48 protein-coding genes and 6 pseudogenes are annotated in these 50807 nt (G+C 69.6%); 21 read left to right on the forward strand and 33 right to left on the reverse strand.

Going from position 1 to position 50807, the window contains the following annotated elements; translation table 11 throughout:
- The first annotated feature begins 443 nt into the window (after positions 1–443).
- Positions 444–944, forward strand: a complete 501-nt coding sequence (locus FPZ41_RS49465; protein ID WP_265584220.1) for an MFS transporter — start codon at positions 444–446, stop codon at positions 942–944.
- The gene (locus FPZ41_RS49470; protein ID WP_265584223.1) at positions 905–1669 is read left to right on the forward strand and encodes an MFS transporter; all 765 of its coding nucleotides are present in this window, start codon (positions 905–907) and stop codon (positions 1667–1669) included. The genes FPZ41_RS49465 and FPZ41_RS49470 overlap by 40 nt, the downstream gene beginning before the upstream one ends.
- 384 nt (positions 1670–2053) lie before the next feature.
- On the opposite strand, the gene FPZ41_RS13740 is transcribed toward FPZ41_RS49470, so the two are convergent.
- The 13 genes from FPZ41_RS13740 to FPZ41_RS13800 all read right to left on the reverse strand — a co-directional run bounded on the left by FPZ41_RS13740 (position 2054) and on the right by FPZ41_RS13800 (position 16429).
- Positions 2054–3415, reverse strand: a complete 1362-nt coding sequence (locus FPZ41_RS13740; RefSeq protein WP_228022712.1) for an aldehyde dehydrogenase family protein — start codon at positions 3413–3415, stop codon at positions 2054–2056.
- A 150-nt stretch (positions 3416–3565) separates the two neighbouring features.
- Positions 3566–5329: an asparagine synthetase B family protein gene (locus tag FPZ41_RS13745; protein ID WP_152862432.1), complete on the reverse strand. Its 1764-nt coding sequence runs from the start codon at positions 5327–5329 to the stop codon at positions 3566–3568.
- A gap of 75 nt (positions 5330–5404) precedes the next feature.
- Positions 5405–5926 (reverse strand): hypothetical protein, encoded by a 522-nt coding sequence (locus tag FPZ41_RS13750; protein WP_152862434.1) that lies wholly within the window; start codon positions 5924–5926, stop codon positions 5405–5407.
- Positions 5927–5950: 24 nt separating this feature from the next.
- The gene (locus FPZ41_RS13755; RefSeq protein WP_152862436.1) at positions 5951–6823 is read right to left on the reverse strand and encodes a hypothetical protein; all 873 of its coding nucleotides are present in this window, start codon (positions 6821–6823) and stop codon (positions 5951–5953) included.
- A complete protein-coding gene (locus FPZ41_RS13760; RefSeq protein WP_152862438.1) occupies positions 6820–7377 on the reverse strand; it encodes a hypothetical protein in 558 nt (185 codons plus the stop codon). The genes FPZ41_RS13755 and FPZ41_RS13760 overlap by 4 nt, the downstream gene beginning before the upstream one ends.
- Entirely contained in the window at positions 7377–8108 is a 732-nt protein-coding gene (locus FPZ41_RS13765; RefSeq protein WP_228022713.1) for a cupin domain-containing protein, read from the reverse strand. The genes FPZ41_RS13760 and FPZ41_RS13765 overlap by 1 nt, the downstream gene beginning before the upstream one ends.
- A 132-nt stretch (positions 8109–8240) precedes the next feature.
- Positions 8241–9269 carry a hypothetical protein gene (locus tag FPZ41_RS13770; protein ID WP_152862440.1) on the reverse strand — a complete coding sequence of 343 codons (1029 nt, stop codon included), beginning with the start codon at positions 9267–9269 and terminating at the stop codon, positions 8241–8243.
- 232 nt (positions 9270–9501) lie between these two features.
- Positions 9502–10704: an RNA-guided endonuclease InsQ/TnpB family protein gene (locus tag FPZ41_RS13775; RefSeq protein ID WP_322620200.1), complete on the reverse strand. Its 1203-nt coding sequence runs from the start codon at positions 10702–10704 to the stop codon at positions 9502–9504.
- A gap of 216 nt (positions 10705–10920) precedes the next feature.
- On the reverse strand, positions 10921–11658 hold the full coding sequence (locus FPZ41_RS13780) for a response regulator transcription factor (protein WP_152862442.1): 738 nt from the start codon (positions 11656–11658) through the stop codon (positions 10921–10923).
- 38 nt (positions 11659–11696) lie between these two features.
- The gene (locus FPZ41_RS13785; protein WP_152862444.1) at positions 11697–14339 is read right to left on the reverse strand and encodes an FtsX-like permease family protein; all 2643 of its coding nucleotides are present in this window, start codon (positions 14337–14339) and stop codon (positions 11697–11699) included.
- Entirely contained in the window at positions 14336–15031 is a 696-nt protein-coding gene (locus FPZ41_RS13790) for an ABC transporter ATP-binding protein (RefSeq protein ID WP_152862446.1), read from the reverse strand. Before FPZ41_RS13790 ends, FPZ41_RS13785 begins: the two co-directional genes overlap by 4 nt.
- The gene (locus tag FPZ41_RS13795) at positions 15018–15758 is read right to left on the reverse strand and encodes an ABC transporter ATP-binding protein (protein WP_152862448.1); all 741 of its coding nucleotides are present in this window, start codon (positions 15756–15758) and stop codon (positions 15018–15020) included. Before FPZ41_RS13795 ends, FPZ41_RS13790 begins: the two co-directional genes overlap by 14 nt.
- A gap of 5 nt (positions 15759–15763) precedes the next feature.
- Positions 15764–16429, reverse strand: a complete 666-nt coding sequence (locus tag FPZ41_RS13800; protein WP_152862450.1) for a hypothetical protein — start codon at positions 16427–16429, stop codon at positions 15764–15766.
- Between the two features lie 153 nt (positions 16430–16582).
- Here FPZ41_RS13800 and FPZ41_RS13805 point away from each other — a divergent pair, with 153 nt between their 5' ends.
- Both FPZ41_RS13805 and FPZ41_RS13810 read left to right on the forward strand, forming a co-directional pair.
- Entirely contained in the window at positions 16583–17908 is a 1326-nt protein-coding gene (locus FPZ41_RS13805) for a HAMP domain-containing sensor histidine kinase (RefSeq protein WP_152862452.1), read from the forward strand.
- Positions 17909–17991: 83 nt separating this feature from the next.
- Complete coding sequence (locus FPZ41_RS13810; protein ID WP_194236080.1) at positions 17992–18372, forward strand: hypothetical protein; 381 nt, start codon at positions 17992–17994, stop codon at positions 18370–18372.
- Between the two features lie 437 nt (positions 18373–18809).
- Here FPZ41_RS13810 and FPZ41_RS13815 read toward each other — a convergent pair whose 3' ends face one another.
- Genes FPZ41_RS13815 through FPZ41_RS48240 form a run of 3 tightly spaced genes read right to left on the reverse strand, consistent with a single transcriptional unit; the run spans position 18810 to position 20505 of the window.
- The gene (locus FPZ41_RS13815; RefSeq protein WP_152862454.1) at positions 18810–19349 is read right to left on the reverse strand and encodes a GNAT family N-acetyltransferase; all 540 of its coding nucleotides are present in this window, start codon (positions 19347–19349) and stop codon (positions 18810–18812) included.
- Entirely contained in the window at positions 19315–19764 is a 450-nt protein-coding gene (locus FPZ41_RS48235; protein ID WP_228022714.1) for a DUF6193 family natural product biosynthesis protein, read from the reverse strand. Before FPZ41_RS48235 ends, FPZ41_RS13815 begins: the two co-directional genes overlap by 35 nt.
- 60 nt (positions 19765–19824) lie before the next feature.
- Positions 19825–20505, reverse strand: coding sequence for a transposase family protein (locus FPZ41_RS48240; protein ID WP_228022715.1), 681 nt, complete (start codon positions 20503–20505; stop codon positions 19825–19827).
- Positions 20506–20857: 352 nt separating this feature from the next.
- Here FPZ41_RS48240 and FPZ41_RS13830 point away from each other — a divergent pair, with 352 nt between their 5' ends.
- Positions 20858–21250 carry a peptidase inhibitor family I36 protein gene (locus FPZ41_RS13830; RefSeq protein WP_152862456.1) on the forward strand — a complete coding sequence of 131 codons (393 nt, stop codon included), beginning with the start codon at positions 20858–20860 and terminating at the stop codon, positions 21248–21250.
- Between the two features lie 72 nt (positions 21251–21322).
- Here the strand turns inward: FPZ41_RS13830 and FPZ41_RS13835 are convergent, their stop codons facing one another.
- The 5 genes from FPZ41_RS13835 to FPZ41_RS13855 all read right to left on the reverse strand — a co-directional run bounded on the left by FPZ41_RS13835 (position 21323) and on the right by FPZ41_RS13855 (position 25580).
- Positions 21323–21787: a class I SAM-dependent methyltransferase gene (locus FPZ41_RS13835; protein ID WP_152862458.1), complete on the reverse strand. Its 465-nt coding sequence runs from the start codon at positions 21785–21787 to the stop codon at positions 21323–21325.
- A gap of 162 nt (positions 21788–21949) precedes the next feature.
- Positions 21950–22207 (reverse strand): hypothetical protein, encoded by a 258-nt coding sequence (locus FPZ41_RS13840; RefSeq protein ID WP_152862460.1) that lies wholly within the window; start codon positions 22205–22207, stop codon positions 21950–21952.
- A 255-nt stretch (positions 22208–22462) separates the two neighbouring features.
- Positions 22463–24241, reverse strand: coding sequence for an FtsX-like permease family protein (locus tag FPZ41_RS13845; RefSeq protein WP_152862462.1), 1779 nt, complete (start codon positions 24239–24241; stop codon positions 22463–22465).
- Positions 24242–24243: 2 nt separating this feature from the next.
- Positions 24244–25041 (reverse strand): ABC transporter ATP-binding protein, encoded by a 798-nt coding sequence (locus FPZ41_RS13850; protein WP_152862464.1) that lies wholly within the window; start codon positions 25039–25041, stop codon positions 24244–24246.
- The gene (locus tag FPZ41_RS13855; RefSeq protein WP_322620201.1) at positions 25038–25580 is read right to left on the reverse strand and encodes a PadR family transcriptional regulator; all 543 of its coding nucleotides are present in this window, start codon (positions 25578–25580) and stop codon (positions 25038–25040) included. The genes FPZ41_RS13850 and FPZ41_RS13855 overlap by 4 nt, the downstream gene beginning before the upstream one ends.
- Before the next feature lie 1166 nt (positions 25581–26746).
- Between FPZ41_RS13855 and FPZ41_RS48245 the strand changes: the two genes are divergently transcribed.
- Complete coding sequence (locus tag FPZ41_RS48245) at positions 26747–27190, forward strand: hypothetical protein (protein WP_228022716.1); 444 nt, start codon at positions 26747–26749, stop codon at positions 27188–27190.
- A gap of 91 nt (positions 27191–27281) precedes the next feature.
- Complete coding sequence (locus tag FPZ41_RS47060; protein ID WP_194236081.1) at positions 27282–27503, forward strand: DUF721 domain-containing protein; 222 nt, start codon at positions 27282–27284, stop codon at positions 27501–27503.
- Between the two features lie 405 nt (positions 27504–27908).
- On the opposite strand, the gene FPZ41_RS49865 is transcribed toward FPZ41_RS47060, so the two are convergent.
- Positions 27909–28292, reverse strand: coding sequence for an MmyB family transcriptional regulator (locus FPZ41_RS49865; protein WP_407698778.1), 384 nt, complete (start codon positions 28290–28292; stop codon positions 27909–27911).
- A gap of 112 nt (positions 28293–28404) precedes the next feature.
- Positions 28405–28836 (reverse strand): annotated as a pseudogene (locus tag FPZ41_RS49870) (helix-turn-helix domain-containing protein); the annotation flags it as partial.
- A gap of 111 nt (positions 28837–28947) precedes the next feature.
- On the opposite strand from FPZ41_RS49870, the gene FPZ41_RS13885 reads away from it, so the two are divergent.
- The 3 genes and pseudogenes from FPZ41_RS13885 to FPZ41_RS13895 form a co-directional block, all read left to right on the forward strand.
- Positions 28948–29655, forward strand: coding sequence for an SDR family oxidoreductase (locus tag FPZ41_RS13885; RefSeq protein WP_152862470.1), 708 nt, complete (start codon positions 28948–28950; stop codon positions 29653–29655).
- Between the two features lie 20 nt (positions 29656–29675).
- Positions 29676–30317 carry a DsbA family oxidoreductase gene (locus FPZ41_RS13890; protein ID WP_152862472.1) on the forward strand — a complete coding sequence of 214 codons (642 nt, stop codon included), beginning with the start codon at positions 29676–29678 and terminating at the stop codon, positions 30315–30317.
- Positions 30313–30577 (forward strand): annotated as a pseudogene (locus FPZ41_RS13895) (ATP-binding protein); the annotation flags it as partial. The gene FPZ41_RS13890 and the pseudogene FPZ41_RS13895, both read left to right, overlap by 5 nt.
- A 57-nt stretch (positions 30578–30634) precedes the next feature.
- On the opposite strand, the gene FPZ41_RS13900 reads toward FPZ41_RS13895, so the two are convergent.
- From FPZ41_RS13900 to FPZ41_RS49475, 3 genes are all read right to left on the reverse strand, one after another.
- Positions 30635–30880 carry a hypothetical protein gene (locus FPZ41_RS13900; RefSeq protein WP_152862474.1) on the reverse strand — a complete coding sequence of 82 codons (246 nt, stop codon included), beginning with the start codon at positions 30878–30880 and terminating at the stop codon, positions 30635–30637.
- A 204-nt stretch (positions 30881–31084) separates the two neighbouring features.
- Positions 31085–31468, reverse strand: coding sequence for a VOC family protein (locus tag FPZ41_RS13905; RefSeq protein ID WP_228022490.1), 384 nt, complete (start codon positions 31466–31468; stop codon positions 31085–31087).
- A 592-nt stretch (positions 31469–32060) separates the two neighbouring features.
- Positions 32061–32183 carry a hypothetical protein gene (locus FPZ41_RS49475; RefSeq protein ID WP_265584221.1) on the reverse strand — a complete coding sequence of 41 codons (123 nt, stop codon included), beginning with the start codon at positions 32181–32183 and terminating at the stop codon, positions 32061–32063.
- A 116-nt stretch (positions 32184–32299) separates the two neighbouring features.
- On the opposite strand from FPZ41_RS49475, the gene FPZ41_RS49875 reads away from it, so the two are divergent.
- Complete coding sequence (locus tag FPZ41_RS49875) at positions 32300–32593, forward strand: DciA family protein (RefSeq protein WP_194236082.1); 294 nt, start codon at positions 32300–32302, stop codon at positions 32591–32593.
- A gap of 186 nt (positions 32594–32779) precedes the next feature.
- Here the strand turns inward: FPZ41_RS49875 and FPZ41_RS13915 are convergent, their stop codons facing one another.
- The gene (locus tag FPZ41_RS13915; protein ID WP_228022717.1) at positions 32780–33127 is read right to left on the reverse strand and encodes an SUKH-4 family immunity protein; all 348 of its coding nucleotides are present in this window, start codon (positions 33125–33127) and stop codon (positions 32780–32782) included.
- 569 nt (positions 33128–33696) lie between these two features.
- The gene (locus FPZ41_RS13920) at positions 33697–34236 is read right to left on the reverse strand and encodes a hypothetical protein (protein WP_152862480.1); all 540 of its coding nucleotides are present in this window, start codon (positions 34234–34236) and stop codon (positions 33697–33699) included.
- Between the two features lie 810 nt (positions 34237–35046).
- On the opposite strand from FPZ41_RS13920, the gene FPZ41_RS13925 reads away from it, so the two are divergent.
- The gene (locus tag FPZ41_RS13925) at positions 35047–35880 is read left to right on the forward strand and encodes a PIG-L family deacetylase (RefSeq protein WP_152862502.1); all 834 of its coding nucleotides are present in this window, start codon (positions 35047–35049) and stop codon (positions 35878–35880) included.
- A 100-nt stretch (positions 35881–35980) separates the two neighbouring features.
- Here FPZ41_RS13925 and FPZ41_RS13930 read toward each other — a convergent pair.
- A pseudogene (locus FPZ41_RS13930) lies at positions 35981–36573 on the reverse strand (class I SAM-dependent methyltransferase); the annotation flags it as partial.
- Positions 36574–37434: 861 nt separating this feature from the next.
- Between FPZ41_RS13930 and FPZ41_RS13935 the strand changes: the two are divergent.
- Complete coding sequence (locus tag FPZ41_RS13935; RefSeq protein ID WP_152862482.1) at positions 37435–37983, forward strand: SMI1/KNR4 family protein; 549 nt, start codon at positions 37435–37437, stop codon at positions 37981–37983.
- Positions 37984–38223: 240 nt separating this feature from the next.
- Positions 38224–39051 (forward strand): class I SAM-dependent methyltransferase, encoded by an 828-nt coding sequence (locus FPZ41_RS13940; protein ID WP_322620202.1) that lies wholly within the window; start codon positions 38224–38226, stop codon positions 39049–39051.
- Between the two features lie 362 nt (positions 39052–39413).
- Here FPZ41_RS13940 and FPZ41_RS13950 read toward each other — a convergent pair whose 3' ends face one another.
- The 3 genes from FPZ41_RS13950 to FPZ41_RS13960 all read right to left on the reverse strand — a co-directional run bounded on the left by FPZ41_RS13950 (position 39414) and on the right by FPZ41_RS13960 (position 41529).
- Complete coding sequence (locus FPZ41_RS13950; RefSeq protein ID WP_152862486.1) at positions 39414–39842, reverse strand: cupin domain-containing protein; 429 nt, start codon at positions 39840–39842, stop codon at positions 39414–39416.
- Positions 39843–39937: 95 nt separating this feature from the next.
- On the reverse strand, positions 39938–41020 hold the full coding sequence (locus FPZ41_RS13955) for an IS630 family transposase (protein WP_152862488.1): 1083 nt from the start codon (positions 41018–41020) through the stop codon (positions 39938–39940).
- Between the two features lie 65 nt (positions 41021–41085).
- Positions 41086–41529 carry a PaaI family thioesterase gene (locus FPZ41_RS13960; RefSeq protein ID WP_322620203.1) on the reverse strand — a complete coding sequence of 148 codons (444 nt, stop codon included), beginning with the start codon at positions 41527–41529 and terminating at the stop codon, positions 41086–41088.
- 65 nt (positions 41530–41594) lie between these two features.
- Between FPZ41_RS13960 and FPZ41_RS13965 the strand changes: the two genes are divergently transcribed.
- The 7 genes and pseudogenes from FPZ41_RS13965 to FPZ41_RS13995 all read left to right on the forward strand — a co-directional run bounded on the left by FPZ41_RS13965 (position 41595) and on the right by FPZ41_RS13995 (position 48806).
- Positions 41595–42044 carry a MarR family winged helix-turn-helix transcriptional regulator gene (locus FPZ41_RS13965; RefSeq protein WP_152862490.1) on the forward strand — a complete coding sequence of 150 codons (450 nt, stop codon included), beginning with the start codon at positions 41595–41597 and terminating at the stop codon, positions 42042–42044.
- 606 nt (positions 42045–42650) lie between these two features.
- Positions 42651–42770, forward strand: a pseudogene (locus FPZ41_RS50235) (hypothetical protein); the annotation flags it as partial.
- Between the two features lie 12 nt (positions 42771–42782).
- A complete protein-coding gene (locus FPZ41_RS49485; protein WP_265584222.1) occupies positions 42783–42908 on the forward strand; it encodes a hypothetical protein in 126 nt (41 codons plus the stop codon).
- Between the two features lie 229 nt (positions 42909–43137).
- A pseudogene (locus tag FPZ41_RS48250) lies at positions 43138–43251 on the forward strand (M23 family metallopeptidase); the annotation flags it as partial.
- Positions 43252–43389: 138 nt separating this feature from the next.
- Positions 43390–43843 (forward strand): annotated as a pseudogene (locus FPZ41_RS13985) (N-acetylmuramoyl-L-alanine amidase); the annotation flags it as partial.
- 320 nt (positions 43844–44163) lie between these two features.
- A complete protein-coding gene (locus FPZ41_RS13990) occupies positions 44164–44547 on the forward strand; it encodes a CU044_2847 family protein (RefSeq protein WP_228022718.1) in 384 nt (127 codons plus the stop codon).
- Positions 44544–48806, forward strand: a complete 4263-nt coding sequence (locus FPZ41_RS13995; RefSeq protein WP_152862494.1) for an nSTAND1 domain-containing NTPase — start codon at positions 44544–44546, stop codon at positions 48804–48806. The genes FPZ41_RS13990 and FPZ41_RS13995 overlap by 4 nt, the downstream gene beginning before the upstream one ends.
- Positions 48807–49411: 605 nt before the next feature.
- Here FPZ41_RS13995 and FPZ41_RS14010 read toward each other — a convergent pair.
- Positions 49412–50608, reverse strand: coding sequence for an RNA-guided endonuclease InsQ/TnpB family protein (locus FPZ41_RS14010; protein WP_152862496.1), 1197 nt, complete (start codon positions 50606–50608; stop codon positions 49412–49414).
- Positions 50609–50807: the final 199 nt, after the last annotated feature.

Here is a 50807-nt window from a genome sequence, read left to right on the forward strand (position 1 = left end):
CCCGAACTCCAGGCCCCCGCCCGCCTCGCCGCGAGCCTGTGCCCCAACTCGGTCATCCGGATCGTCGACGACCCTGACTCATGACCACCGCGCGGACACACCGCGCAGTTCTCCGCTTTCCGCTCCCCGTTGTTTTCCGCGTCCGGCGTCCGGGAGTGTGTCCGGCGCCCGTGGCGCGTGCTCATGGGCGTGCTGCGTTCCGCTGTGCCGTCGCGGATGGCCGGGCAGCATGCACAGCCGGGCGGACCCGCTTGTGCGTGGCGCACACAGCGGCCGGGTCGATGCTGACCATGGTGCCGCCACCCTCGATGAGGAGGGACATGTACCGGTGGTGAGGCGCAGGAGGACAGCAGATGAGTGCCGTGGGAAGATCTGGGCCGGCAGCGGAGGGCCCAGCGCTGGGCAAGACATCGCCACAGCCGGTTGGGGCATGGTTCGACGACATGCCGTTCGGGAGGGCGCACCTGCTGGCCGCGGCGGCGCTCTTCGTCGCGTTCGTCATCGAGTCCTGGGAGCAGCTGGCACTGATCTACGTCTCCGGTGACCTCGGCACCGCGTTCGGCATCGACACAGGCCGCATCGGCTGGGCCCTGTCGGCGGTGGCGCTGGGCATGATTCCCGGCAGTCTGGTGTGGGGGCCGCTCTCCGACCGCATCGGACGTCGCGGTGTGTGCGTGTGGTCACTGACCGCGTACGGTGTCCTCGCTCTGGCGAGCGCGGCCTCGCCGACCTTCAGCATGCTGATGATGACCCGGTTCCTTTCGGGCATGGCCCTCGCGGGCATCTACACGGTGACGTTTCCGTACTTCCTGGAACTGCTGCCCTCCCGGACACGGGGGCGGGCGCGGTCTACCTCTCCATCGGCTGGCCGATCGGCGTCCTGCTGGCCGTCGGCGTCACCCGGCTGGTCGGAGGGCTCGGCTGGCACGTGGTCGCGATCGTGAGCGGCCTCGCCGGCGTCTGGGTGCTCGCCATCCGCGCCTGGGTGCCCGATTCCCCCTACTGGCTGGCGGAACGCGGCCGGCACTCCGAAGCCGCCGCGGTTCTCCGCCGGCTCGGTGCGGATGTGCCCGAGGGAACCGTGTTCACCAGCGGCGACCGGACGGAACGGGCGGGCCGCACCGGCGACCTCTTCCGCGGGCGGCTGCTGCGGCTGACGCTGCAGATGCTGGTCGTGAACTTCACCTTCAACTGGGGCTACTGGGGCCTGCAGACCTGGCTGCCCACGCTGCTGCAGGACAAGGGCCTGAGCATGTCCGCCAGCCTCGGCTTCGTGGCCCTGAGCGCCGTGTTCATGATCCGCGGCTACGTGTCCGCGTCGTTGCTGACCAGCCGCTACGGGCGAAAGAAGGTCTTCCTGCCGTATGCCGGCCTGGCCGCCGTGTCAGGGGTGGCCTTCGCCTATGCGGGCAGCCCGGCCGAGATGTACATCGCCAACTTCGCCCTGTCCTTCTTCTGTCTCGGTGCCTGGGGCGTGTGGAACACATGGAACGGCGAGTTCTATCCGACGCCGCTGCGGGCGACCGGCTATGCCTGGGCCACGGCCGCCCAGCTGGGTGCCACGGCGCTGGCTCCGTCCACTGTCGGCTTCCTCCTTGCGCGGGGATCGCCGAGGCCGTCCAGTACCTGGGCTCCGACAAGGCGAGCTACGTCACCGGCCGTGTCCTGACTGTTGATGGTGGCCTCATGGTGGGCGGGCCTCCGTTCCCGAGCTCGTGAACCGCAAGGCCGGCACCGGCTGTCGGCCTTGACGGAGCACGGGCCATCGGCGGCGCGGTGGCGGCGCCGAGGAGTCCCGCCCGGCCGGGGAACGGCTCGGCATCTCCCGCCCCGTCCCCCTCGACGGCGAGTTCGAGACCTGGGCTTCTCCGTGTCCGCCGATAGCCGGCCGGCCAGATGGCCGCGCGCTCGCGGAGCAGCGGTTCTACCGCCGCGCGTCACCGGCGTCGACCCAGCCCCGCCACCGCCCCCAAGGCGATGGGGGCGAATGCCGCCCGCCGCCCGCCGCGGGCCTCGCGCCTCGGGCGGACGGCACTCCTTTCGTCGTGCGTCCTCAGCCGGACCACGGCGTCGTCACTCGTGCCGTGATCGTCTTCGGGCGCTGATACTCGTGCAGGGCGAGCGTGCTGAGGTCCGTACCGTGGCCCGAGGCGCCACGGCCTCCGTGCGGCAGCTCCGCCGTCTGGACCAGGTGGCAGTTGAGCCAGGCTTCCCCCGCGTTCAGGCGACCGGCCAGATCCAGACCCGCCTCCAGATCGCGGGTCCAGACGCTGGCGGCGAGAGCCTGGGGGACGCCGTTGGCGAGGGCGATGGCATCCTCGACGCTCGGTGCGGACTGAACGGTCAGCAGCGGGCCGAAGACCTCCTCCACCACCGCCGGATCGTCGTCAGGGAGATCCGCGAGGATCCGTGCCGGACGCCAGTGGCCGCCCGACTCTCCATCCTCCAGGGCGAGTTCACCCGTCACCGTCACCTTCGCCGAGGACGCGGCCACGATCCGGTCGTAACGCGCCGCCTGGTCCGGGTTGTTGAGCGGCCCGAAGTCTCGCCCCGCCGCGCGCCGGCGCATCGCTTCGCCGAGTCGGTCAACCACGGTCTCGTAGTTCACACCGAGGGTGATCACCCGTGCGGGTACGGCACAGCTCTGGCCCGCGTTGTATGTGGTGGCCCTCGCCAGTTGCTCCCAGGTGTCGTCGGGCGCGTCCGGCAGGATGACGACCGGGCTGTTGCCGCCCAGTTCCAGGCTGACCCGCTTCGTCCCGGCGCGTGCCGCCACATCGGCTCCGGCCCTCGCGCTGCCGGTGAACGCCACCATGTCCACATCGCCCGCTACCAGCAGCCGCCCGCTCTCGCGGTCGCCGGGCAGCGTCTGCGCCACGGCCTCGCCCAGCGCCTCACCGGCGTGCGCGGCGAACAGAAGCAGCGAGTCGGGGGTGGTCTCCGCGGGTTTGGCGACGACCGTGTTCCCCGCGGCGAGGGCGGGCGCGCATCGCCAGGCGGCCATCAGCAGCGGGTAGTTCCAGGGGACGACGACCCCGACGACGCCGAGCGGTTCCCAGCGGACCCAGCTCTCATGGCCCGCGACAAGCCCTCCCGCCGCCGGGGCGGACCGGGTGCGCGCCGCCCACGCGTAGAAGCGGAAAAGGTCCGCCGTCTGCTCCACCTCACCGGCCGCCTCGTGCTCCGGCTTGCCCGTACCGGCGCACTCCAGGGCCACGTACTCGGCGGCGTGCTCCTCGATCAGCCCCGCGAGCCGGTCGAGCCGCCGGGACCGCTCCCGCGGGGTCAGCGCGCGCCACCCCGTGAGGGCCCGGCGGCCCGCGCGGGTCGCTGCGGCGACCTGCGCGTCACGGGCAACTGCCGAGCTGCCTCGTACCCTGCCGGTACGGGGGTCGATGAGCTGGACGGTTTCCAACAGGGTCTCCTTCGGCGGACGACAGCGGATGAACGGCACAACAGCGGATGACGACAACAGCAGCGGATGAGGGCCGACACTGACGGATCGCGGCGGACGACAGGCGGACGTCAGGCGGACGACGGCGGGTCCGCCAGGGGGCCGCGGGTGTCAGCGGATGTCGTACGCACGCAGCCACAGCTCCAGGGTGAGCACGAGCCACAGTTTGCCGCCCTGTCTCGGCAGCAGCGCACCCTCACCGCGCAGCCAGCCGCGCACCGTGTCCTGTCTGAACAGGCCACGGGCGCGGGCCTCCCGGCCCAGCAGCAGATCCCCCGCCAGCTCCTTCAGCGGACCGCCGAGCCACTGCTGCACCGGTACCCGCATACCGCTCTTCGGCCGGTCCACGACCGTGCCGGGCAGCAGATCGCGTACGGCCTCCTTCAGCACCCACTTCTCGACGGCGCCGTTCAGTTTCCACCGCGGTGGGGTGGCGAAGGCGTGGTCCACCACACGGCGGTCGAAGAGCGGGGCCCGGCCTTCGATGCCCTGGGAGGCGGTGAGACGTTCGACCTTGGTGAGGATGTGATGGGCGCCCTTGGTGCGCAGATTGCAGTGCAGCAGCTTGTTGAGCAGATGGTCCATCCGCCCGTCCCCGGCTCCCGGCCGCAGATACGGGGCGACGAAACGCTGAGGTGCGGGCGCCTCGGCGAGGGCGTCCAGCACCTCGGCGGTCAGGAGGTCGGGCAGATCCGTGTAGCACTTGCGGTACGAGCGCAGATAGGCGAGTTCGCGCGCGTCCTGCGCATCTCCACCGGCCACATCGCCGCGGTGCATCTCGTACACCAGCATCGGCAGGTTCTTCGGTCCGCCGAAGACCGGGTCGCCGCCCTCCCCGTTCAGGACGACCCGTGGCCCGTCACCCGCCACGGCCTCGGCGAGCATCAGATTCGGTACGGTCAGCGGATCACCCACGGGGCTGTCGAGCAGCGCCGCCGCCTCCGCGAGGCGCGCGGCCACGGCGGCACCGGAGACGGTGAGAATACGGTGCCGGGTGTGGCAGTGGGCCGCGACCAGGCCCGAGTAGCCCAGCTCATTGGGGAGTTCGTCACCGAAACTGATGGAGTACGTGTGCACGGGGTGGGAGTGCAACTTGGCTGCGAGGGCGGTCACCAGCGAGCTGTCGACGCCGCCGGAGAGGAGAACACCCACGGCCTCGGCCTCCGGCAGCCGCTGCTCGGTCGCCTCCTCCAGCAGTTCGCGCAGCCTCAGCGCATAGGTTTCGGGTGGTGCGCCGTCGTCCTCGATCAGCTCCCGCGGCTCCCAGTAGTGCTCCTCCGTCACCGTGCCGTCCGCCGAGAGCCGCAGACAGCGGCCGGGCAGCAGTTCGCGTACTCCGCGCAGCAGGGTCTCCTCGCCAGGGAGATAGGCGAAGGTCAGGAAGGAGCGTACGGCGGAGAGTTCGAGGCCCGTTCCGAGCGCGGGCCAGCGGCGCAGGGCCCGCAGCGAGGTGGACGCGGCCCAGCAGCCGCCGGCACGGGCGTAGAAGAGGGTGCGGGCGCCGACATGGTCGCGGATCAGTACGAGCTCGCCGTCACTGTCGTGCACGGCGAGCGCGAACATGCCCTCGGCGTCACGGATTCCGGCCGTGCCGAGCCGTACCCAGCAGCGCAGCAGCAGCTCGCCGTCCGGGCAGTCGGGCGGTACGGGGGCGCCGGACGCGGCCAGCGCGGCGAGGAGTACGGGCCGGTTGTGGAGGGTGACCTCGCCCAACGCGGTGTGCCCGTACGCGTGGAACGGCCCGGTGGCATGGCCGGGCTCGTCCTCGATCAGCCCGACGGCCGGGCCGTCGGGCCGTACGGTGGCACCCATCGCGGCCAGTTGCTCCCTGGCCCTCTCGGGCTCCGCCGCCAGGCAGGCGCAGAACCGCGCCATGGTCACCCACCCTTTCTCTCACCGAACCGGTGCGTCCAGCCGGCCCGCCATACCGTATGACGTAGGCCGTACGGCTCACCCGAAGTCGTCGTCGCTCCAGCCGCCGTCATCGCCGGAGCCCCACGCGTCATCCACGTCCGAGGAGCCGCCGCCGTCCCCGCCGCCCCCGTCACCGCCGGAGGAGTTCTGTGCGGCCTGCTGTTGCCGCAGTTCCTCCTCCTCTTCCGGGCTCAGGGCCTCCGGCGGCAGCTGGGCGGCGGTGACGGTCAGGGCGACCAGGCCCAGTCCGCCGAGCACCGTGCCCATGCGTCCGCCGAACGAGGTCCGGTTGACCATCACGCTCTCGCCCCGGCCCCAGACCGTGCGGCCGTAACCGAGGTCCCGTCCGTAGACCACCCGGCCGTCCGCGTACTGCCGCTTGATGATCCGCTGCCCGAGCAGTTCATCGGTGCCGGAGCCGTCCTGGTTGTCATGCCAGCGCACCGTGTGGGCGCCCTCGCGCCGCCGCCACTCCTCGCGCCCGTCCTCGTATCTGCGGTGGACGCTGCCATCGGCGAGCAGTTCATCTCTGTACGGGATTTCGCGTGGCCGGATCATCGCCTCAAGTCCTCGTGTCCCTCGTCAGTCCGACGGCCATGTCATGAACCCCGCCATGCGCAGCTCACGCAGCCCGGTCCATACGGAATAGCCGCTCGCCCTCGGTCCGCGCACCATGCGCAGCACCGTACGGAGCAGCCGTGCCGGGGGTACCGATTCCACCTCGGCCGTCCGCCCGTCCGCCAGCCACTCCAGCTCGCGCGGTTCCAGGCCGGACGCCGCACCGGCCGGGCCGGGTGCGGTCGCGGGCGTGGGCGCGGGGCCACGCTGGGAGATCAGATGCAGCGCCGTCGCATGGCGAGGTACGAGCCCCATCGAGGCGACCCGTATCCCGGGAACCTCCGCGCGCACCCGGGCGGTGAGGGCGATGCCGGCCGTGCTCGCGTCGTGCAGCACATGGACGGTGGCGCCCTCCACCCGGCCGAGCCCTGCCACCAGCCGGGGGTCGAGCGGAGCATCATCGGCGGCGAACACCGGGCAGGCGGCCTCCAGATGCAGATCGTTCGCGAGGAGCATCCGGGCCACGGACCGGCTCTGGCAGACCAGCAGCCTTGGCAGCCCGTAGTCGTAGAGATCGGGCTCCACGGGCTGGTGCGGCATGGACGGGGCGGCCGGGAGCGGAGCCAGCAGCCCGGGTGTCCCCCCGTCGCGCCGGCGCAGGGTCTCCTCGAACCGCTCGTACCGTAGGGGCGGCGCCGGTGTCAGCGGAACCCTGCGCGGGACGGTGTGCACCGGGCGCAGGACACGGCACATCTCGTAGTAGAGCTGGCGCTCGGTGAACCGGATCCTGCCGGGAGCCGCGGCGCGGGCGATCGCGGTGGTCAGCGCCCGGTCGAGCAGGCGGGCCCGGATGGAGTCGCCGGAGAGGCCCGGCCGCGGCGTGCGGTCCGCGGTCATGGGGCGGCGCCGTTCGTCTCGGGCCAGGTGAGGAATCCGACGGCCTCGTCCCTGCGTTTCCGCTCCCGCTCGACCTCCGTCGTGATGCGCTCGATGACCCGGGTGACGGCGGCGGGGAGTTTGGCGGGCGGCATGGCGGCGAGGGGGAAGCGACCGCCCCGGGCCGGCCAGTCCAGCTCGGGCTCGGCCAGCGTGCCGCCGTCACGCAGCAGACGCAGGACGTCCGCCGACAGGGGCTCGGCGCGCGGCACCGCCTTCACGCCCTTCAGGCCCGCCGCCTTCATGACGGTGCGCGGCGACAGGCCAAGGAGACCGGCGGTGTAGCGGTGCGGACAGAGCAGTGCATACTCCGGCCGCTGCTGTGCGGGGGCGCCGCGCGGTGCGGGCTGGACCGTGCCCGGAGCCGACGGGAGGACCCTGGGCCCCCTTCTCCTCCTCACCATGTGGCGCACCGGCTCCACCAAGGCCGAGATCGGCACGACAACCAGGAAGACAACCAAGAAGAAAAGGCCCAGGCCGCTGAGGACGACGGCCGTCCACTGCCATGGGTTCATCAGGGGCGCTCCAGCGCGGACGCGGCGCGGCGCAGGCCGGCGGCGAAGCGTTCCCGAACGGTGGTGGAGCCGATACCCCGCACCTGCTGAACGCGTTCGATGTCGCGCAGCGCGGCGGCGAGCAGTCCGAAGTCGGTGCCGACGCTGCGACTGCTGAGACCGTGGCGGCCGACCGGTACGGCTTCTTCCGCGCCGCGGCGCTCGGCTTCCTTGGCGGTGATGGCGTAGTCCTCGTGGTCGACACCGAAACCGGTGTTGGCGGCGAGGATGTGCAGGGGCTTGCGACCTCGGTTGGCGAAGGAGTGCGGCATCATCTCGGGGATACGGATCAACGCCCCTGGGAAGAGACGGATTTCGGTGACTCTGCCGCGCGGGGCGTCGTACACACCGCAGGAGGCGTGACCGAGGCTGAGGACGAAGTGCTCGCCGCCATGTGCATGCGGGGTGAACGCGCTCCGAGGGCCGACGACTCCCAGTTTGACGGTGGCGTTGGAGGGGCGGTCGGGCGACGTCTGAGCGTCTCCGATGAAGTAGTGCGCGAACTTCCCGTCGTCGATGAAGCGGAGGAACTCCTCGCGCGGGCCGAGTACGCGCGCGCCCTCGCGGTCCGCGAACAGCACACCGCCGTCGGGGCGCAGGTGGAACAGCTCCACTCCGTACGGCAGTTCACGCGACAGGCGCTCCATACCCCGCAGTCCGGGTCTGCCGGAACCGCCGTCCACGTCGGACATCAACGCCCCCCATCGCGCTGTCGACCACCATCAGATCGTAGATCGTATAGCCGTGACGGGAAATCGCAGAGCGGAAGGTTCAACCGGCGCCCGACGCCACGGTGAACGGTGGGTGTCCCTCGCCGGCGTGGCTCAGCCGGACCCGCTCTCGCCGGGCCAGGTGAGGAAGCCGACGGCCTCTGCCTCACGTCGGTCGGGATCGGTGACGAGCACCCGCTCCAGTACACCGCCGACGGTGGCGAGCAGCTTGGCGGGCGGCACCGCCACGAGCGGGCTGATCCCGCCCTTGGCCAGCCACTCCAGTTCGGGGCCGGTCAGAGTGGACTCCGCGCGCAGCCGCCCCATCTGGTCCTTGGACGGCCGCACGCCGTGCAGTGACAGCGCACCCGGCGCATTCATCACGGCACTCGGTGGCAGTCCGGCGTCGAGGACTCTCCGGCCGGGCAGCGCCTCACGGGTGCGCCGGGCGAGCAGACAGCCCTCGGGGCTCGCGTCGTGGAGAACGACGACAGGCACCCTGTCCGGCACCCCGTACGGCCTGGCGACGAGGCTGACGCTGAACCGCTCCGGAATTCCGTTCAGGGCCAGGAAGGCGATGACGGACGGGTCCGGGCAGAGCAGGACGGCGTTCGGATGCTCCGGCCGGTGGATGTCGCGGACACGTTTCTCGTCGACGACGCCTGCCGGGAGCGAACCGTACACGGCCATCCACTCGCGCAGCAGGTAGCCACGGGAGGCCCCGACCCCGATTCCGTGCTTGCGGTGACGGCTGCGTCTGACGGCCGAGACCACCGTCACGACAACGCCGAAGAGAAGAAACGCACCGAAGAAGGAGAGGACTGTTCCCGCGCCTCCCGCGTACACCCCGCCGATGAGCAGGCCGATACCGACAGGCCCGCCGACCACGGCACAGCCGATCGCCTCCGCCAGGCCGCTGCCGGAACGTGCTTTCCTGCGCGAGGCGGCGACCTCCAACTGGCCGACGGTGACGGTCAGTCGCCCGCTGTCGGTGAGCTTCCCGGCCAGCTTGCGGATCCGCAGATCATGCAGTTCCAGCTCATTGGTCCTGGGGTCGAAAGCGAACTTCTTTGTGCACTTGGAGCAGGTACGGCCTGACCGCTCCTTGTACAGCAGATTCGCGTTGCAGTGCGGGCAGATCATCAACGCTCCCCATCGCGCTGTCGGCCGCGGCCGCATCGAACCGCCACGACGGGGAACCTCCCCGCTGGACGATACCGCCTGTGCCCGACATCACGGTGAACGGCGGGTGTCAGTGCAGCCCCGGTACCGGCAGCCGTCGACACCCGTCACCGCGGGAAGGTACCCCGATCAGCGCCCCGCCCCTCTTTCGGATTTCAGTTGACGTCCTCCCCCTCGTAAACGAGGGGGATTCCTACAGCTCGCGCTGTAGGGTTTCCTGTTTCATCGCCGACTGCCCGCCCGGAGAACTCCGTTGAGGTCTTACACCAGCTCCGCAGGCTGTCACCGCCCGTCCGGCGGCCAGCAGGTTCTTGGCTGCGTTCACGTCCCGGTCGTGGGTCGTGCCGCAGCTGCCGCACGTCCAAGTGCGGATGTTGAGCGGCATCTTGTGTTGCAGGGTGCCGCAGGTGGAGCACAGCTTCGAGGAGGGGAACCAGCGGTCGACCGCGACCACTTCGCGGTCGTACCAGTCCGCTTTGTACTCCAGGAGGCTGCGGAACTCACTCCAGGCGGCATCGGAGATGGCGCGGGCGAGTCTGCCGTTCTTCAGCATGTTCCGAACGGTCAGGTCCTCGATCACGATCGTTTGGTTTTCACGAACGAGTCTCGTGGTGATCTTGTGCAAGGCGTCGCGTCGCCGGTCGGCGATGCGGGCGTGGATGCGGGCGACCTTGCGGCGGGCCTTGGCCCGGTTCGCCCCGTCGCCCTTGGCTTTCTTCGCCAGACGCCGCTGAGCCAGGGCGAGGCGGGCACGGTCCTTGCGCTCGTGCCTGGGGTTGGTGACCTTTTCGCCCGTCGAGAGCGTCAGCAGGTGGTCAAGACCCGCGTCCACGCCGACCGCCGCGTCAGTGGCCGGGAGCGCCCCCACGGACGGGTCCTCGCACAGCAGGGACACGAACCAGCGCCCCGCGGCATCCTGGGAGACGGTCACCGTCGAGGGCCCCGCCCCCTCGGGCAGCGGCCGGGACCAGACGATGTCCAGCGGTTCCGCCATCTTGGCGAGGGTCAGAGCGCCGTCACGGAAACGGAAACCGCTGGTGGTGTACTCGGCGGACTTCCGCGACTTCTTCTTCGACTTGAAGCGCGGGTACTGGGCCCGCTTGGCGAAGAAGTGCGTGAACGCCGACTGCAAGTGCCGCAGGCACTGCTGGAGCGGGACGGAGGAGACATCGCACAGGAACGCCAGATCCCCGGTCTTCTTCCACGCCGTCAGCATCGCCGAGGTGGCGTTGTAGTTCACCCGCTCCTGCCGCAGCGTCCACGCCTCGGTCCGGGCCGCCAGCGCCATGTTGTAGACCTTGCGCACGCACCCGAACGTGCGCGACAGCTCGGCCGCCTGCGCATCGGTCGGATAGAAGCGGTACTTGAACGCCCGCTTCACATGCTTCGTGGACACGCTCACAAACTAGCGAGATCACAGGTGAAGATCAAAGCCGCGGGTCAGAGCACGGTCTTTCGCCTTGACGGCGAAACCCCGCCCCCTGCCCTGCTCCGCAGGAATCCGTTTCCTCCCCCGCCTGAACGCGGGGGTATCCACGGAGGAACCCGATGAAAGCTGCGGTTCGGGCCGAATCAGCGGTGAGGGGAGGAAGGGCTGCGCTGCCAGTGAGGGCTACTCCGGCGGTTTCTCCAGCCGGTAGCCATGGCCGCGCAGGGTGGTGATCTGCGGCATGTGCGCGGGGCGGGGTGATGCCTGTGCCGCGGCGGTGAGGCGGCGGCGCAGGCCTGCCATGGTGACGTCGAGGGTCTTGGTGGAGCCGAACCAGTTCTCGTCCCAGACCTGCGCCATGAGTGTCTCGCGGGAGACGGCCTCGCCGGCGTGTCGGCCGAGCAGTGCAAGAAGCTCGAACTCCTTGGGGCGCAGGGGGATGTCGACGCCGTGGAGGGTGCACCGGCGGGCCGTCTCGTCGAGTACGAGGTCACCGAGGGTGACGGGTTCCGGTGGCGGGGAGGCGGTGGTCCGGCGGCGCAGGTGGGCGCGGAGCCGGGCGAGGAGGACGGTCAGGCTGAAGGGTTTGACGAGGTAGTCGTCGGCTCCGGCGTCCAGGCCGGCGATGACGTCGATGTCGTCGGTGCGGGCGGTGAGGATGATGATCAGCAGGTCGGGGAACCGGGCGCGCAGGGCGCGGGCGACGTCGAGGCCGTCCATGTCGGGCAGACCGAGGTCCAGGAGCAGCGCGTCGTAAGACCCCTGGGATGCCTCGACGAGTGCTCCCGTGCCGGCGCGGCTCCAGGTGGGCGCGTAGCCGTTGCTGCGCAGCCCGGTTTCGAGGTGGTGGCCGATGGTGTTGTCGTCCTCCACGATGAGGACGCCGAAGCGGCCCCGGTCCGGTGCTGCGGGTGTGCGCATGCTGGGCAGCGTACGGGCTGCGGGGCTGTTCGGTGTGCTCACAGATCGCGGAGTTCCTCGACGGCGGGGCGCCTGGCCCGGCGTACGCCAGTGAGGGCGGCGGCCAGTACGGCGGCCACGGCTGCGGCAGTGGTGAGCATCAGGTAGCCGCCGGGTACGGCGAGTGCGGCCGGTGGCGGGTCGAAGACGCCGGTGAGGACCTTGACCAGCATCTCGGACAGTGCCCAGCCGATGAGTGCGCCGCCTGCCAGGCCGCCGGCCGCGAGCACGATCGCTTCGGTGAGGACCATGCCGCGCAGATGGTGGCGGGTGGCACCCAGCACGCTCGTGATGGCGAAGGTGCGACGGCGCTCGGCGAGTCCGAGGGCGAGGACCAGGCCGCCGGCCCCGGCGGCGAGCAGGACCGCGAAGGCCAGCTCGATCCGGGTCAGGCCGGTCAGGTCGACCGAGGTCAGACTGGTTCCGACGGTGCCCCGTGTCTGGGTGAGGTCGGTGACGGTGGCGCTCGTACCCAGCCGCCCGCGCAGCTGCGCGGCCACGGCCTTCTGGTTGGTGCCGCCGGTGTCGACCAGGAACGCGCCCACCGCGTTGCTGCCGGTTGCCTTCGCCACGTAGGAGGCGTTGGCGACGAAGAAGCTGTCCTTGGGCGCGGTCGGGAACTCCTTGACGATTCCGGCGTAGTGGAAGGGCACCGTGCGCAGGATCTTGGTCTTGGCGTCCTGGATGCGGAGGTTGACGGTGTCGCCGGGGGAGAGCTGGAAGTCGTTGACGGTTTCGGCGCTGACCAGGAGGTTGTCGGGGCGGTGGGCAAGCCGCCGCATGAGCTGCTGCGCGCTGCCGCCGGAGAAGTACGCGTCCTGCAGGGAGGTCGCTGAGGCGATCGTGTGCGGGCGTACGCCGTAGAGGTCCTGGAGGTCGGAGCCGACGTAGGCGAACCGGTGCTGGAGCGGCTCGACGCGGCGGACGCCGGAGACCTTCAGCGCGGCTGCCGCACCCGGCGCGGTCTGCGCGCCGGGCGGCTCGGTGACCGTGACGTCGGCGCCGTTGGTGAGGCGTGCGTCCACCTCGGCCTGCTGCTTGTACGTGGAGTTGAAGACGGACGTGGACACGGCGAACGACACCGCGAGAGCCAGCAGGACCATGGAGCGGGCCAGGGTGCGGCGGCGCCGGGCGAGGACGGCCGCCGTCGTCCCGGCCAGCGTAGACGTCAGCGGACGTGCGAGCCGGGCCAGGAGGGGGCGTCCGCGGGTGAGCGCCAGGAGGGCGAGGCGCCACAGCAGCAGGGCGGCGCCGATCCACAGCAGTGCGGGTCCCAGGAAGGCCCAGTACGACACGGAGATGCTGGGTACCCCCTCGGGGGCGAGGACGAGCGCGTACTGGTTGCCGGACGAGGCGCGGAAGACGAGCCAGGAGCCGATCAACAGCATGAAGTCCAGGCCAACGCGCATCCACCAGGGAGATCTGGTGCGGCGCGCGGTCCTGCGGCTGTCGGCGACCGTCACCATCCGTAGATCGCGCAGGGCGGGTACGAGCACGGCGCCCGCGGCGACCGCCGCGCCGAGGACGAACGCGACGGCGTACCAGACGGTCCAGGTGGCGGCGCCGGCACCGAAGGATGCCGTTCCGAAGGCGAGTCGGCCGGTCAGCGCCGCGATGCCGAGACCGGCGAGCCCGCCGCCGACGCCGACGAGTGCCGCCTCCAGGCCCGCCAGGGACATGATCCGGCGGGGCGCGAGGCCGCGCAGCCGCAGCAGCGCCTGTTCCTGGCGGCGCCGTTCACCGCCGGCGCCCGCGACCGCGGCGGTCAGCGAGGCGGCGAGGACCGCGCCGGGCACGCCGAGGAAGAGGAAGAGGATCTGCGCGTACAGGGCGTCCTGGCGGGCCGAGTCGAGCGCGGAGCCCAGGTTGTCGCCGACGAGCACCGAACCGGTGCCCTTGGCCTCCAGGTTGTGGGCGGCGCGGGTCACCGAGGTGAACGCGGCGGCCGGGTCATGGGGCAGTGCCGCGTCGCGGGCGACGTGGATCTGCGTGGTGACGCCCGTGGCGCGGTGGGTCAGGGAGGCGAACTGTGCGGCGGGCACCAGGATCACGTTGTCGGGCGGGGCGGTGGGCTGGGACTGGGTGGGCGCGCCGACCTTCTGGAACAGTGAGTCGGCCTGAGGGAGGTCGACGACCCCGTCCACGCGGACCTGGCGCACGCCTGCCCCGGGCAGCCGGATGCCGACCGTGGAGCCGGGCGCCGCGTGCAGGTTCGAGGCCGTCTGCTGGGCCAGGAGCACGCCGGTGGGGCGGCCGGTCAGCGAGCGGATCTCGCCGGGGAAGAGGGCCCGGTATCCGTCGGGGAGGCCGAGGAGCATGCCGGGGCCAGTGGTCTGGGTGCTGCCCTGGACGGTGGCGGTGAAGGCGCTGGTGTGCGCGAAGCCGACCGGGACGGCGGACCGTACGCCGGGCGCCGTGCGCACCAGTGACAGTGCCGCGTTCGGGTCGGCGCCGGGCTGCACCTCGGCCTGCCAGTCCACGGCGACCGAGCGCACCGCCCGCTGTGTCATGGTCGCCTTGGACGCGGTCAGGAACGAGCCGAGCGCGGCGACGAGGGCGACGGCGAGCGCGACCCCGGCCATGGCTGCGAGGAGCCGGCCGGTGCGGTGGCGGGCGAGTCCGCTCGCCCATGAGCTGATCATGACGGCTCTCCAAGGCTGTGGGCGGCGTCCGCCTCCGTGCTGTCGGCGGACGTCAGCCGCCCGTCGTGCATGGTGCACCGCGCGGTGAGGCGGGCGGCGACCGCCGGGTCGTGGGTGGTGACGACGAGAGCTGCGCCCGTCTCGTCGGCCGCGGTCAGCAGCGCATCCAGGACCCGGCCACCGGTGGCGTGGTCGAGGCGGCCCGTGGGCTCGTCGGCGAGGATGACCCGCGGTGCCTGCGCCAGCACCCGGGCCGCGGCGACGCGCTGGGCCTGGCCGCCGGAGATCTCCTCCGGCAGCCGGTCGGCCAGGTCGGCGGTGCCGACCAGGGCGAGCGCGCTCAGGGCGGCCTCGCGTGCCCGGTCGTCCGACATCCCGTTGAGCACCAGCGGCAGTGCGGTGTTCTCGACGATGTCGAGCGCCGGGATGAGGCTGTCGCCCTGGAAGACCAGCCCGATGTCCCGCAGCCCGGACAGGCCGGGCCAGGTCACACTGCCGCTGGTCGGCTGTTCGAGGCCGGCCAGCAGATGCAACAGCGACGACTTGCCCGACCCCGAGGGCCCGACGATCGCGAGCCGGTCCCCGGCGTGGACGCGCAGCGCGGCCCCGTGCACGGCCACCACCGCGTTCGGGCCGCGGCCGAAAGTGAGGGCGGCGTCCCGACAGTCGATCAACACATCAGCCGGAGACATGGCGCACCTCCCGAACCTCCGGGCCGGCGATCCGGGCACCCGTCCCGGCGGGCTCCGTGGCCCGGCCGTCGTCGAGCCGGATCACGCGGTCGGCGATCCGCACCGCTTCCGGACTGTGCGTGACGACCAGGACCGCGCAACCGTCCTCCGCGCGGTCCCGCAGCAACCGCAGGACCAGCTGCTCGGTGCCGCCGTCGAGTTCACCGGTCGGCTCGTCCGCGAGCAGCACGGCGGGCGAGTTGGCCAGCGCGACGGCCAGCCCGGCGCGGGCCGTCTCCCCGCCGGACAGTTGCCGGGGCAGCGCGTGCCGGCGTTCCCCCAGCCCCACCTGGTCCAGCAGTGCCTCCGCGGCTGCGACGGGCCGGCCGCGTACCGCCCCCTGCGCGAGCCGCACGTTGTCCCGCACGCTCAGATGCGGCAGCAGGTTGCGGGTCTGCAGCAGGACGCCGATGTGCCGGGCCCGCAGCCGGGCGCGCTCGGTCTCGGGCCGGTGGCTGATGCGGACTCCGTCCACGTGCACCTCACCGCCCGACGGTTCGTCGAGCCCGGCCAGACAGGACAGCAGCGTGGACTTGCCGGCCCCGGACGGGCCGACCACAGCGACCGTCTCCCCACGCGCCACCCGCAGCGACACCCCGCGCAGTGCGAGCGTCTCCTCCTCGCCGGCCCGGAAGAAGCGGTACAGCTCCCGGGCAGTCAGGGCATTCTCGTACGGCCGTGCAGGCATGCCGCTCACCGCCAGCCGAAGGAGTCGCTGACGATGCGCCACGGGTCCACGTTGTCGGCGTTCACCGGACCGGACAGGGTGAGGTGCACCTCGTGGCCCTGGCGGTAGAAGGCATACCGCTCGAACGAGTCCCGCACGACCTTGCCGGTGACCGGGTCCGGGGCGGAGTCGCCCCGGTAGGTCAGCAGCACGGCAGTACCCGCCTTCCGCTTGACGACGGTCACCTGGGGGTTCGCGAACTTCGGTACCTGGGTGCGCAGTTGAGGCACGACCGTGTTGGTCACCGAACCGACGGTGGGCGCTGCCGGGGCGGCGACGGCGGAGATCTGGACGCGGTTGAGCTTGTCCGTGAAGACCGTCGTGGAACCCTTCGTCGTACGGGCCCAGCCCTCGGGCACCTTCACCGTGAAGCCGGCGAAGCCACTGGAGGGCTGGAAGGCGACGTACGCCTGGTTGTCGGGAATGTCGCCGGGCGGATTGGTCTCCGTAGACGCCGTGTTCGGCGTGGACCCGGTCGACGACGTCTTCGGCGTGGAGGACGCCGCGCTCGATCCGGATCCCGAGCCGGACCCCGAGCCGGAACCCGATGCGGCGCCGGAGCACCCGGTGGTCACCGCCGAGGCGAGCACCAGCCCGGCCACGACGGCGGCGGACTTCCGTAGATATGTCATGGCCATTGCCTCCAGTGAGTGCCCAGGACCGGACGGTCACGTTGCAGACGCTAGGAGGGAGCCGATTAACGGCCCGCGTGCCGATGGTTAGACGACGGCAAAAGTCGGAGCCGAGGGCCGTACGGCCTGGTGGGCGGCCCGCATGATGAGGTCATGAGACAGCGTGTGGTGCGGGTGGCCCTGACCGCCGTCCTGGTCGCCCTGGTCCTCCTGGCCGTGCCCCTGGCCCTCGCCATCAGGTACTCCCTGTACGCCGGCCAGCGGGACTCGCTGGAGCGGGCGGCCCTGGCCGCCGCCGTCCGGGTGAACCCGGACTATACGACCGGCGACCCGGCGGAACTGCCCGCGGCCGCGTCCGGGCAGCACCTGGGCCTGTACGACCCGCGGCTGCGGCTGCGCGTGGGAAACGGGCCCCGGAACGGCGACGACGCCGTCCGCCGTGCCCTGGCCGGCCGGGTGACCCGGTCCTCGTCGGGCGGTGACCTGGTCGCCGCCGTGCCCGTCCCGCACGCCGAGCGAGTGATCGGCGTGGTGCGCGCCTCTTCCCCCGTCGCGGACGTGCAAGGCCGTGTGTTCGCCGGCTGGGCGGCCCTGGCGGGCACGGCCGTGGTCGCGCTCACCGTCGCCGTCCTCGTCGCCCGGCGGCAGGCTCGGGCGCTCGCCGCACCGCTGGAGGATCTCTCGCGCCACTGCCGGGCGGTGACCGAGGGCGATCTGACCGCGCGGGCCGCACCCAGCGCCGTCGCCGAGATCGACCAGGTCGCACGCACCCACAACGACATGCTGCACAGCCTGTCCGAACTCCTGCGTCATGAGCGGGACTTCACAGCCAACGCATCCCACCAGCTGCGCACCCCGCTGACCGGCCTACAGCTCACCCTGGAGACCGGACTCGCCCAGGACGACGCCCGGCCGGCGCTTCAGGAGGCCCTGGCCGACACCCGCCGACTGCACGAGACCGTGGAGGAGGTGCTGCGGCTGTCGCGCTCCGCCGGGCAACCCGGGCCCACGGCGCCGGACCGGCCGGTGGGGGAGCTGCTGGCACGGACCGAGGAACGGTGGCACGGACTCCTCGCCCGCGACGGCAGACGTCTGGAGCTCGCCGTCCAGGACGCACCGGACGACGTACGCGTCCCGGGCGGGCCCATCGCCGAGATCCTGGGTGTGCTCCTGGACAACGCGCGCGTCCACGGACGCGGCACCGTGCGCGTCACCGTCCGGGACCTGGATGACGCCCTCGCCTTCGACATCGCCGACGAGGGCACCGTGGAAGGCGACGGCGTGCGGCTGTTCGAGCGGGGCCACTCCGGTGGCGGACCCGGCACGGGCATCGGCCTCGCCCTCGCCCGCGACCTCGCCGTCACCCTCGGCGGGCGCCTGTCGCTGGCGCGTGCCGCGCCCACCACGTTCACGCTGCTGCTGCCCGTGCGCCGGGAGAGGAGTACCGCTCGGGACGACATCGGGCAGGGTGGACACTGAGGGCGCGCCCGGGCCTTTCACTCGCGGTCGAGATGATTCGCGTTGAAGGTGTCCCAGGTCAGCGGGCCGCCGGAGCATCGTGCATGGCCTCGCCCGGCTACCACCAGGCGCTCGCCGCGCATCAGGCAGCCTGGGCCGACCGGCACGTCGATCCGTCCATCGCTGCCGCGATCGAGTCGCATACCCGCGCCCTGCGCGAGGCCAGCCGGCATGCCTTCCCCGAACCGGACCCCAGCGACCAGCCCAGCCGGATCGAGACCGCCCGCGCCCAGCGCCGCCGTGCATCCAACGCCACCCACGCCCTCGCCCAGCGCGGCGCCCGGGCCGAGCGCGCACAACGGGACAACACGACGGCCGATGCTCCGCAGTCCCCGGCGTGCGGCGAACGGCGTGAACCCGCAGAGACCATCCCCGCAGGTGTGGGGAGCACTCCTCGCATTCGGCCTGGTCCACGGCCTCGTTAGGGAGGAGCCCCGCAAGCGCGGGGATGGTCCCGAGTAGTCGTCGCGACAGTCCGGCCCAGCCGGCTGCTCCCGCACCCGCGGCGATGGTCCCGCAGCGTGCACAAGCGTCGCACCAAGATCGCCGCAATCCATATCGAGAACCTGGCCTCCGACACGTGTGCCATGTCGACGAAGCGGGAGTAGTGGCCCTGGAGGATGGCGCTGGGCAGGTTGTGTTTGATGCTGGCTGAGATCTCGGCTTGCGCTTGGTCGGCGATGCGGTCGGCGGCGTCGCCCTGACCACACGGCGCCCTCTGCTGCCGCCCGACAGTCCGCTCAATGCCGGGCTTCGCGGCCGCCGGTGGCCTCGATCCAGTCGAGGGTGTCCTCCATGATCGTCATCGCCTCACGCCCCGCCATGGGAAACGACTTCATGCGCCGGCGGTTCCGTCGCAATCTCAACTGGACGGCGTGACTGGGGACCACATTCCGAGCCACTGCTCGGCGCCCCATGCCTCGAACCGCTCTACCTCAGTGAACCCCAACTTCGCCGCGAGACGCATCGAGCCGACGTTGGCGGTCTGGGTGGTGAGCACCACCGGCTCGCCGGGAAGCGCGCCGGCGAGCCAGCCGAGTGCCGCCGCGCACGCCTCGGCGGCGTACCCGAATCCCCACGCCCGCGGCAGGAACAGGTAGCCGAGATCGGCCTTCCCCGCGGCAGCCGGGCGACGGTGCCCCGTTGCTCTCCTGAGCAGGATCTGGCCGATCATCGATCCGTCGAGATCAACGACGAAGCTCCCGGGCCACCGCTCGGGCGCCCCGGACATCTCGCGCTCAAGCTCGTCACGCGGTCGGGGGCCGCCGAGGTAGGTGTGCACCTCCGGCGAGGCGTGCAGCTCGATGAACGCCGCACGGTCCCGGGTCTCGGGCTCACGGAGCACGAGCCTCTCGGTCCTGATCGGCTCAGGCGGCCAAGTCACGGGGCCCAGATCTTCCATCCGCGCACGCTAACAGGTGGTCAAACCAACCGAACGGGAAACTCCTCCTGGATCCGAACCCTGCTGGTCCGCAGTTCGCCGGAAGCCCGCCCACCACCAAAGCGATCGCGTGCTCAGCGGTGTCTGCCTCACCGATCACTGTTCTCCGTGAGGGGCCGCAGACCCGGTATCGTCCGTCGCTCAGCGGATCGATGAACGGCACGTCCCATGAGTACGGGAACCCAGTGCAGCTTGTGAAATGAAGCGACCAGTGGCTGGTGAACGGAAGCAGCTGGCGCAGCTGTGGTCTGGCATGCGCAAGCTCGGCAACCTTCAGCGTGCGATGGGCGAGCTCCAGGCGGTCCGACTCTTGGCGGAGGTCTTCAAGGAGCAAGCGCCACTTCACTGCGACTGCCTCGGCCGGACCTTTCTTCATGGGCTTCGGCCAGCTCGGTGACCTCGACGAATGGGCTCACCTCGCGGATCTCTTTGAGCCTCAGGCCATTCCGTCATGCGTCCAGAGCCCGTGCCATCTCGCCCAAGTCCTGAGTCGCGCCCGAGACCAACTGCACCCCCATGGACCAGCCGCTGAAGATGAACCACCGCTCCACAGTCCCCAGGCTGATCCAGCACACCTCACGGTCAGCCACCGTGCTCTCGACGCCTGCCAACCGGAGCGGGTCCGAACCATCCACGAGAACCCTGCCCAGGGAGAGACCGAGCTCAGCAGCCACGGCCTCCAGCGCTCCGGCGAAGCTGCTGGCGGACGCCAGGTCTTGATACAAGGAAGCGTCGGCCTCCCGGCCGAGGTGGCGCGGGCGGTGAGGAAGGCGCCGATCGCCCGGTCCAGTGCGTCGCCGTCGAGCTGGACGAGCAGAGGGCGCAGGGTGTGGGGGTGCGGGACGGGCACGGTGCCGGAGAGCGGGTCGGCGGGGAAGCCGAGGACCCGGCAGGCCCACGCAGGGACGTCGCCGATCCATTCCGTGATCGCGGTGAGCGAGCGGGCACCGGCCAGGACACTGGCCGCGGCCGCGGCGACCAGGGCGGACAGCCGGTAGCGGCGGCCACGGATGCCTCGCGGGTCGGGCACCAGGTCCAGGAAGCCGGACAGTGCGACCGCGTCCGCCAGCGGGACCGGCGCGGCAGTCCGGCCCAGTTGGGCCAGCACGGTGGGCATGGGAGAAGACGCAGGAGCGGACACGGACTCGCCAGGTGTTCATGGGACTTCGACACTCACATGATCACTGAGACCGTGCCTGCACAGCGTCCGCCCCCTGCCCGAGCCGGAATGTCCCTTCCAAGAACGAGCCAGCACGACACTCCGGACGACACGTGACCATGCAACGGCCCCTTAGGGCTGGCCGGAGACGGAACGTCAAGAAACCGTGCACTCCGCGTCAAGGACAGCGGTGCGGCCGCTATGGCAAATTCTCTTCAGCAAAGTTGGCTCAACTTGCCCTCGGCCTCGTCACGAGGAATCACCGAGAAGACCGCTGAGAACCTGCTCTCTCTGAGAAAAGGGGTACCCCGTGAGGAAACCACTCGCTGTCCTGGCCGCGCTCGGGCTCACCATAGGTGCCGCGCTGACCATGGCGGGTCCGGCCATGGCTGCTCCGGCAGCCTGGGACTGCCCTGGCGGATACATATGCGCCTACACGGGCACCAACGGGACGGGCTCCCGATGCGCGTGGGACACTTCCGACCCTGACTGGACGAGTGGCAGCATCCGCTGCTCCTGGGCCAAGCCCTCACGCACCGTCGGATCCGTCTACGCCACCACAGGCTCGGGTGGTGCCAGGCTTTACCAGAACGCAAACTATTCCATGGAAGTGGACTGCGTCGGCAACGGGAAGAAGGCTTCGTATCTCAAGAATCTGCAGGTGCTTTCGCACAAGCGCATCCCCGCGAGTTGTGAAATCTGACGATCGGGAGTCCCCAATGCAGTCCCCGTCGGAGGACGAATCCGGGTGGACGGCCCAGCGCGCCGATCGTCGTCACCTACCTATGGCTGCCGAGCGACCGGTGATGATCAACGGCCGCGAAGCGGCACGGTTTCGGGTCCCGGACGAAGGGGATGTGATCGCGGGCGGCACCATTCGGCGCGGCGACCCCGTCACGCTCGCGTGATGATCGCCGCGCCAACGGTAGTGGGTGCTCTGGTTGCTGATCCTGATGCCGAAGCCGGCAGTGAACAGGCCCTGCTCCCTGAGGCCTTGCTGATAAGCCATGGGGAAGGCTTCCTTGCGGGCCCCGGCGGGCCGCTCAGGTACCGCCGCCTGCCAGTGGTCTGCGCCGAAGTAGGGGGTCATGGTCTTGTCGAAGTTCTCACGCCGGCAGAAGCGGTGCAGCTCATTCGCGAAGAGGGTGACCAGCACTTCGTCACGCGGCCCGGCGAGACACTGCCTGATCAGCGCGTACGGCGCGCTCTTCAGATCGAACGGATCGAACAGCCGGAGCACGGGCGATCCGGCGCGGCCGCGGTGGGCGAGCGCGGACAGCCGGGGCTGCTGTTCGGCGAAGGTGCCCGGTGGTTGGATGCTGATGCGCAGCTGCGGCGAGGGGGAGTTTGGCGAACTGCCGCTGCAGCTCCTCCACTCGGTCGGGACGCTCTTCGAGACTGATCAGGTTGAGCTGGCCGAAGCGCGGGCACGCGGTGTGCTCGAGGAAGGGGTCTTGGCGACCACGATGGGGGAGCCGGTCGGGCCGTCGGTGTAAACGCCGGGCCCTGCGAAGGCGTCCACGATGGTGGCCTCGGGAAACTTCTGAAGGATCTTCCCCATCCAGCATTGCAGATAGTGCCGGTACACGAGGTGCTTGACCTGGGTGTGCGGGTCGCTCTTCCAGATGGTGCGCTCCCGTAGTTCCTCTCCTCGCCGCATGGTCCCTCCCCTGTCTTACATCGGTTGGATACCCACCGTCACCGCTGTGGGACTCGTTGTCTATAACGCCGAGTCAGCCATCTCCAGCAACCAGCCGACTCGCCTGGCACACGGCTTTCGGCTGCGCGGGAGGAGAGAGGCAGAAGGAGGCCTCGGTTCCGGGTCTACTCCGGGAAATCCCCGCAAACGCGGGGAGCGCCGGTGCAGCAGGATCCGGTCGGTGACCTGGTTGGGCCGGACCACGCTGAAGGTCCCTCAGGTGGGTTCGGCGTTGAGGACGCGCCCGGCGGGGCTGCGGGTGTGGAGCCAGGCGGGCAGGGCGGTCAGTGCCGCTACGGCAAGGAGTACGGCCGGGGCTGCGGCCGCGAGCCAGCTGCCCGGCGGTGTCACCACGACCGTGCTGAACAGCGCGAACAGGCCGATCCCGATCGGGATCCCCACCGCGATCGCGCCCACGGCGGGCAGCAGTTGCGCGGTGCAGAGCGCCGCGATGACCTGGCCGGGGGTGGCGCCGAGGGTGCGGGTGACGGCCAGGGCGCGCCGGGCCTGCACCGCGGTGCTCCAGCTGACGAAGACGGTGTTGAGCAAGGACAGCGCCAAGAGGGCGACCGTGACACCCAGCAACACCTGGCCTGTCACGGCGTTGCGGATCTCCTGAACGGTGGATGTTCCCTGGGCGGTGTCCGCTTCGAGGGACACCTGGAAGGTGAGGACCGCGGTCACCATGACGGTAGTGGCGGCCGTGCCGACGGCGCTCAGGGCCGCGCGGCCGGGACGACGGGCGATCAGCCGGACGCCGATCAGGAGCGGCGTGGGCAGATAGGCCGTCATGGCCATTAGCCGAGGACGGTACGCGATCAGGTGTGCCGGATCGGCCAGGGTGTCGACTGTGCTGGAGCGCACGGTGCGCAGGACGGGGCCGAGTGTGCCGATCAGGGCAACCAGTACGGCGAGCGCGGTCGCGGCCACGACGATGCCGGTGGTCGGCGGGCCGGCCGTGTTGAGTAGCCCGGCACTGGGGTCGGCCAGCGCGGGCGCCGTCAGACATCCCACGGTGACCCCGACAACGGCGGCCACCACAGTGAGGAGCAGATATTGCGCGAGCAGCATCGCGGCCACGGTACGGGGCGTGGCACCGACCGCCTTGAAAAGACCCGCGCGCCGGTGGTCCCGCGGGGCGCGCACGGCCGCGAGCGACGCGAGGGTGACGAGCGCGGCCGCGGCGAGCAGACCCCCGCCGATGACCAGGGCGGGCCGGGCGAAACTCAGCAGTCGTGTGTCCCCTTCGACGAAGGTCTGCCAGGGATGGGTGTTGACCCAGTCCTGGCCCCTGGGGTCGTCGGTGAAGACGGTGTCCGCCCAACTCTGTGCCGCGTCGGGGTCGGACAGCTTGATGTTGAGCAGGTACAGGAGGGACTCGTCGCCGGCTGCCGCGCGGGCGTCGTCGGTGGTGAGCCAGATTCGGCCGCCACCGTCGGAAGGCCCCGGGCCCTCGGCCCAATTACCCCACGGATACACCGCGGTGGCCGCGCTGATGGCCGTACCGAGGACCTGGTAGTCGCGCCCACCGATGGTGACACGGTCACCGACACGTACACCGAGTGCTTGGGCGAAGCCGCGTTCGACCACCGCGCCGCCACTGCGCACCCACGTGCCGGAGGTCACGAGCGGCCGGTCCACGGCAGACGCGGTGCGCTCGCGCCCCTCGACCGCGGTGTTCTCTGTCCGCCCGTTGGCGCGGACCGTGGTGGAGAACCCGGGGACCGGGGCGGCGAGCGTGTCCACACCGGGGGCGTCCGCGATGCGCCCGGCCAGGTCGGAGGGGTCCGTGGCGGTGGTGATGGCCGTGATGTCGGGTCCTGCGGTGGCCTCGCGGGTCTTCATGTACCCGCTGGCCACGGCGTTGTCAGTAGCCATTCCCAGGGTCAGCGACGCGGTGGCGGCGGTGACGGCGACCAGGAACATGACGGCCTCGCCGGGGCGGTGCCGCATGTCCCGTGCGATGAGCCGCCAGATCAGCAGCAGACGGCCCATGGTCACCCCTCCCACCCGAGGAGCGCGCCGAGCTGCGAGCCACCCGCAGCCAGGGGTGTGTCCTCGGTCGGCGCCCCGTCGCGGAGGGAGACGACCCGGTCCGCGGTGGCGGCGACGCGTTCGTCATGGGTGACGAGTACGAGGGTCTGTCCGGTGGCCCGCAGGTCGGCGAAGAGGCGGAGGACGTCGTGGGTCGCGGCGGTGTCGAGGTTCCCGGTGGGCTCGTCGGCGAGGACTACGAGCGGCTCGTTGACCAGGGCGCGGGCGATGGCGACCCGCTGCCGCTGCCCGCCGGACAGCTCGGACGGCAGGTGCCGGTCCCGGTCCGCGAGCCCGACACGATCGAGAAGGGCGGCGGCGTGATGCCGGGCGGTGCGCGGCGAGTCACCGGCGAGCAGCGCGGGCAGCTCGACGTTCTCGGCCGCGGTCAGCTCGTCCATCAGGTGGAAGTCCTGGTGCACGAAGCCGACGGCGCGGCGCCGCAGCCGGGCGAGCGCGCGTTCGCCGAGCAGGTCGATGCGCTGCCCGCCGAGCCACACCTCACCCTCGTCGGGCCGGTCGAGGCCGCCCAGAAGATGCAACAGCGTCGACTTGCCGCAGCCGCTGGGGCCGGTCACGGCCAGCGTCTGCCCGGAGGGTATGTCGAGGTCGACCCCGTCGACGGCCAGAACCGTGCTCTCGCCCTCCCCGTAGACCCGCGACAGGCCCACGGCGCGCAGCACCGGACCTGCGGCGGTTTGGTCCCTGGTGTCTCCGCGCCGGGACAGCCCTCTGCCCCACCGGCTGCCTCGTGTCGTCATCCGTTTTCTCCGCCTTCCCCGTACGGGGCGCGGGCGGACCAGGTCCGCTCGCACGCCTCCAACCAGCGCAGGTCGGCCTGCAATCGGAGCGCTACGCCCTCCAGGAGCAGTCCGGCCTCCGAGTCCGTGTCGTGAATGAGGACGGCGTGCTGAGCCTCGGCGAGGCTGCGCCTCAGCTCGCGGCGCCGGGCCTCGACGAGCGCGAGCGGCTCTGCCATGCCCGACTCGGCGGCGGCCACCAGCTTCAGATGGAACTCCGCCACCTCCGCCAGAGGCCCGGCGGGCTCGGCCAGCCACCCGGCTACCCGCTCCCGTCCGGCCTCCGTCAGCGCATACACCTTGCGCCGCGGACCGCGCGCCGACGCGTCCTCGCGTTCCCGCACGACCAGACCCGTCTTCTCGAGCCGGGTGAGCGCTACGTACACCTGCCCGGCGTTGAGCGTCTCGCCGAGTGGCCCGAGCGCGGCAAGCAGCCGCCCGCGCAAGTCGTACCCGTGCGAGGGCCTCTTGACCAGCAGCGCCAGCACCACGTCCTGCACGGACCACCCTCCTCTGCAATACCTCAATGGATAGCGGTTAACTAAAAGTGGAGTCAAACTGCCCCCATGGGCCGCACTCACGCCTTCAGGGCCCCTTCGCTTTCTGAAGATCCCTCCCGAAGCGTCGCCCGCCCTCTCGGAGCCTTCAAAGAACCCTTCAAAAACCTGGGTCGTTCAAGAACCCCGGATCGTCGTTTCGGGCTGGAGAGCCAGCGCTCCTTGGAGGTTGTTTCCCAGCAGTTACGCCGGTCACCGGGGCGTGGCAGAGCGTCGGCCCCGGCATGGGGATCGCTGCACGAGTCCGGGCGGAGACGCCACGGACCTGCCGGACCGGGCACTTCGGACGATCGAAGACGGCTTCTTCAAGAGGAGGCAAGCGTCCCGCCGCCGGCGCCACGTTGCGGGGGTGGTGGGCGGCCATCGCCCCCGAGCTTGCCGGGCACGTTACGGCGGTCGGCTACGACGCCGACTCCGGCCGGCTCGCCGTGTGCCCGGAGCCGTCGGCCGAGGCGGCGAAGACCCGGCTGGAGCAGGCCGGCGTCATCGAGGCCGCCAACCGGTCGGTGGGCTGTACGGCCGTGCGCGCCCCGGGTTCCGGCCTGGGCTATAGTGGATCTTGAGCTGGTTGCCGCAACTCCGGTTGGCTGGCGCTGCGTTGGTGGTCCAAGGAAAGACGTCCCGCTTCCTGCGGGGAAATGCAGGTGCAAGGCCTGCCCGGCGCTCGGTCACGGGGCCCGTCCACGCTCTTTGTGGACGGGCCTCAAGCCTGCCCGGGGACCGCACGCACCACCTGGTCCAAGACGCCGTCGACCTCCCTGCGGTGCTCACGGGCGTCGACACCCTGGGCGGTAGACGCACGATAGCGTCCCCCCGCGCTAAACGCAGAGGTCACGTAGTCTGCTCCCCGCACCCGCGGGATGGTCCCAACGACTTCGTCGTCCGGCAAATCGTTCGTGAGGTGGGCCGCCAGTTGCGCGAGGGCACCGACGCCGAACGCCTTCACCACCGGCTCACCGCCCGGTTCGCCAAGGTGATGATCTCGGAGATCCGCGATCCGGGCCGGTGGCTGCTGGGTGTGGCTTTGCCTCGCTGGGGCTGCGGCTTCCACGACTGCGAGGCCGGTGTTCTGTGGTCGACCGACCGGGACTGCGAGGTCTGTGCCGAGGTTGTCCAGGACAAGGCCCGCCGCCCGACAGCGTGCCCGGCGTATCGAGCAGGGCCTGTGCCCCCAGCACGGCACCCGCCCCGGCCCGGCCGGGCGCTGCGCCGACTGCGATCTCGATGACGCAATCCGCACCCCCACCCCGGTCCCGGCGCAGCGCCGGCCGGAAGGCCCGCCGCGCAGTTCCTGCGGCGACTGCGGCGCACGGATCGTCCTGAACGGCCGCGCCATCGAGGACGGCCTGTGCAAGCTCTGCCGCGAGGAAGCCGTCGCGCTGACCGCCCCGTTCGCACCCGCGGCCGCGCCCCACAACGCAGGCCCCGTTACGGCTGAGCAGCAGACGTGCTCCGGCCGGGACGGAGCCGTGCCGTGCGGCCGTAAGCCCCTGCCGACCCGCAGTGTCTGCGGCATCCACCGCGTCCAGGAGCTGGCCGGGGAGGTGGCCTAATGGATGGCACAGACACCCCAGCCCAGCGGCGTTGACCTGGCCCGCGTCGCACTCCGGGCCGCCAAGGAAGCGGCACGGAAGAACGGCGACGGTGGAGTACGACGACAAAGGCGAAGCCCAGCACGACCCGGGTGGTCCAACGCGAAGGACGCGAGCCGATGGGGCTTGTGCCGCGATCGGCGCGCTGGTCACAGAGCGGGCCTGGGAGGCCCCGACCGCGGCGGGCGGCATCATCGACCAGTGGGCCGACATCGCCCCCGAGTTGGTCGGCAAAGTACGGCCGGTGCACTACGAGTCGGCCCCGGAGTCCTAGGCCCTGTCGTCAAACTCCCTCCCCCACTGCCTTAAAGGCGTGGGAGGCGCCCCCAGCCTCGCGGCGCCATGCACGCTCCCCCACTGCCTCAAGGGCGTGGGAGGTACCCCTACTCGCCGCACCGGGCGAAAGCCCAAGTACATCCAGTGCGAGGGCTTCCGCCCGGCACGCCGAGAGCATGCACCTGACGCCGAGAGACCCGCCCTTCGGGCGGACGACGGGAGTTTGACGACAGGGCCTGGCTCAGACACCAGCCGCAAAGTAGCGAGGTAGTCACGCACTCACCGCCATGGCGGTCTGCTCGTCGTGTTCGCGCAGCATTCGCATGACGGTGGCGGGCGAGGGGTGCTGGCCCCTTTTCGCGCCGGAGGCGGTGAGGAGTCGTTTGGCGATTCCACCGCCGGATCACCCAATTCCGGTGGAGGGACCACTACCGGGCTCCGTCATCGCCTGGGTGCCGACAACCGCGAGCAGGCTCAGCTTGTCCGCGGCGTCGGTGCCCGGGGCGGCGGTGTGGATGACTACGTGGAGGTCGCTGCCGGGCGCGTTGAGGACGTCGCAGTCGAGGACGAGCGGGCCGACGTCGGGGTGGTGGACGGTCTTGGTGTCCATGGTGTGGGTGCCCACCGCTTGGGAGTCCCAGAGCCGGGCAAAGTGGTCGCTGGCGCGGCGGAGGTCGGCGATGAGGGTGCGCAGGGGCCGGTCGGCGGGGTAATGGGCGGTCGAGGAGCGTAGGTCGGCGACGGTGGCGGTTTCGAAGCGGGCTTGTTGTTCGCGGGTGTGGGTCACGCGGTCGCGGCGTCCGGTGAAGTGGCGCCACGGGACGTTGCGCTCGCGCTCCGTGTGCCGTGTGCCCGGAAGGGTCGCCGTGCAGCGCGACGTGCATCTGGTTCCAGGCGGTCAGGGTCCACGCCGCGTCGTACACCCCGACCGGGGTGGCCCGCATCTGGTCGAGCATGCGCTGGACGCCGGGGGTGAGGTGGGACGAGATGCGGTCGGTGGTGGACGCGGGTCGGCCTGCGAGAAGGAACAGGTGGCGGCGTTCCGGTTCCGACAGCCGCAGGGCCCGGGCGAGGGCGGTGAGGATCTGGGGGGACGGGGAGCTCGCGCGGCCTTGCTCGAGACGAATGACGTAGTCGATGGACATCCCGGCGAGCTGGGCCAGTTCCTGGCGCCGCAGCCCCGGCGCGCGGCGCACGCGTCCGGCCGGCAGGCCGACCGTCGCCGGGTCCAGCCGGTCGCGCCAGCGGCGCAGCGCGCCGGCGAGGTCGACGGCCGCGTCGTCGCCGCCGGGGCGTCCGTTGTTCCCGTCTTCGTTCCCCGTATCACGCATGGGTTCAGTATCCGGCCAGGGCGGCGGGCATCACGCGCCCAGCCTGGTACCGCTTTTACCAGGAAGAGCTTTGCACTCCCTGTGCCTGCGCGCGGCTCCGACACTGACGGCATGCGAACCACACTCATCACCGGTGCCACCAGAGGGCTCGGCCTGGAGACCGCCCGGCGGCTGGCCGAGGCTGGGCACACCGTCTATCTCGGGGCGCGGGACGCCCGGCGTGGCGAGGAGGCCGCGCGGCGGATCGGGGCCCGCCCGCTGCGGCTTGACGTGACCAGTGAGGATTCAGTACGGGCCGCCGCGAAGCTCGTCCAGGAGGAGGCGGGCCGCCTCGACGTGCTGGTCAACAACGCCGGAATCAGCGGCCCCGCCACCTCCGCCGCGGAGGCCACCGCCGATGGCCTGCTGACGGTCTACGACACCAATGTCTTCGGCGCCGTACGGGTCACCCACGCCTTCTTGCCGCTGCTCGAGGCGGGCGAGGCGCCCGTCGTCGTGAACGTCAGCAGCGGGCTGGGGTCACTGGCCGTCGCGGCCGACCCGCCCGCCCACGCCTCGTCCGTACCCGTGTGGCTCCCGGCGCTGTCGTACGGCTCCTCCAAGGCCGCGCTGAACATGGTCACCGTGCAGTACGCCTACGCCCTCCCGCACATCAGGATCAACGCCGTCGACCCCGGCCTGACCGCGACCGACTTCAACGGCCACGCCGGAAACCGGACGGTCGCCGAGGGCGCCGAAATCATCGTGTTCATGGCCACCGCCGGACCCGACGGCCCCACCGGCGGCTACTTCTCGGCCGCCGGCCCGCTCCCCTGGTGACCACCCCGAAAGGACCACCAATGCCCAGCCAAGTACGCCGTGCTGAGATCGCCCTGGACCTTGCGTGCGTCCGTTGCTACCTCGGCTTCACCCGCCTCACCCGGGCCGCCCGCCACCACCGCGCCGACGGCGGCGGCGAGGTCGACATAGTCATTCGTCCCTTCCAGGCCGAGCCCGAGGCGCCGTCCGCCGGTGAGCCGCTGTTCGAGGTGTGGAGGCGGACCCGGGGCGAGGCGTTCGTGCGGCAGGTCGCGTCGGACACCTCGTTCGGGGTGGCGGACGGCCTGGAGTTCCGCTTCCAACTTGCCTTGTTCACCAACACCTTCGAGGCTCACCGGCTGGTCGCCCGCGCGGCTCGGCAGGGGCTCGGCGAGCGGATGGCGGAGCGGCTGTTCCGGGCGTACTTCACCGACGGGCTGCTGATCTCCGACCGCACCACCTTGGCCCGGCTGTCCGCCGAGGCCGGTGTGGTGGAAGCCGCCGACACCTACGGCACCGCCGACGCAGCCGAGTTGCGCGCAGAACTCGGCCGTGTCCGCGCGGTTGGCGTCCATGTCGACTCTGTGCCGGATGTCCGCTTCGATGACGGGACGGTCCTCAAAGGCGCGCAGCCGGAGGATGCCTACCGCGCAGCGCTGACCGCGCTCACGCCAGCCGGATGAGCTGGGCTATATGGAGCTGGACCGCAGGGGCGCTGAGCTGCTGTTTCCAGGTTCTGACCGAGCGCGAGGAGAAGAACAGCGTCGCCATCGCCTCGAACGAGAGTTTCAGCGGCTGGACCAAGACCTTCACCGACCCCCGGCTCTGCGCGGCCATCGTCGACCGGCTCACCTTCGGCGGCAACCTCATCCAGACCGGCACTGAATCCTGCCGCCTGGCCCTTACCCAGGCCCGGGCCGCCGCACACGACGCATCCGGCTGACATCGCACCACCAAGCCCTTCCTCGGCGGGAGTCGCATTTGTCTGCTCAGGAGGCTGTCAAGGTGAGGGCGCCTGTTCTTGCCCGTCGTGACCAGTGCGGCGAATGTGCACCGTGCGGGCGTCCAGGTCCACCCGGAAAGGCGGATCTTCTTCGGGCCTGACGTTCTTGCGCACGCGTTCTTGTTCCATGGCGCGCTTGACGGCCTGGGCCCCAGGGTCACACTCCTGGATCAGGTCGACACCGATGGACGACAGACCCTTGGTCTTGCGCCAGAAGATCCAGCCCCCTCCTCGGGGCCGCATTCGCCGCAGCCGACGAACAGGACTCCCAGGACGAGGCCCAGGTCATCGCGCCGCGGCGGTCGGCCCCCGCCCGGATCACCGGACCCGGCAGCGGCACCGCCCCCGAACTGATGGCACGCCTCACTGGGCTGGCACGCAACGGGAGGACGGACACGTGAGCCACATGGCCCCTTGTGGGCTTATCCCGGCGATTCCTCAGGCTGGTTAACGGCCGGGGGCGTACGTGCCGAAGGTCCACACATTGCCCTCGGCGTCACGGGCCATGTAGTCCCGCGAGCCGTAGTCCTGGTCGGTCGGCTCCCGGAGGATTTCCACCCCGGCCTGTCGGGCCCGCTCGACATGCGCGTCGGGGTCTTCAACGGTCACGTACACGCCGGCCGGTCCGTCCCCCATCGCTGCATCGAAGACGCCGCCACGGCCCTTCGAGCCGAGCATCACCACACCGTCCCCGTAGGTGAGTTCGGCGTGCAGCACCATTCCGTCCTCACCCTCGTACACCGCACCTTTGGCGAAGCCGAAGGCTTCTGTGAGCTGCGTGATGGCCGTTTGCGCGTCCCGGTACAGCAGCGTCGGGCAGACCCGTGCCATGACGATCACCATTCCTCTCCGTAGAGGCTGTGGAGGCTCCGTTCCAAGCTCCATGCCCGGAGAACGCCGACCGGGGCAGCAATGACGCGGTGCTGGCCAACGGTTCCCGCGTTCAGCCTATCCAGCCAAGCCGGTTCTCGGCCCGACGAACACACACCCACGGACTGCCTGCTTGGGCTTCAGCCACAGTGCGCTGTGCATCGAAGTGCACACATGCCTGGCATGCTTCTTCCCGCATCAAGTTTCCTCGGGTCTCACCTGCACCGACGCCCGGTCGGCACGGGACCAAGATCATCGCTTAGCGCTAATGGCTGTTCCGTTGTTCCCCGAGGCCGTTGTTCGCCACCAGGTCCCAGTTGCCGTCCACCAGCGTCCAGTTCGCCAACAGCCCCTCTGGCGACCACTTTTGCCGCATGCCCGCCCCTTTGGCCTCGATCACTGGCCAACTACGGCGCCACGGGGAGGGAAACGGGGATCGTCTGGCTACCCGCGACCTACATTGCGGCTGGTGTCTGGGCTAGGACTCCGGGGCCTACACGGGCCGATCGGCGAGCAGGGCGTCGTGCACCTGGCGGGAGGTGCCTGTCTTGCGTCACGGCACGCGCACCATCAGCTCGGACAGGGCGTAGGCGCGGCTGCCGGTCTCGCGGATCAGGTCCCCGTCGACCAGGGGCAGTCGACGGGGCACTCGCACGGCCTGAAACCGCGAACCCACGCGCGTCAGTTTGCGGTGAAGGTGAATACCTGGTCGGAGGTGCCGGTGCAGGCGGTCTGCGCGGCCTCGGCGCCGTCTTCAACCGGGGGGAGGAGGAATCCGATGCACAGGCCGCTGTGGAGCGGCCGGAGCCGGAAGCCGCCGCCGGAGGCCTCCAGTCGGAGTTTCTGGCTGTTGCTGTCCGCGCAGTCCCGCGGGGCGAGCAGGGCGCCGGAGGAGGTGGAGGCGTCGCCGACGGCGAGGCACCCGGTGCCCGGCTCACCGTGTGCCCGGTGTCGGCGGCCTGGGCGACGAAGCTGCGCCTGGAGCAGGCCTACGTCATCAAGGCCGCGAACGCCTCGGCAGGCCGGACGGTCGTGCTGCGGACTTCGTATCCTCGCGCCCAGGTCGGTGTCCGTGCCTGGTCTTGACGCCGTCGCCGTCCCCGCGGCCGCGCCCAAGGGACCAGTGAAGACGCGAGAGACGGCCTCGCCGGGCGACAAGAAGGCGCTCGCCGCGCACCCGGCCGGTCGCACCCGCGCGGCACGTCGACCCGACCATCACACAGGCAGTCAAGCGGCAGACACGCGCCCGGCGTGAGCTCAGCCGGTGCGCCTTCACGCACTCATGCCATAGCCCATTTCCTCAGCTCCGATGTGCCAGAAGGAGTTCTCGTCGGCAACGGCCTCGGCATCAAGCGCCCCAAATCTTTCCAGCAACGCTTCAGTGAGCGCGTCGGCGGCCTGCTCGGCCAGGTCCACGGCCTCGGCGCCGCCCAGACCGTCGCCGGGCCCCTCGTAAGCAGCGGCCTCAGCAGCGGCCTCCTCATAAGCGCGGTTGAAGGCAACGAACGCCTCAACGCTGGAGTTCACCAGGTGGGGAACGCCGTCCTCCGGCAGGCACCACAGCGAGCCGTCCTCACGCCGTACGCCGAGTGCGCTCAGCCCGGGGTCGTCCGCGACCAAGGCATACCGAGCACCATCGACCGTGCGTTCCGTAGAAGGTGAGTCCTGCCATACCCCGGGATATGGGCAGCGAGCACATCCGGCCAAGAGTGAGGCGAGTTCAGCGTCGTTCATGCCGAGAATCCAGCCCGCGCCGCCGGCGCTTCACCAAGCCGGTGAACCCAAGCGGTCACAGCCGTCCTCGCGTACCTTCCGGCGTGAGCGGCCGCGCTGAGGACGACGGTCCATGCGCGCGGATTCAGTGGCTTGAACCAGCCATAGGGCTCCGGCGCGAAGGGCGAGTTCGGGTAGCAGAGCATCAACAGTGGCTGGACCTGGCTGATGCGGTCACGCTGCTGTGCGACCAGATGGGCGAGGCGCGAGCCCGGATCTCCGGCCCGAGGTGCTGCTTTGCCGGCCGTCTTCGGTGAGATCCCTGGTGGGGCGTCATCCTGAGGCGTTGAGCTGGTCGTGAATCTGCTCGTGTAGGGAGCGTCCCGGTGTGGTCTCGGCGAACGGCCGTGCCTCTTCGTAGAGTTCGCCGAGCAGGTCGGCGACGCGCCGGGACCGGGCGGTGCCAGCATCTGCAGTCAGTGAGTGGTTTCCTCGGCCGCGCCGTCGACTTCGCCTGCGGCCAGGTGGGCGCGGGCCGACCCGAGATGGTCGAAGGCGCGGCTGCACTGGCGATGCTCGGGGCGGTCGTTAAGGGCCGCTACTACGAGGTCGGTCGAGCGTCGTACGTGCCGGGTGCGGGCGGCGACCTCGAGGTGTTTGGCGGCGATCTGGTGTGCCATGCCGAGGGTGGCGTGAAGCTCGGGAAGGTCGAAGAAGGCCGTGTGTGGCTCTTCGTTGGGCCCGCCGACGCGCTCGAAGGCGTCGAGGGCTCGTCCGGCGGCGGCTTCGCTGTCGGCGACGTGCCCGAGGATCGCCTGGAAGCGGGCATCGAGGGCGCAGAGCATGGAAGTGGCTGTGGGGGACAGTTGGCGGCGTGCTCCGTACTGGGCGAGCGCCAGCAGGTCGAGGGCGTCTTCGACGTGGTCGAGGTGGGACATCTGGCGGGCCATGCACTGCAGGATGTGGGCGCCGATCCGTTTGTCGCCGCCTTCGGCGGCCGCGTGGAGGGCGGCCACGAAGGTCTGCTGTGCTGCAGCGTGACGGCCTGCGTCGAAGCACATCCAGCCTCGAGGCTTGAGGGGATGGCGAGCAGGCGGTTGGAACCCGGGCCATGACCGCACCGCCAGGTGTGGCGGGGACTCCGCAGGGCATCGGTCATGACCGATTCTTCGGGCAGGCGACTCGTGACCGATCCGGCTGTCTTCGGGACCGCCTTCCTCCCACCTCCTGCGGCTTGCTCGCCCCGGATCGGTCACGGCTGCCTGCCCGCCCGTTGGCCACCGCCACCGCGCCAAGGACGCTGTCGGCGTACGGCTTCCGACGACGTGCGCTCGGGCGGCTCGCCCAGGGTGGGGAAGAGGCTTGCCCGGAGTCACTCGGCCCGGTCATGAGGCTTGAGCTTGATCCGCTTTGGCGGACATCCGAGATCAGGGGTTCAGCCCCGGGAGGATGTCCATCATGGAGAGCATGGGGAAGAAGAAGACTCGTCCTCGCCGCTCGTTCACGCCCGGGTTCAAGGCCGAGATCGTCGAGCTGTGCCGACGCGGTGACCGCTCGGTCGGTCAGATCGCCAAGGACTCCCCCCATGAAGGTAGGACACGCCTCTACCTCGTTCGCGTTGAACGCCGACGCCTGGACCGCCAAGTGGCCGCGCCGGGAACAGCCGGTCCGGCCGGCACGGTTGCATCGACCGAGGGACCGGCGCCGCACGGGCGGGGAACACGGAGACCACAAGGTCGTCCGCCCCACCAGGATCCGGGCCCCAAGATCGCGGTATGCCCGCCGCGCGCTCGGACCAAAATGTATTTCTGCAGGAGGACTGTTTCATGACTGGTCGGCCCTTGACGCTGATGGCAGTGCACGCTCACCCCGACGACGAGGCCACCGGAACCGGAGGGGTCCTCGCGCGGTACGCGGCGGAAGGCATCCGGACGGTTCTCGTGACGTGTACCGACGGCGGTTGCGGTGACGGACCGGGGGGTGTAAAGCCGGGCGATCCCGGGCACGATCCGGCGGCGGTCGCCTTGATGCGCCGTCAAGAACTTGAGGCGAGCTGTCACGTCCTGAAGGTCAGCGATCTGGAGATGCTGGACTATGCCGACTCCGGGATGGCGGGCTGGCCGGGCAACGACGCCCCCGGATCCTTCTGGCAGACCCCCGTGCACGAAGGCGCGGCCCGACTTGCGGAAATCATGCGGCACTACCGACCTGATGTGGTCGTCACCTACGACGAGAACGGCTTCTACGGTCACCCCGACCACATCCAGGCCCATCGCATCACGATGGCGGCGCTGGAGATGACCGCGCTGGCACCGAAGGTGTACTGGACCACGATGCCCCGCTCGATGATGCAGCGGTTCGGCGAGGTCATGCGCGAGTTTCATGAGGACATGCCGGAGCCGGATTCTGCTGAGGCGGCCGCGATGGCCGAGATCGGCCTGCCCGACGATGAGATCACGACGTGGGTGGACACCACCGCGTTCAGCGGTCAGAAGTTCGACGCGTTGGCCGCGCACGCCAGTCAGGGGGAGAACATCTTCTTCCTCAAGATGGGCAAGGAGAGGTTCGGCGAGTTGATGGGCATGGAGACCTTCGTACGTGTCCAGGACGCCACCGGCGCGGCCATACCCGAGAACGATCTCTTCGCCGGACTGCGCTGATCCGCCAGTCCGACCGGCCGGGAAAGCACATCGATGCCGGAGCGGAACTCGCGTGGACAAGCCTCCGGGTCGCGGATGGTCCGCAATGCGGTGGAATCACCTACGTGCCGGTGTGCGCCATGAGTAGCGGCTGGAAGAAGCCGGTCTTCTGCGGCACCGCCATTCGGGGTCCACAAACCTGGCGTTGGCCACGAGTCCGGCCAGCCGGTCTTGGCCGAGCGCCCAGTAGGCGGTCCGGCGGACCTTGACGCGCCATTCTCCGTCTGTCGGCAGGAGTTGGCAGTGCTCCAAGTCGTAGTGCTCGCCATCCTCGTGCCAGTGCCAGTGCCAGTGCCAGTGCCAGTGCCAGTGCCAGTGCCAGTGCCAGTGCCAGAGCTGGAAGGTGACGGTCCGTTCTCCTCCGTCCGTGGGCCGGTGGACCTGCGGAGGCGTCGACGCGGGGCGGTTGCGCAGCAGGTCGTCGTAGGGGCGCGAGCTGACCAGTAGTTGGCCGCCGGGACGCAGTACGCGGCGCATCTCCGTCAGGGCGACGTGGACATCCTGCTCCGTCAGAAGATGGGGCAGGGAGTTGTCGGCGCAGACGACGGCGTCGAACCGGGCGTCGGGAAACGGGAGGCGTCGCATATCGGCGGCGGCGGTCCGCAAGGTCACCTTCCGGCGGGCGGCCTCACGGGCGGCAGGGGAGGCGGCGCGGCTCCTCCACCACCGCATCCTCCTCCAATGATCATCACGCAGTGCAACCACCGTTTACGCGACAGAGCCAATTACGTGAGAGAGTTAATCGCTTGACAGACTCGGTTGCGGAGGTCAGCTGGCACGGCCCGTGGCTGAGACGGATGAGCATCGGGCTGGCAAACGGGGATGCGATGCTATTCGGCTGTGGTTCCGGCGCCGGGCTGTGTAGAGGGAATCAGCCGAACCGCCCGTCCGTGTACGTCGAGGATCCGGCCCATGTGCTTTGCCGTGTGCAGCACCACGCTGCGATCGCGGACTTCCAAGGGCAGCGATTGGGTGTCCAGAAGAGATTCGAACGCGTGGACGTCGGTGACCGCTCGCAGCCATACGTCGATGATGAGGTTGCAGGGCCCGGCTACCACGAGGCACGACCGGGCACCCGGCAGCTTCGCGATCTTGGTAGCCGTTTTCCTGGAGGCTCCCGGCGGGGACCCGGACGAAGAACGTAGCCGAAACGGGCCGATCGGACAGCGGCTCCCCCGGCGGCAGACCCCTGGGCCCGCCTGGCCACCTGCTGGATCCTGGCCGCCCTGATGCTCCGCTGGACGGTGGGACGGGCACGGAAGCGGGTGCGCCCGTAACCCGGACAGGCGCACCCCCGATCCGCTACAGAGAGCTACTTGTCGGGTAGCGGCAGCTATACGAGAACAGGGCCTACTGAGACCAGGCCGAAATTATTCGTACCAGGGTCTGGCGGTGCTGATCACAGTGCCAAGGCGGGCGAGCCTCTGACGGTGTCGTCGAAACTTCCCCGCCCAAGCGTTCGAGCCCGCGCCACCCGTCAGCGGCAGTGTCACACCGCACTGACAGCATGCTGCTATGACAACTGCATCGCCCGATCACCGGCCTGACGAGGCCACCCTGGAGCTCCTGCGTTCGGCGTTCGAGCCTGAGTGGCGCGAGCCGCCACTGGGATACGAAGCAGTCGAGGCATGGGAAGCCGAGCACGGGGTCGCTCTCCCAGAGCCGTACCGCACTGTGGTCGCTGAGATCTGCAGCGGATACGGCCTCGGCCCTCCGGAAGATGGCGGTCTGCAGCGACTCGGCTGCCTCCCTGAGGGCTGGCCGGATCTCGGACCTCGCCAGCCGGGTGCCCTGTTTCCGCTGGTTGAGGGTTGGCCGTGGGAAGACGACGACAGCGTCGATCCCGATGAAGATGAGCGCATCGACGCCGTCCACACCCAGGGGTCGATCGTGCTCGGCTCCGAGGACGGCCAGTCCTTCTGGCTGCTGGTGACAACCGGCCCCAGGCGCGGTGAGGTCTGGATGGTCGCTGACGTGGGCGCCGGCCCAGTCCCGGGAGACGAAGCGTGGGGATTCCTGGAATGGGTGCAGCGCTGGCACGTCGGCAACGGTTGGTGGGACTGACGGCACCCGCAGGTCGCCGCTGGCGGATGGCGCGGGCGCGAACGCGTGGGCGGGGAAGTTGATGCTGCTGCTGGGGAATTACGTGACCGTCGACACACTTTGAACCCGACCTGAGAGGATCCGCCTCACCCTCGGAGGCACTATGCCGTCAGGGTGTGCTGTTCAGCTAGATCCAGCGAGTCAGCGGCTGCTGGTAAACCAGTAGCGTCTTTGTGGACGAGCCTCATAGCTTCTGCGCTCGTGACCGATGATCCGAAGGTGCCCCCGAATCGACACGACCTCGGCCGAGTGTTCAACGAGGTCCCGGAGCTCTACGACCGGGTCCGGCCGGGATACCCCGACGAACTGTTCGCGGACCTCGGCGCGATCACCGGCATGGACGAAAGGTCGTCGGTGCTGGAGGTGGGCTGCGGTACCGGACAGGCGACGCGCTCGCTGGCAGCGCTCGGATGCTCAGTGACCGCCGTCGAGCCGGGCGCAGACATGGCTGCGCTCGCTCGCCAGCGGATCGCCTCCTTCGGCAATTTCGAAGTTGAGACGTCGACGTTTGAGGAGTGGGACGACCGCGGTCGACGCTTCGATGTTCTTGTGGCCGCTTCTTCGTGGCACTGGGTCGACCCGTCGATCGGCTGGAGGCGAGCGCACGACGTGCTCCGTCCCGGAGGGTGGGCGGCGTTGCTCGGCAACGTCGTTGTCCGCCGGCCGGGAGAGCCGGAGGTGTATGCCGAGACTGCCGATCTCCACGAGCAGTTCTGTCCCGGGAACCCCGACTGGGGCCACCCGCCGCTGGAGGACGACGTGCGCACCACCGACGAGGGCTGGGGCCTGGTCGACGATCCCGGAGGGCTGTTCGGCCCGACGATCGTGCGCTGGTATCCAACGCTTCAGTGGTTCAACGGGGGCGGTTTCGCCGATCACCTTCGCTCGTTGTCGCTGTATCGGAGGCTCGACCGGGATGTCCGTGAGCCGCTGCTCGACGCCATCGCCGAGCGCATCCGCACGCGGATGGGCGATCGAGCATCACGTCGTTATCTGAGCGTGCTGCGTGTTGGACAGCGCGCCGCGTGAGGCCAGGGACTGATCACGGCCGGACAACGCGGGGATTCCCTGCAGTTCGAGCAGGTCCTGGAGGCAATCCGGGTACCCCGGCTCGGCCGGGGACGGCCGTGCAAACGCCGGGACCGGCTCCGGGCCGACAAAGCGTACGACTCCCGCAAGAACCGTGCCTGCCTGCCTCGACGCGGGATCAAGGCAACGATCCCCGTCCCGGCGGGCCGGGTCCGCAACCGCGAGAATCCCGGCTCTCGCGGCGGTCGGCCGCCGAAGTTCGACGAGACCGACTACCGCGAGCCCCCCGCGGTCGAATGCGGGGTCAATTGCCTCAAGCGCCACCGCGTGGTGGCCACCCGCTATGACAAGTTGGCCGTCCGCTACGAGGCAGCCGTGCTGGTCGCGGTCCTGAACGAATGGCTATGACCAGCAGCGGGATCGTCCTCATCGATCACCTTGTAGCCGGGGACAGAGGGCCAGCGGACCGTGAGTACCACGGACTCTTCTTCCGCGAACCAGGAGTGATCGACGCTCCGGCCCCACACGACGTAGTCGCCCTGCTCGGCCAGGAGAACACTGCGCCCGGGCAGCTCCACCCGGAAGCGCCCGCTGATGAGGACCAGCAGGGCGGTGCGCTCCTCGCCGGTCACCCACTGAGCCCGCTCATCGCCCTGCGGGTGGATGCCCCATTTGATCTCCACGGCCTCGCTGTGTCGAGGATCGGAGGCGTCCTTGAAATGCCCCAGCAGCCACCCCCGGTCCAGTGCCGCATCTCTGCCGGCATTGCCCACATACACGCTGTCGGTCATGGTTCCGGAAGGTAGCAGCGGACTGCATCAGCACTCGCAGGAGCAACTACAGCTACTTTCGCAACAGGACCTAGTGTCCCGTGATCCTGTTTGCATCATTTCGAGTTGTTGTTGACGAGTTTCTTCACGTTGGTCTGGACGAGCCGGACCTTGGCGAGAACCTCGTCGGCGGTCGCGGTCCAGGTGAAGGGCTTTGCCTCCTGGTTCCAGGAGCTGATGTAGTCGCGGATCTGCTTGACCAGGACGTTGACGCTGGAGAACGTCCCGCGACGGATCGACTGCCGGGTGAGGATGCCGAACCAGATTTCGATCTGGTTCAACCAGGAGGAGCCGACAGGGGTGAAGTGGAAGTGGATATGCGGATTCTTCGACAGCCACGCCTTCACCTCCGGCGTGGTGTGCGTGGACAGGTTGTCCAGGACGACGTGGACCTCCTTGCCCGCGTGTGGCTTCACCGCCTTCTTCAAGAAAGCCAGGAAGGTCGCGCCGTTCCGGTTCGGCTTGCACTCGCCAATGACTTCCCCGGTGCCGACGTCGAGGGCGGCGAACAGGTTCGTCGTGCCATGCCGCACATAGTCGTGGGTGCGCTTCTCGGTGGCCGCGAATGCCACGGGCAGCACCGGCTGGGTCCGGTCCAGGGCCTGCACCTGGGTCTTCTCGTCGATCGACAGCACCACCGCGCCGCCCGGCGGGTCCAGATAGAGACCGATCACGTCGGCGACCTTCTGCGCGAACGCCGGGTCCTTCGAAATCTTGAAGGTGCCCGACCGGTGCGGCTTGAGATTCTCCTCCCGCCAGATCCGCGCGATGTAGTGCCAGGACACGGTGATGCCCTCAGTCCGCTTCAGGTACTTCGCCAACTCGCGTGTGGACCAGTGCGAAAGACCAGTGCCGTCCGGCGGCGTCATACGCGTCAGCGCAATCACTCGGGCCCGTACCCGTACCGGCACTTGTTCCCGGGCCCCGCCGGGCCGGTCACTCTCCAGCCCGGCCAGGCCATGCTCGGCATAACGACGCTTCCAGCGGTCCACCGTCGGCAGCGACACTCCCAGCAGCTCAGCGATGTCCTTGCGTCGACGCCCCTCAGCAGACCAGAGCACGATCCGGCCCCGCGTGGCTATATCCGCAGGCACGTCCCGACTGCACACCAACTCCCGCAGCTCCGCGGCCTGTTCCATAGAGAGCTCCACGCCAATAGAACGAGACGCGCAAGATCAAGTAATGCTGACAAGATCACGAGACACTAGTCGGCAGACTGCGGCAGGACGGTTTCAGCGACGGCGATGGTGCCCTGGGCGATCGCGCAGAGGGTCTGGTTGCCATCGGAGTCCAGCATGAACAGGTCGCAACGGCAGACGACCCGAGTGCGGCCGGGGCGCACGACCTGGGCGTGGGCCCGGAGCGCCTCGCCCCGGGCGGGACGCAGATAGTCGATGGTGTAGCCGGCGGTGAGCAGCCCGGGTCCGGCGACCGTACCGGCAGCGAAGGTGAGCGCATTGTCGGCGGCGTAGCTGAGGACACCGCCGTGGACGAAGCCGTTCTGCTGGCGCAATTCGTCGCGGACGTCCAGTTCCAGGACGGCGGTGCCGTCTCCGAAAGCCGTCAGCCGGGCGCCCAGGTAGATGCTGAAAGGCTGGGAGGCCAGCACCTTCCGGGCGAGTGTCAGATTCGGGGTGTATGCGTCCACCTCAACCTCACTTCACTAGTGAACTGAGCATCGCGTCGTGCGGCTCACCCTGTCAAGATCGGACCATGCCGCCCGAGCCTGATCAGCGCCTGTTCTTCCTTCTGCAGCGAGCCGCACATGCCCTGCGTCTGGCCGCGGACCGCCGCTGCCTGGCCGCCGCCGGGGTCACCACCGCCCAGCTCGGTGCCCTGTTCGCGGTGCAAGACCAGCCGGGTCTGACCCAGCAGAAACTCGCCCGCACCCTCGGGCTGCGCCAGTCCGCGGTGACGGCGCTGGTCGGCCGGCTCACCGATGCCGGGCTCGTGGCCAAGAGTGCCCACCCCCAGGAACACCGTGCAGTCGTACTGGAGCTGACGGACGCGGGCTCCGCGGCGCTGCGCGACGCCGGTCCAGAGATCAACCGGTTCAACGCAGAAATTCGCAATCTCCTCGGCGACGACGGCTTCGCTCAAGCCGCGGCCGCGCTGCACAAGCTCGCGCACTGGCACTCCGAGTCGGGACATCGGAGTGGCTGAGAAACAGGCGCTGACCGGCATCTACGATCCCAACGGTATGGGCGCGATGTTCTTCGCCCTCTTGGCCGCCGTCACCCAGATCAAGCACACCCACATCCGCGAGGCTGAGCTGGCAGGGCACGTCGTCGCGGTCGGCTGCGACGCCGGCCCCGGCGGCTCACGGTGTGTCCGGAGTCGGCGGGCTGTACGGCCGTGCGCGCCCCGGGTTCCGGCCTGGGCTATAGTGGATCTTGAGCTGGTTGCCGCAACTCCGGTCGGCTGGCGCTGCGTTGGTGGTCCAAGGAAAGACGTCCCGCTTCCTGCGGGGAAATGCAGGTGCAAGGCCTGCCCGGCGCTCGGTCACGGGGCCCGTCCACGCTCTTTGTGGACGGGCCTCAAGCCTGCCCGGTGACCGCACGCACCACCTGGTCCAAGACCGCAGTTCGACCCTCCCTGCCTACCTGCGCCGTTCCCGAGGCGAATGCGCTCAGCGAACCCATGCCGGGGCCGACGTTCTGCCACGCCCCGGGGGACCGACGTAATGCGTGAACGCACAGGTCGGAGCTGATTGTCAGTGGTGCCCTCTACAGTTCCTCAGCGACGCTTTCGCAGCGTTGAGTTGAGAGGGTGGGTGGGTGCAGCTGGAGATTCTGCGGGCCTTCAAGTTTCACGCAGGCCCTCACTCCAGCCCAGGTAAAGGCCTTCACGCGACACACTGGGGCGGCCCGTTGGGCGTTCAACCATGCGCTGGGTATGCAGGTGGCCGCGCATTGGCACTGGCGGCGCGAGGTCCTGGTGCTCGTGGACCAGGGTGTGCCGGAGGCGGAGGCCCGCAAGAAGATACGGGTGCCGGTGGCCGGAGCGGCTGCGCCCGTGGTGGCATGAGGTGAACACATAGGCGTTCCAGTCCGCGTTCATCGACGCGGACCGGGCCTGGAAGGACACGTACGCATACGGCGTCCGCAACTCGGACTACTCCGTCGGCCGCCACACCGGGGACGACTACGTGGCACCCACCGGCACCCCTGTGGTGGCGGTACGGGCGGGCACCATCGCCTGGTCGAACGGCGACGGGGGCGCGTAGGGGATCGGGCTCTGCCTGCGCGCGGACTACATCTACTGCCACCTGTCCCAGCGCGCCGTCTCCAAGGGCGACAAGGTGAAGGCGGGCGAGCGGCTCGGCAAGGTCGGGGCGGCCGGCAACGTGACCGGTCCATACCCGCACTTCGAGGACCGTCCCCGCGGTGGCGGCGCGCGCCGCGCCCGGCCGGCGGGTATGGCAACGACCGCCAGCCCTCCGGATGAGCACAGGCCACCCACGGCACTCACCGCACGCACCCACTCACCTACCCATCAGGAGGTTTCCATGGCGACACCCCTGTCCGCAGCAAAGCTCCTCGCCGCTCTGCGCGCCGAAGGCGTACGGGTCGTGGAGGTCGGCGACTGGCGCATGCACAACCGCAACCACAAGGGCCCCTGGGGACCCGTCAACGGGGTGACTCCACCACACCGTGACCTCGGGCACCCAGAAGTCCGTGGCCATCTGCCGGGACGGCTCCAGCTCACTGCCGGGCCCGCTCTGCCACGGCGTCATCGCCAAGGACGGCAACGTCTGCTTCTACGGCTTCGAATGCGTCAACCGCGGCGACGGCGACGACCCGTGGCCCGCGGCACAACTCGAAGCGATCGAACGCGTCAGCGCCGCGATCTGCCGTGCCCACGGCTGGACCGCCCGCAGTGTCATCGGCCGCCTCGAATGGTCCCAGGACAAGATCGACCCGAAGGGCTTCTCCATGCCCGGGATGCGTGACCGCGTCGCGAACGCCTGAAGAAGACGCCGAAGTCCGCGCTCGTCACCGGGTGAGTGAGCCCTGCGGTCCGTGGGGGTGCCTCCGTACGGATACACCCCATCACGGGCGTCGTCTGGGGCCAACGCCCGAGAAAGACCGCATTCGTGAACGTCACCAGCGGCTCCGAGCATGACGAGGCCACCGTCGGCCCGGGCCTTCTCGCCAAGGAGTGAGAGATCTTGGCCGAAATAGCTATTGCTGCCCTGTGAACAGCGACGATGGAGTGGTTGATGAGGTTGCGCCTTACGCGAAACAAGGGGCGGAGCGAACGGACGTGACGGGGGAGTGCGATGGCCTATGTGATGGAGTTGCCGCTCGACGAGGGCGGTGACGGGGCGGCTCGGGTCGTCAAGGTCGAGGTCCAGGAGCAGCCGGGCGATGGACTGGTCAAGGTGGCGCGGCCTGGGCAGGTCGTGGCCAGGGCGACCCGGTCCATGGGAGAGATGCTGTCCGAGCTCCGGCCCGTGGCCCGGCAATTGGTGGACACCTTCAGTGAGCCGGTGCGGGGTCCGCAGGAGATCACCGTGGAGTTCGGTCTGTCGCTGTCGGCCGGCGCCGACATCGTGATCAGCAGCAGCACGGCGCAGGCACACTTCACCGTGACCCTCAAATGGGACCGGAGTGAGAACCAGGCGGAGGAAGCGGGGCGCCGGGCTGCCGAACCGGAGGGATGAGGGTGCCGGACAGTGCCACACCGACAGTCCGGGGCGGCCCGACTGCGCTCGACTCGGCCGTCCTGCGTATCACGGACCAGCAGGGAAACTGCTGGGGTGTCGGCTTCCTGGTAGGGGAACAGACTGCTTTGACCTGTGCCCACGTGGTGAGTGCCGCTCTCGGAACGCCCGAGGAGCAACCGCCCACGGCCGCGGCGCGGGTGTTCGTGGATCTGCCGCTGCTGTCCGCAGCCGAGCCCGGCCGGGCTCCGGTACCGGCGCGGATCGTGCACTTCGCGGCGGGCGACGACGTCGCGGTGCTGCGTCTGGAAACCGTGATCCCGCAGGGACGCCCGGTGAGAATGGTCGACGCACTGGACGTGTGGGGACACCCGGCTCGGGTCTTCGGCTTCCCTCAGGGGCGCCCGGCCGGCGTGTGGCATGCCGGAGTACTCCGTTCCCGCCAGGCCGACGGCTGGATCCAGACCGACCTGGCGTCCGAGGGCTACCGGGTCTCCGGGGGATTCAGCGGCAGTCCCGTGTGGGACGAGGACCTGTCCGCCGTCGTCGGCATGGTGGTCGTGGCCGAGTCCGGGGAACCGGCAGCGAGCTACCTCATCCCCTCTGACACACTGCTGCGCAACTGGGAGCCGCTGCGGGCCCTGACACTGCCACCCTCCCCGTTCCGTGGCCTGTCCCCATTTCGGGAGGCGGACGCGGCATCCTTCCACGGGAGGGACGAAGAGAGCGAGGAGCTGACCGCCAAGGTCGCCGCCGATCGCCAGGTATGCCTGGTCGGCCCGTCCGGATCGGGCAAGTCCTCACTCGCCCTGGCCGGCGTGGTGCCGCGCCTGCGCGCCCAAGGACTCTCCGTGGGCATCTTCCGCCCCGCCTCCGGCAGTCGGCCACTGTCGGCGCTGGCAAGCGCGCTGCTGCCCCTGCTGGAGCCTGACCTGTCCGTTGTCGAACGGCTGGACCGGCTTCCGGCCCTGGTGCGCATCCTTGCCCAGCAAGGGATTGCGGACACCGTCACCGCGATACGGGAACGTCAGGGAACGCGTGGCCTGCTGCTCGTCGTCGATCAGTTCGAGGAACTGCTTGTCTCCGCCCCCGACCTGGTGGACGAACTGGCCGACGCGCTCTACACTTCGGCCCTCCCACCGGACCTGTACGTCCTCACCACCCTCCGCGCCGACTTCCTGGAGAAGGCGCTGGCCGATGCCCAGGTCGGTGCCGCCTTCCGTAACCGGCTCTACGCCCTTGCCGCCCCCAGCCCGCAACAGCTTCGCCGGATCGTCACCGCACCAGTGGCCGCCGTACCGGGAGTCGGCTACGAGGCCGGTCTCGTTGATCGCGTACTCGCCGACGCGGGAGAGGAACCGGGCACGCTGCCCCTGCTCGGCTTCACCCTGGACCGACTTTGGCGGAACCAGGACGGCGGAGTCCTCACCCACGAGTCCTACGAGATACTGGGCGGCGTCGCGGGCGCGCTGGGGCAGCACGCAGAACGTCTGTGGAGCGCGCACGTCCCGGAGTCCGAACTACCCGCCGCGCGTCGCCTGTTCACGGCGCTGGTGCGCGTGCCCCTCGGCGCCAGCGCGATCACACGGCGGACGGCCCTGCGCAGTGAACTGGACGCCAAGAGCTGGAACATCGCGCAGACCTTGGCCGATGCGCGCCTGCTCGTCACCGGGCGCAGCGCCGAGGGTGTGGAGACGGTAGAGGTGGCCCACGAGGCCCTCATTGACGCATGGCGGCGCCTTGCCGACTGGACCGAGGAAGACCGGTCCTTTCTCGTCTGGCGTGAAACGCTGCGCCACGACAGGGAACGCTGGGAGCACGGCGGCAGGGCGTCCGACCTGCTGCCGTCGCAGTCGGCTCTGGAAGCGGCCGAACGCTGGATGACCGACCATGGCCGGTTCCTGACCGATGCCGAGCAGGACTACCTTCGCCGCGGGCAGGCCCACCGGCGGGCACGACGGCGGAAACGACGGGTCCTGACCACCACGATTGCCTCCCTGACCGCGCTGGCAGTCCTTCTCGGCTCGCTGTTCGCCTACTACCGCTACGTCAGCAACCTGCGCACGGCGGAGTCCACTTCACGTGCGCTGGCGCAGAGCTCGACCGACCTCGCCATCTCGGATCCGGTGGTCTCCGTCATGGTGGCGCTGGCGGCCTACCGGACGTCCCCGACCGAACAGGCCCGCGACGCCCTCCTGCGCGCCCGGCTCTCGTACGACCCCGATCAGCGCATGCTGTCCGGATCTGACGGCTCCGTCCGCGGCGTCGCCGCGAGCGAGGACGGTGAAGTGGTCCTCGTGCACTCGGACATCGGCAAACCCACCCTGTACGTGCACGCGGCCACGGGAACGGTGAGTCGGCAACGACTCGACCTGCCCTACCAGGCCGGTCCGAGCTTCGTCACCCCGGACGGGCGCCGGGCCGGATTCTTCACGGAGGAGCGGAAGCTGGTCTGGTTCGACGTGCGACGCGACGGCAGTCCCGGAAAGCTGGTCGGCCCGGCGCACCAGCTGCCACCCCGGCTCCGCTCGCCGGCAGAACTCAGCAACCTCAGTGACGATGCCGCCATCTCAGGGGACGGGCGCATCGTCGCGCAGACCGGGGCCGGCTCTGCGGTTGTCGCCTGGTGGGATCTCGAAAAGGGGACGTCGGGGACGGTTCCGCTGCCTCCCGGCCTGCCGAGGACGAGCCGCTTCGACGGCGTGAACATGGGGTCGGACAACCGCAAGTTGCTGGCCAAGGTCTGGGACGAGAAGACCGAGAAGGTCATGCTGATCGCCATCGATCGGAGCACTCGGCACTCGCAGGTCATCGTGGAACCGACCGAGAACTTCGCGGTCTCCGGCGGAGGAAGCACTGTCGCCAGCTGCGAGCCGTCGAAGAAGCACGGAGGGCGCGAACTCGTCGTGCGGAGCACCGATCGCCCCGGTGCCGTGGTCCGCTACACGGGACGGGGCCTGTTCGAGAACGACCCCTGCGGGTTGGCAGCCGTCGATGACAGTGGCAGATGGGCGGCGACGTCGGAATACTTCACAGGCGGGTTCCGTCCTGTTCTGCTCGATCTGAAAAATGATCGGCGGCTCTACAGCGGAAAAGCCGGAGACAGCATACAAACGATTCACAAGGTGGTCTCGGTCCACGGTGCACCCATGATCCTGGCCTCCACAGAGAAGAACGTGATATACGTTCCGGCCCTGCCGGAGAGCGCTCCGGCGGAGTCGCTGACTGATCCGGCCCTCTCCCCGGACGGGAAATCCGTCGTGGGCCTGGCGGACAACGGAAAGCGGATCGAACGCCGCGCTTCGGATGAACACGGCGAAGTGCTGGCAGGCACAGAACGCCAGGCGGACGACCACAACAGCTGGGGTGCGAAGGTCACGTTCAGTGCGGACGGGAAGACGGTGTACGACCGGGTCGAGAAGAGCACCGTGGTGCTGCGCCGGGCCTCGGACCTGCGTCCGCTCCGTACGATCACCGCGACGGACCCGCCGGTCACCGACCCTGATGCGGAGGGCTTGGAGTTCAGCTACGCCCGCATCGGAGACAGCCTGGTGACGGTGTCCGGCACGGTGCTGCAGCAGTGGGACTGGGAGACCGGCCGGCAGAGCGCGCGGAAGGACTTGAGCCGCCTGATCACCGGTGTCTCGGCCAAGAGCACCCTTTCGATCACCAGGTATCCGAAGCCCGGTCATCTCGCCGTCGTGGTGTGGGGGGACCCGAAGGTCCGCATCGTCGACACGACGACGTGGCACCAGGTGAAGACGATCAGAACGGGATCGGACACGGCGGCGATCCAGTTCGACCCGGCCGGAGAGTACTTCGTGCTGAACCGCCGGGGAGGGAATATCGAACTCTGGCAGAGCAGCCCGCTCCGTAAGAGGCTCGGCCCGATCTTCACCAGTGACGTCAACCGCCGGCTCTTCGTCCCCCGGTTCCTCCGCGACGGGCGTTTTCTCCTGGCTTCCCACACCTCGGTGAATTTCTATGACGTCGGCAAGGGCAGGTCGGAGGACGCCTATACCTTCGGTGTTCCCGACGACGCCCAGACGGGGTATTCGTACCTCGGTGCCTCGGCCGACGGCAGGACGATCTTGTTCCGTGACGACGAAGCGCTCACCGAGTACCGCACCATCCAGCTCGACGCCGCCCTCTGGAGCCGTCAGCTGTGCCGCGTGACCGGTTACCGAGAATTCACCACTACTGAAAGGGAGAGTCTGGGCATCGCCATTCCGGGGGCACCCCTCTGCCACGACGAATGACGCCGTCCGTTCCAGGGTCGCGTCGTTCGGGTGACGTGTCCTTGGTGGTCACGTGATGTCGAGGGTGGTCAGCGGACGGTTGGCATCGCGGGTGTGATGGCGGAGTCCAGCGGCGATTGTCGTCGGCTACACCGGGTCGGCCGCGCGGCCGCGGGCCCTCGCGGTCCGCCTCCCCGACGGATGTATTGCACTCACACCACCGCCGCTCCCGGACTGGTAGTGGAGGTCTTGGCCGGGACGACCCGGCACGCCGTGGTGACGGTGACCAGGCTGCGCGGTCCCTGAATGTGCGATGTGCATCGTGAAGTCGCAGGCCAAGAGTCTGGCGTGGGAAGCTCACTGGGTGCTCGGGCTGGTCGAGGGCGAGTCCGCCGTCAAGATCATCGGTCAGCGGGCGACTTCCCAGTTGGTCAGTACCAGCAACGCCCGCACCAGCGCGGTCGCCCACCTGGGGTCTGTAGACCTCTCGCAGGGTCTGGTCCGCCCCACCGGGACGGTGCACCCAACACCACCGCTTGGTGGGGGCGTAGGACGATTCCGCTGGTTACGGCTTGTTTCTAGCGTGGTGGTCTTGACTTCCTCCCCCTTGTGAACGAGGGGGATTCCTACGGCTCGCGCCGTTGGGTTTTCTGCTTCATCGCCGACTGCCCGCCCGGAGTTCTCCGTTGAGGTCTTACACCGGCTCCACAGACAGACACCGCCAGCCCGGCGGCCAGAAGGTTTTCCGCTGCGTTGACGTCCCGGTCATGGGCCGTGCCACAGCTGCCGCACGTCCAGGTGCGGACGTTCAGCGGCATCGCCTCGGCGAGGCTGCCGCAGGCGGAGCACAGCTTGGACGAGGGGAAGAAGCGGTCCACCGCGATCACTTCCCGCCCGTACCAGCCGGCCTTGTACTCCAGCATGCTGCGGAACTCGGCCCATGCGGCATCACTGATGGCGCGGGCCAGGCTCCGGTTTTTGACCATGTTGCGTACGGTCAGGTCCTCGATCACGAGCGTTTGGTTTTCGCGCACGAGTCGAGTGGTCAGCTTGTGCAGGTGGTCCTGCCTGCGGTCGGTGATCCGGGCGTGGATCCTCGCGACCCGCTTACGGGCCTTGCGCCGGTTGGCGCCATCGCCCTTGGCCTTGCGGGACAGCCCCCGCTGAGCCTTCGCCAGACGCTCGCGGTCGCGGCGCTCGTGCCGGGGGTTGGCGATCTTCCCCCCGGTGGAGAGGGTCAGCAGGTGGTCCAGGCCGACGTCGATACCGACCGCCGTATCGGCAGCCGCGAGCGGCTTCACCCACGGGTCCTCGCACAGCATCGAGACGAACCAGCGTCCGGCGCTGTCCCGGCTGACGGTCACCGTGGTCGGCACCGCCCCCTCGGGCAGGGGACGCGACCAGACGATATCGAGTGGCTCGGCCATCTTCGCCAGCGTCAGACGGCCGTCGCGGAAGCGGAATGCCGACGAGGTGTACTCCGCGCTCGCACGGGACTTCTTCTTCGCCTTGAAGCGCGGGTACTTGGCATGTTTGGCGAAGAAGTTGGCGAAGGCGGTCTGCAGGTGCCGCAGTGCCTGCTGCAGCGGGACGGAGGAGACCTCGCCCAGGTAGGCCAGTTCCCCGGTCTTCTTCCACGCCGTCAGCATCGCCGAGGTCTGGTTGTAGTTGACCCGCTCCTGCCGCACCCACGCCTCGGTACGGGCCGCGAGCGCCATGTTGTAGACCTTCCGCACACATCCGAACGTGCGCGACAGCTCGGCTGCCTGCGCATCAGTCGGATAGAAGCGGTACTTGAAAGCCCGCTTCACGCGAGTGGCCATGACTCACAAACTACCAAATCAACTTGTGACGATCTGCTGGTAGTTGGTGACAGACACCGATCCGCCCAGAGGGCGAATCGGCTCACCCTCCCCTGCTCCGCAGGAGTCCCTTTCCTCCCCCGCCTCAAGGGGGGGTATCCACGGAGGAACCCAGATGAAACGGGATCCAGGCGAACTCAACCGCCCCTTAACCGTCGCC

The organism is Streptomyces acidicola (assembly GCF_009377235.1).
GTDB lineage: Bacteria > Actinomycetota > Actinomycetes > Streptomycetales > Streptomycetaceae > Streptomyces > Streptomyces acidicola.

Excerpts from the sequence above, each read along its gene's own strand:
- FPZ41_RS13800 (WP_152862450.1), bottom strand. The coding sequence starts at position 16,429 with ATGACATATCTACGGAAGTCCGCCGCCGTCGTGGCCGGGCTGGTGCTC.
- FPZ41_RS13790 (WP_152862446.1), bottom strand. The coding sequence starts at position 15,031 with ATGTCTCCGGCTGATGTGTTGATCGACTGTCGGGACGCCGCCCTCACT.
- FPZ41_RS13905 (WP_228022490.1), bottom strand. The coding sequence starts at position 31,468 with ATGGCACGGGTCTGCCCGACGCTGCTGTACCGGGACGCGCAAACGGCC.
- FPZ41_RS13850 (WP_152862464.1), bottom strand. The coding sequence starts at position 25,041 with ATGACGACACGAGGCAGCCGGTGGGGCAGAGGGCTGTCCCGGCGCGGA.
- FPZ41_RS13990 (WP_228022718.1), top strand. The coding sequence starts at position 44,164 with ATGGCCTATGTGATGGAGTTGCCGCTCGACGAGGGCGGTGACGGGGCG.
- FPZ41_RS48240 (WP_228022715.1), bottom strand. The coding sequence starts at position 20,505 with ATGCCCACCGTGCTGGCCCAACTGGGCCGGACTGCCGCGCCGGTCCCG.
- FPZ41_RS13810 (WP_194236080.1), top strand. The coding sequence starts at position 17,992 with ATGGCCTCGCCCGGCTACCACCAGGCGCTCGCCGCGCATCAGGCAGCC.
- FPZ41_RS13955 (WP_152862488.1), bottom strand. The coding sequence starts at position 41,020 with ATGGAACAGGCCGCGGAGCTGCGGGAGTTGGTGTGCAGTCGGGACGTG.
- FPZ41_RS13760 (WP_152862438.1), bottom strand. The coding sequence starts at position 7,377 with ATGAACCCATGGCAGTGGACGGCCGTCGTCCTCAGCGGCCTGGGCCTT.
- FPZ41_RS49465 (WP_265584220.1), top strand. The coding sequence starts at position 444 with ATGCCGTTCGGGAGGGCGCACCTGCTGGCCGCGGCGGCGCTCTTCGTC.
- FPZ41_RS13785 (WP_152862444.1), bottom strand. The coding sequence starts at position 14,339 with ATGATCAGCTCATGGGCGAGCGGACTCGCCCGCCACCGCACCGGCCGG.
- FPZ41_RS13900 (WP_152862474.1), bottom strand. The coding sequence starts at position 30,880 with ATGCGGCCCCGAGGAGGGGGCTGGATCTTCTGGCGCAAGACCAAGGGT.
- FPZ41_RS13935 (WP_152862482.1), top strand. The coding sequence starts at position 37,435 with ATGACAACTGCATCGCCCGATCACCGGCCTGACGAGGCCACCCTGGAG.
- FPZ41_RS13950 (WP_152862486.1), bottom strand. The coding sequence starts at position 39,842 with ATGACCGACAGCGTGTATGTGGGCAATGCCGGCAGAGATGCGGCACTG.
- FPZ41_RS48235 (WP_228022714.1), bottom strand. The coding sequence starts at position 19,764 with ATGAAGAAAGGTCCGGCCGAGGCAGTCGCAGTGAAGTGGCGCTTGCTC.
- FPZ41_RS13840 (WP_152862460.1), bottom strand. The coding sequence starts at position 22,207 with ATGCGGCGAGGAGAGGAACTACGGGAGCGCACCATCTGGAAGAGCGAC.
- FPZ41_RS13805 (WP_152862452.1), top strand. The coding sequence starts at position 16,583 with ATGAGACAGCGTGTGGTGCGGGTGGCCCTGACCGCCGTCCTGGTCGCC.
- FPZ41_RS14010 (WP_152862496.1), bottom strand. The coding sequence starts at position 50,608 with ATGGCCACTCGCGTGAAGCGGGCTTTCAAGTACCGCTTCTATCCGACT.
- FPZ41_RS13890 (WP_152862472.1), top strand. The coding sequence starts at position 29,676 with ATGCCCAGCCAAGTACGCCGTGCTGAGATCGCCCTGGACCTTGCGTGC.
- FPZ41_RS13845 (WP_152862462.1), bottom strand. The coding sequence starts at position 24,241 with ATGGGCCGTCTGCTGCTGATCTGGCGGCTCATCGCACGGGACATGCGG.
- FPZ41_RS13815 (WP_152862454.1), bottom strand. The coding sequence starts at position 19,349 with ATGGAAGATCTGGGCCCCGTGACTTGGCCGCCTGAGCCGATCAGGACC.
- FPZ41_RS13750 (WP_152862434.1), bottom strand. The coding sequence starts at position 5,926 with ATGATCCGGCCACGCGAAATCCCGTACAGAGATGAACTGCTCGCCGAT.
- FPZ41_RS13755 (WP_152862436.1), bottom strand. The coding sequence starts at position 6,823 with ATGACCGCGGACCGCACGCCGCGGCCGGGCCTCTCCGGCGACTCCATC.
- FPZ41_RS13765 (WP_228022713.1), bottom strand. The coding sequence starts at position 8,108 with ATGTCCGACGTGGACGGCGGTTCCGGCAGACCCGGACTGCGGGGTATG.
- FPZ41_RS13745 (WP_152862432.1), bottom strand. The coding sequence starts at position 5,329 with ATGGCGCGGTTCTGCGCCTGCCTGGCGGCGGAGCCCGAGAGGGCCAGG.
- FPZ41_RS13770 (WP_152862440.1), bottom strand. The coding sequence starts at position 9,269 with ATGATCTGCCCGCACTGCAACGCGAATCTGCTGTACAAGGAGCGGTCA.
- FPZ41_RS13925 (WP_152862502.1), top strand. The coding sequence starts at position 35,047 with ATGACTGGTCGGCCCTTGACGCTGATGGCAGTGCACGCTCACCCCGAC.
- FPZ41_RS13995 (WP_152862494.1), top strand. The coding sequence starts at position 44,544 with ATGAGGGTGCCGGACAGTGCCACACCGACAGTCCGGGGCGGCCCGACT.
- FPZ41_RS13780 (WP_152862442.1), bottom strand. The coding sequence starts at position 11,658 with ATGCGCACACCCGCAGCACCGGACCGGGGCCGCTTCGGCGTCCTCATC.
- FPZ41_RS13885 (WP_152862470.1), top strand. The coding sequence starts at position 28,948 with ATGCGAACCACACTCATCACCGGTGCCACCAGAGGGCTCGGCCTGGAG.
- FPZ41_RS13795 (WP_152862448.1), bottom strand. The coding sequence starts at position 15,758 with ATGCCTGCACGGCCGTACGAGAATGCCCTGACTGCCCGGGAGCTGTAC.
- FPZ41_RS13965 (WP_152862490.1), top strand. The coding sequence starts at position 41,595 with ATGCCGCCCGAGCCTGATCAGCGCCTGTTCTTCCTTCTGCAGCGAGCC.